The sequence below is a fragment of the Methanogenium sp. MK-MG genome, from assembly GCF_009914725.1.
GTDB lineage: Archaea > Halobacteriota > Methanomicrobia > Methanomicrobiales > Methanomicrobiaceae > Methanogenium.
In genome coordinates this window covers 1-50,528 of sequence record NZ_JAAAWJ010000008.1, presented here as the reverse complement: position 1 = coordinate 50,528, position 50,528 = coordinate 1, and the positions used below count along the sequence as shown (strand labels likewise).

Genomic DNA, 50,528 nt, shown 5'->3' with positions numbered 1-50,528 from the left:
AGAAGGAGCCATTCAAAAATACGCTCTGCAGGTCACACCCACAATTCTTGTTCTTGTTAATGGAACAGAGAAAGAACGACTGGAGGGAATTACACCAGGCCAGGTTCTTGAAGAAATACTAAAAAAATATATCTGGTTATAAGCGGGTGCCATACACCCGGCGGATTTTCCGCGCATATGCCTTCCATCCCTCTTTTCTCATCATCGATCCGTTTCGCAGTTTAATATGAGTTATGCGAGCACTCATACCATCAATATTTTCGATACTCCCAATTTCAAAATCACGTTCACCATCACAGCGAAGATAACATGGAATTGTGCGCATGCCATCATGAACAGAGATTTTTGCAACCACGGTGTCAATGACCCGTGTCCAGATAGCGGTAATATCCGGGGCCTGTGCACGGGACGGGCGACGTTGTCCCACCTCAATGCCACAGACCTCAACTGTATAGACTTCCTCTCCTACTTCAGCAACAAAAAAATCCCCAATAAAACATATATCCGATTCATTTAGTTCGATTGTCCCGACTTTTGAGCTATCTTCATCACTGATTATTGTCCGGACAACAAGTGGTTCCGGGGGAGAGGGGCGCGGCACATGATGGACATGGCTGCACACCTCACACTGAACCAGAAGGTCAGATGACTCCTTCAGGATACGGTGAGTTGTCTCTTCCCCACAGATGGGACAGAGTACTTCATACGTCATTGGCTATGTTATTGGCACTATACAGGGATTAACCTGAGCCTGAACGCAGGGAATAATTTGAATATGGCAGTCAAATAATATTCCTGTCAATGGATAAACGACAGTGTGAGAGACTGATCTGCAGTGGCCACCCGAATATCAGGGCGCTGCATCAGTCCACATTTGAAGTCACAAAAGATGAAAGCATCACACCCAGTGGAACATGCATCATTGGCGTGCATGCAAACAAAGGACTATGTGACCTGGATCCGGAATTCAGGAAATCACTCGCTTCAGATACTGCACTTCTGGTGACCACTCTCTCTGCGGGGACAGAGACATGTACAATTACTGCGCGGGGAAGCAACAGGCTGACACTCACTCATCCCACCGATCTTGTCTGGAGAAGAAGTTCATATATCGACAGCAGGACCATTGCAATTTACGCTGATTTCACAGCGAAAACACTTCCACGGGAACTTATTGCTGCAATTGCAGATGACGAAAAAATGACGGTAGATATGAAAATATTCACGATTCCTGAAGAAGAACGATCTTCAGCTCTGCAGATTCAAGCATTTTTTCACAGCTACATATAAGCTCCATCCCACGCTCATAGTGAACAAGCATCTCTTCAAGCGGGACAGCACCTGATTCAAGTGTTCGTATAAGATCTTTGAGTTCCTTCAGATTTTCTTCATATGTCCGTGTCATGCGTCACCTCATGGATACCAGCCCGTGCAAAACCGTCGCTAAAGCTGAGTGAAACCTCATCGTCAGGACACAGAGACCCTGCCGATGTGATGAGAATTCCATCTTTTTTGACAAGCACATAACCTCGCTGCACTGGGCCATACGGGTCAAGGCCTGTTAGTCGTGTTTTTTCTGCTGTAAGAATCATGCGTTTCCCCTCACATTCCCTGTTTACAAGCATTAGAATTCGCTCACTAATTTCATTAATATACTCCTGTTCACGGGAGATCTGCACCCTGAGTCTGTCAGGACGAAGCCTGAGGCGGAAATCCTCTATATCTGAGTGGAAGCGATGCAAATAACGTCCGGAACTCTCAGATGTGCGCTGTTTAAGTGTTAAGAGCTCCTGTTTCAGTTCTTTTTTGTCTGGAACAACAAGCTCCGCTGCTGCAGACGGGGTTGGTGCCCGGATGTCTGCGGCATAATCAATAAGTGTTGTATCAACTTCATGTCCAACAGCACTGACAACCGGCGTCCGGCAGGCACTAACAGCCCGGACCACCTCCGGATGATTAAATGAGAGGAGGTCCTCAAACGACCCCCCTCCCCGCCCGACAATGATAACATCGGCCTTCCCGTCAATAGCACGGATGGCGTCAGCAATTTCATGTTCGGACCCTGACCCCTGGACACTGCATGGAGACAAGAGAAGCGTCACGGGAAACCGGCGCGCGATCACCTGTTCAATATCCCGGCGTGCAGCACCATTCTCCGCCGTCACCACCCCAACAACCTGTGGATAGCAAGGCAGTGACTGTTTCTTTGACAGCGCAAAGTGCCCTTCTTCTTCCAGTACCTGTTTCCACTGGTTTACCAGCCGATAGATCTCACCGTGGCCCGTTTCCTCCATCTCTCTTGCGATAAATTTGTATTCACCGCCCGGTTCATAAAGATCCACAGACCCGTACACCCGTACACGCATTCCGTTTACCGGTGTAAATGTCAGTTCGCGCCCATAACTTTTCCACATTGCACAGCGGATCACCGAGGGGCGTGTACCCGGATCCTCAGAGAGTGAAAAATACCGGTGACCCGACCGGTGGTGAATATAGTTTGTAACCTCTCCTTCAACCCAGACATTTTTAATGCGGTTGTCATCAAGGAGTGATGCAATTACTGCTGTCAGGGAAGAAACGGAATATATACCGGAATCTCCGGGGCCCTCATCTCCCATTGGTCGCATGAACACTATTTTTATCGCATTCCCTTATGAATACCGTGTATCGGGTATACAGAGTAAAAGACTATTATGAGAGGGATGAAAGAGGAGAGTATGACAACGGTTGGCGCATCAACCATGTTTTTTCATGAATATCCAGTAGATATTATCTTTGACGCACTCACGGACGCCGGATGTGATGCCATGGAATTCTGGCTCGAAACCCCCTCTTTCTGGCTAAAAAACCTGCCCACAGATATTCTTCTGGATGCCATCCACACCCATCCTGCCATCCGTTCCGTCAGTGTTCATGCGCCGGTACTTGACCTGAATCCTTGTTCTGTGAACCCTGATGTGGCAGAGATTTCCATCCGGTGGGCCTGCCGGGCAATTAACATTGCCAAACAGATCGATGCCTGCGCGGTAACCATTCACCCGGGCAGAAGAACAGCAAAGCGCCCTGCATCCTTTGCTGACAAAGAACGTCTGGCACATTATCTTTCAGAAGTAAAAACCTGTGCGGCAGCTGCTGGTATAACTGTTGCACTTGAAAATATGGAGCAGAAGGTAAATTCCCTTCTTCCTGCACCACATGACTTCATCTCACTGTTAAAGAAAGAACGATGGCTCTCTTTTACGCTTGATACTGCACATACCTTCACCGGAGGTAACGGAGGGGCAGCGGAGTACATCGAACAGCTTTATAGCCGCATTGCAGTAGTTCATGTCAGTGCCTGTATTGATGGCAGAATGCACTGCAGGACAAAGGACAATGCTGACGTGGCACATGTACTCACTCTTCTTGCCGAATACGGATATGCAGGACCTCTCATACTTGAAATTGAGGATCTCACATTTCAGCCGGAATTGTCCCTCAGTAAAAAAATTGAGATTATGTCGGATGAAACTGCCTGGGTCAGAACATTTTTTGACTGAGCGCTGCTTTTATCTGGGAAAGAGTGCATAAATCAAAGAGTAACCCATATATGAATCAAATATTACCAGGACCGCCGGAGGCGGCATAGTGCAATGATTGAATACAATTTTGCACTGATTATTTTTGTTTTGTGTCTTATCCTCTCCGGGTTCTTCTCGGGGTCAGAAGTTGCATTGATCTCGATCAATCCTGCAAAGGTGCGAACCCTTGTTGAACAGAAAAAGATCGGATCTGAGGCACTTGAACACCTGAAAGCTGATCCTGATCGCCTGCTCATTACCATTCTCATCGGCAATAACCTGGTTAACATCGGCGCTGCTTCGATTGCGACAGCTGTTGCCATTGACATCTGGGGAGAGATTGGAATTGGTATTGCAACATTTGTAACAACCATTCTGATGCTGACCTTTGGGGAAATCATCCCCAAGACCTACGCGACCAGGTCTTCGGAAAAGGTAGCTCTCGCAGTCTCCCGTCCGATATTGTGGCTTTCATATCTCCTCCATCCGTTATTCTGGGTCATTGATATCGGAAAAAGTATCTTTTCACGTAACCGTGAAGTGAAACCAACGGTCACAGAAGACGAAATAAAACAGTGGATTGATGTTGGAGAAGAAGAAGGCACAATCGAAGAGGAAGAACATGAGATGCTCTACCGGGTATTTGCATTCTCAGATACGCGTGCCAGGGAGATCATGATGCCACGGGCAGATGTGGTGATGATAAACCGGAAAAGTTCTCTGGAAGATTCAATCAATATCTTTAATGAAACCGGATTTACCCGCATTCCTGTATATGAAGAACAGATTGACAACATCGTTGGCATATTAAACGTAAAGGACGTCTTCAGCGTCATATATTCACCCGGGCCAAATGCTGACATACCAGACCTGGTCTACGAAGCATATTTTGTTCCTGAATCCAAGGAAATTGATGATCTCCTGCGTGAAATGCAGAAGCGTAAGGTTCACCTTGCAATCGTTGTTGATGAATACGGAACATTTGCGGGCATTGTCACAGTAGAGGATATTCTTGAGGAACTTGTCGGTGAAATAATGGATGAATTTGATGAAGAAGAACCTGACATTCAGAAGATCAATGACTGGGTGTATCTCATTGATGCACGCGCATGGGTTGAACGTGTCAATGAAGACCTGAAAATTACACTCCCCACAAGTGAATCCTATGAAACAATTGGAGGTTTGATCATTGATCAGCTGGGCCAGATCCCCCATAAAGGTGAAGTTGTAACCATTTCTGAATCAGGTATTCGCCTGATGGTGATGAAGATGAATGATCGCCGTATCGAAAATATCAAACTCATATTCCCGATGGACAGAGGCACATACACGAATCGTTAATATAAAATTCTGCCAACATATGGGTATGAAACGCATTGCGGTGCTTGCATCAGGAAGAGGCTCCAATTTTCAGGCAATAATTGACAGGGTATGTGACGGGACAATCCCGGCAGAGTTTGCCTGCCTCATCACTGATAATCCATCTGCGTATGCGATAAAACGGGCGGAAAAACATGACATTTCCGTATCTGTCGTCAGTTTTTCTGATTATCCTGATCGTGAATCATATAATCAGGCACTTGAAAAAGCAATGCAGGAATCCGGGGCAGACCTCTTTGTACTTGCCGGTTACATGCGCTTGTTAAAACCTGAGACAGTACGTGGCTTTGCCGGAAAAATGATCAATATTCATCCTGCCCTTCTGCCAAGCTTTTCCGGCCTCCATGCCCAACAGCAGGCATTGGATTACGGCGTAAAAATAGCCGGATGCACCGTGCATTTTGTTGACGAAGGTATGGATACCGGACTAATTATTCTCCAGTATCCGGTGGTTGTGCTCAGTGATGATACTGAAGAATCTCTTGCAGCAAGAATTATGGAATTTGAACATCTGTCTCTTCCCCTGGCAGTGAAACTCTTCTGTGAAGACCGGCTTGAGGTATCCGGGAGAACAGTCATCATCCATGATCATCAGGATGAGTGAAATTCATCATCCCAGAAGACAAATTTAATAGAATAAATGGGTGGAAAGAAACGGCAGCAAAAATCAAGGCGACCGATTGCAAAGGAGCGTATTGAAATCCTCTTTTCAGAGGCCGAAAATGCCGCGCGCGATAATCAGGACCGGGCACGAGAATATATCATGCGGGCGCGCCGTATTGCAATGAGAGAACGGATTGCAGTTCCCCTGGTATGGAAAAGGAAATTTTGCCGAAAATGCTCATCATTTCTTATTCCCGGAATAAATGTACGAATTCGAATTCACCAGAGCAGAATCATCATAACCTGTCGGGTATGCGGCCATCAGTGGCGCTGCCCTGTTGGGAGGGGATATCATCGATAAAACAGCAGCATCGCAGTTAAAAGCGACTATATGGATTGGAAAAAGCGGAGTCACGGAACAGACATATGAAGAAATCAGGCGCCAGATCAAAGATCGTGGCATGGTAAAAATAAAGTGGCTCAGAAGTACAGAGGTGGACCCGGCAGGTATTGCAACTGCCTGTAAAGCAGAACTGGTGCAGACGCGGGGCCGCACTATGGTTCTTACCCGGCAAAGAAAAATATCCCGCTGACATACATCCTCGGAATATTTAAATCAATATCTTACCTATATGTAAAGACTGCTAATAGGCATACTAGAGAGTGGTAAACAGATGACAACCGTATATGATTTGCCTGCAGATGTTCTGATCAGTAAAACTGCTGATGAACTCAAGGCAATGGAGACAGTGGAAGCACCGGACTGGGCAGCATTTGCCAAGACAGGTGTCCACAAACAGGCAGCACCATTCGATGAAGACTGGTGGTACACCCGTGCGGCAGCAGTTCTGCGCCGTATCTACGTGGACGGACCGATTGGTGTAGAGAGACTGAGATCATTCTACGGCGGAAAGCAGAACCGTGGCTCAAACCCAGACAAGTTCAGGAAAGGATCCGGATCAGTAATCCGAAAAGTGGTCCAGCAGCTTGAGGGTGAGGGACTCATTGAGAACGCTGATAAAGGCCGCAAAATCACCGCAAAAGGGGAATCATTCCTTGACGGTGTTGCACACGGTCTCAAAGCAGATGCTGTAGAGCAGAACCCGGCACTTGCAAAATACTGATGAGGAAAAAGAGATGGGAGACGACGAGCTGAACGAACTCCGCCGGAGAAGAATGGAGGATCTCCAGCGCCAGCAGCAACAGCAGGGCGCAGTGGACGAGGAGATGGCACGCCAGCGACAACAGCAGGATGCACAGATCCACATGGTCCTCATGCAGATCCTGGAACCGGAGGCACGGGAGCGGTTGAACACCATCAAATTGACCCGTCCGGAATTTGCAAAATCTGTCGAGCAGCAACTGGTCATCCTCGCACAGAGTGGACGTCTTCGTGACAAGATCTCTGACGAGATGCTCAAAAGTCTTCTCGCACAGCTTACGCCGAAGAAGAAAGATTATAAGATTACCCGAAAATGAAGGCAGGAATTCTCTTCTCCGGAGGAAAAGACAGCTCTCTTGCGGCCCTCATGCTCTCCAGGGATTATGAGGTCGAACTGAATACTTTCGTCTTTGATGAAAGCAGGACAGTTCCGGAACTTGAGAGTGTGGCAGATGCCCTTGGATTTCCTTTTGTGAAAAGAGTATTTGAGCCGGATTTTCTGGACACGGTTGTCGAAATGATGGTATCAACGGGATATCCCAACGATGCCATCAACCTTGTGCACAGGAACGCCGTCAGGACTCTTGCAGAGTATTATGACGTTATAGGGGATGGAATACGGCTGAATGACCGTGTTCCAATGCTCAGCCTATCGGAGGTTCAGAGCCTTGAAGCGAGGCATGAGTGTTCCTATGTGCGTCCTCTGCTCGGATTCGGAAAGACTGAAGTGGACCGCCTGGCGAACAGGCATTTCACCATTTCCTATGGTGAAACAGGCTCCATCCACAACGGAGACTATGAACGCGAAATCCGGGCAGCATTCAACGCACGAGGTATCGATCCGTATACGATATTCCCAAACCGCCACCAGCAGTCCCTGGTGACCGGGTGGAAGGATAAAACGAAACTGGTGATAAACCATGAGTAAACCAACAAAAGGCCGAAAAATCCGGCTTGCAAAGGCATGTGAACAGAACCGCCGCGTTCCGGCATGGGTGATGGTAAGGACCAAGCGCAGTGTGGTCAGCCACCCCTGCCGCCGTAACTGGAGACGCAGTTCCTTGAAGGTGTAAGACAATGGCTAACATTCTCAATGAACAGATCTATATCATCCCCCTTAGGGATGTCAAGAAGGCTCCCCGATGGAGAAGGAGTCAGCGTGCAATGAAAGATATCCGTTCTTACCTCATGAAGCACATGAAGAGCGATGACGTGAAACTTGACCAGACAATCAATGAAAAAGTCTGGGAACGGGGATCAGAAAAGCCCCCTCGCAAGATTCGCATCCGTGCCATGAAATTTGAGGACGGACAGGTTCAGGCTGAACTTGCGGAAGAGTAAAACAATGACTGAAACGATCGATATCGCAGGCAACGAACATATCGGGGTATATTGCAGGGCATTTGACGATGTGGCTTTTGTTGCATCTGATGCTCCGGACCGGTTTATCCAGGTAGTTGGAGAAGAACTTTCAGTGCCGGTTGTAAAGACATATATACAGGGAAGTTCGATCATCGGGTCACTTCTTGTAGGGAACAACCACGGATTCATCGTAAGCGGCATGGCAACACCTGAAGAGATAGCAGTACTTCAGGAATACCGTGACGTTTTGAGACTTGAACGTGGCATGAACGCTGCCGGAAATATCATTCTCGCAAATGATGACCTTGCGATAGTTCACCCGGATATGCCAGAACGCTTTGCGGAGGAGATCGCAGAATTTCTTAACGTTCCGGTTCTCATGATGCCAATAGGTGGTGTACCTACAGTCGGAATGACTGCAGTTGCAACCACCCGTGGCATTCTTCTTCCTCCCAGAGCATCCCAACAGGAGATCGAGGCAATTGAAGAGTATACTGACTTACCCGTTGGTACAGGGACTATTAACATGGGAACCAATCTCATCGGAACAGGCCTGATTGCGAACAATTCCGGCTATGTGGCCGGAAGTGCAACAAGCGGCTACGAGCTTAGCAGAATTGAAGAAGTATTTGGATTTGTGGAGTGATGGTGATGACAGACAAAAATTTTGAGATCACCGGTAAATACCGGGAACGCAAAGTATGGAAACCATTTAACAAAGTAATTGTAGCACCAAACGAGAAAGTCGCTGAAGAGCGGGCATTCACAGTCATCGGCAGTAAACACCACCTGATGAGATGCTATATTAAAATTAACGCAATTACCCCGATGAATGGTGAATAATATGGAGAATGTTGACGCCCGCGAACTTCAGATGCTGGAACAGTATCTTGAACAGTTCACACAGCAGGTTGAAGCATACTCCCGGCAGCTTGAAATGCTGGAGAACCGAAGGATGGAGACTGCTACTGCAGTTGAAACCCTGAACAATCTGGCTGATCAGGAAGGACCGACAGTACTTCTCCAGATCGGTGGCGGCGCAAGCCTGAGAGTACACGTGCCTGATACGGATACTGTGCTCTTAAACATCGGTGCCGATGTGGTTGTTGAACGGACAAACACCGAAACAGTGGATTATCTTGAAGAGCGCATGACTGAAATGGAAGCGCTTGCCAAAAAAATTGCTGAGTCCATCGAGCAGGTCCAGAAGCAGGGTCGCGATGTTGCCAAAAGAATGGAATCGGCATATTCGCAGGCCCAGTCCCGGATGGATCCGGGGATTCAGGGCTGATATGGCATGTTTGATTCTCTGAAATCAAAACTGAGAGGGGTACGCAGTAGATTTTCCCGTGAATTCGAGGACTCTTTTGTTGAAGAAGTCTCAGGGGACAGAGAGATTCCATCTCCTGCCCCGGAAACCGCCTCTGAAGAGATCTCAACAGACAACCAATCATTGCGTACAGCTGAGTTTCCGGATGAAACTGAAACCGAACCCCCTTCAGAACCAAAGAAGGAAAAAATAGCCTTTTCTGCAAAAATTCGTTCTCTGGTCAAAGATCGGGAAGTCCACATATCTGAGAAAAAGATTGAAGGACCACTTCAGGAACTTGAATTAGTTCTGCTCGAAAATGATGTTGCACTTCAGACAGTGGATGCAATATCAGAACAGATGCGCAATGAACTGACCGGAAGCACAAAAAAAATAGGTTCATCCATTGACACCATGGTAATGGATGCCCTCAGAGGTGCCCTTCTGAATGTCCTTGGCGAAGGGTTCTCACTCACCACGTACATCAATACCCATGACCATCCGGTGAAAGTTCTCTTTACCGGTGTCAACGGTGCAGGAAAAACGACAACAATTGCGAAGGTGGCAGCCTATCTGAAAGCAGAGGGTTATTCAGTCGTAATTGGTTCAGGCGATACATTCAGAGCCGGTGCAAACGAACAGATGCAGACCCATGCAGACCGTGTCGGTGTCAAAGTCATCCGACACCAGGAAGGTGCAGACCCGTCTGCAGTCCTTTATGATGCTGTTGAATATGCAAAGGCACATGGCATCGATGTAGTGCTCGCAGACACTGCAGGACGATTCCATAACCGGGCAAACCTGATGAATCAGCTGGCTAAGATTCGCCGTGTCTTTAGCCCTGACATTGTGGCATATGTCGACGAAGCCGTTGCCGGTAATGACGCTGTCATCAGGGCAGAAGAGTTTAACAATGCTGTAGGAACAGATGTTGTTGTACTTACAAAAGCTGACATGGACACCAAGGGTGGTGCAGCGATCTCAATTGCGCACACCATCGGCCGACCGATCATGTTCCTTGGAACGGGGCAGGAATATACCGACATCATTCCATTCGAACCTAGAGCCGTGGTCAGCGACCTTCTCGGAGATGAATAACAATGCTGGACAGATTTGGTAGCGGTCTTAAGGATGCTGTAAAGAAACTTGCAGGGAAATCTGTCATCGACAAAGCAGCAGTCGATGAACTGGTCCGTGATCTGCAACGGGTGCTCATTCAGTCAGACATAAATGTGAAGCTCGTTATGGAGCTCACAACGACCATCAAAAAACGTTCTCTTGAAGAAGAGCCACCAAAGGGAATGGGAGCACGCGAACATGTACTGAGAATTGTATATGAAGAGCTTGTCAACCTGATGGGAGAAGAGGTTGATGTCAAACTTGAATCCCAGACCATTCTGATGGCCGGCCTTCAGGGAAGCGGAAAAACAACGACAACCGGCAAACTTGCACGTTTCTTCCAGAGAAAAGGGCTCCGTGTGGGGGTCATCTGTGCCGACGTATTCCGGCCCGGTGCATATGATCAACTCAGTACACTCTGCCAGAAGGTCAATGTGCCCTGCTATGGAGAACGTGGTGAAACGGATGCCATTGGCATCGTCACCCGCGGAATGAAAGAGCTGACCGGCACAGAAGTGCTTATCATCGATACCCAGGGCAGACATGCACTTGAGAATGAACTCATCGAGGAGATCATTGCACTTAACGAGCTGTCCCATGCCACACACCGCTGGCTTGTAATTGATGCTGCGCTCGGCCAGCAGGCACGGGAACAGGCGCGCAGGTTCCATGAAGCAATAGACATTGACGGCGTTATCATTACCAAAATGGATGGTACCGCAAAGGGAGGTGGTGCCCTTTCCGCTGTGGCAGAGACCAAATCAGGCATTGTGTTTGTCGGAAGCGGTGAGACGATAGAGGATCTTGAACGCTTTGACCCCGACGGCTTCATATCCCGCCTGCTTGGAATGGGAGATCTCAGGGCACTCATTGAGCGTGCCGAAGACGTGATATCTCCTGAAGATGTGGATGTCAATGCAATGCTCAAAGGGAAATTTACCCTTCGTGACATGTACAAGCAGCTGGAAGCCCTGAAAAAGATGGGGCCACTGAAGCAGGTAATGAATATGCTTCCACTGGGAAATGTCGACCTCCCCCAGGATGCCTTTGATGTAACGTCGGTGAAGATGGACCGCTTTAAGTATATCATGGACTCGATGACAGATGGAGAACTTGACAATCCTGGCGTGATCAGCGGTTCACGAATTCAGCGGATATCAACCGGGTCCGGCACCTCCCCTGAGGAAGTGCGCGAGTTAATCAAATATTACAAAACAATGCAGCGTACCCTGAAAACGATGCGCGGCGGGCAGGGTAAGTTCAACATGCAGCGCATGATGAAGAAATTCGGCGGGATGTAACAGTTATGAAACAGTTTATCGTCATCGGGCACCTCGCCCGGACAGACGGAGACTTTTCCCTCAACGATATGCCGGGTGGGGCAGGAAGAATCGATGTCCTGTGCAGGTGTGTAAATTCATCGTTTTTCCTCTCGCATGACCTCAGGCGCGATACGGAATGCTATCTGGTGTTATTGGGTGAACCGGATCCCCAAAAGACCATTCTATTCAGGGGAGATTCTCTCCGGTATCTCAGCCCGGACGAACGTAGTGCAGGATCACTCATCAAAAAGGCCCTTGCATTACCATGTGACGAAGAATTCCGTGAATCAACACCCGGAGTGTATGTTCGCAGGGGAGGTCTTGAAGAGCTCCTCACAGAATGCAGCCCGGTTCTTCTTGATGAAGGTGGCACAGATATCCGGGATATGCAGGAGCTTCCGTCAGCCTACCTCCTCTCAGACCATCAGAATTTCTCCGGGAGCGAGAGTGCAATTACACATCATCTGCCACGTGTCTCGGTCGGCCCGGCGGTTCTTCACGCCGACCATACCATCACTGTGGTTCTCAATGAAATGGACAGGAGGGAAAAATCATCGGAGTAATCAAAGAAACACGGGAAATACTTGCATATGGAATTATATGCAATCACTGCCTCGGAAGATTCTTTGGTAAACGTTCATTCGGACTTGCCAATGAAGAACGGGGCCGGGCATTACGTACGGCACTTGCACTTGAAGACAATCATCCCTACACAGAAGAGACAAAACCCTGCTGGATCTGCGGAAACATGTTTGATGAAACAGATGTGTGGGCAGGACGAATCGAAGAGAGTGTACGGGGCATTGAATTTTCAACACTGTTAGTCGGCTGCCGGGTACCCCCCATTATGGCAGAGAGCGAAGAGATGGTCTGGAGCGACCTCGGTCTGACATCTCCGGAAACACTGAAGGCACAGTTCAATCGTGAAGTGGGTAAGGCTTTCTCTGCCAGAAGCGGTTCAGAAGTTGATTTCAAGCGCCCGGATCTGGTTGCAGTCTGCAATCCTGCTGACAACACTGTGGAAATAGAGATCAACCCCATCTACATCTATGGAAGATACCGGAAATACGAACGGGGTATTCCACAGACCAGATGGCACTGCCGCGAATGCCACGGAGCTGGCTGTGAACGCTGCAACTTCACCGGGAAGATGTATCCGGATTCTGTTGAAGAACTCATTGGCCGGCCGGTCACTGAATGCTGCAGCGCTGAAGATGTGATTCTCCATGGTGCAGGCAGAGAGGATATTGATGCCCGTATGATCGGTACCGGAAGGCCGTTTATCATGGAAATAGTTCATCCGAATATACGCAGCATTCCCCTTTCTGTACTCGAAGAAACTATAAATTCCACTGCAGACGGCCGGGTGACTGTTGTGCTTGATCATATCAGTGACCGCCGCGAGGTGGAAAGGATTAAATCGGGAAAAGCGCATAAGAAATACAGCATTCTGGTAGAAGTAGACGGCGATTTCTCTGATGATGACGTCAGATTATCTCTGTCTGCCCTAAATGGGGCGTCAATATCGCAGCGCACTCCTCAGAGGGTAGCTCACCGAAGGGCTGACAAGGAGAGAAAGCGGGACGTCATTGATATCTGCCTGAGAGGCGTAGAGGACGGCCAATACAGAATTGAAGTTCTCGGAGACGCAGGCCTTTATATCAAAGAGCTCATCTCAGGCGATGAAGGGAGAACAATTCCGAGCCTCACTGAATGCATTGGGGCACCCGCAAAGGTAACAGCCCTCGACGTTATTATGGTCGAAGGTGTTGTTCCCGAAAAGGAAAACAAATTCAAGGAGGATTAGAGAAATGGCACATCACAACGGTCCACGAAAAAAGACTCGCGGTAAATTCAAGAAAGCGCTGAGGCGACGCGGTATGGCACCAGTAACCACCATCATCCAGTCATTTGATGAGGGAAGTAAAGTTCATATCGTAATTGATTCCAGTATTCAGAAAGGCATGCCTCACAGACGTTTCCATGGAAAGACAGGAACTGTTATCGGGAAACGTGGACGTGCATGGGTTCTTGAGATAAAAGACGGTAACAAAACAAAGACTGTCATCTCAAAACCACAACATCTAAAACCACAAAAACAATAATTTTCACAAGGACGGGATTGGCATGAATGTTAAAGGAATTGTCGATGAAGAGAGAATTACATTATCAGAAGTCAGGGAAACACTTCTCGCTGTAGAGGCATCCAGACTTGAATCCGGCAGTGAACTTCCGTACGAACTCCGCAGGAGTATCGAGCATGCCAACCAGTTAACGAAAACAAGTGCAGTAAACGCACGTTCACTTGTGGAGAAACTGTTGACACTCGAAAAGATTAAACCAGACATTGCATACCGCATTGCAAATCTTATGCCACGGACCAGAGATGAACTCCGGGCCATCTATGCAAAAGAACGGTTTACTCTTTCCGGTGAAGAACTTGATGAGATAATTGAACTGGTTATCACCCATTACTGAGGGAGACCCCATGCGTTCTGACAAGAAAGAAATCTATGCAGTTGTTATTGAGTATCTTCTCCATGGCAGGAGTGAGGCAGGTGGGAGGCAACAATATAAGCATGAACCAATTGTTCAGGCTGTTGGGAAAGACCAGTTCAAGCTTCTTGAACTTATTCCGAAAGTCGATACCATTTCAATTAATGATAAAGTCTACATCGGCGATAAGGAACGTAACAAAATCGAACGGGTGAAGCGTCGTATCGGGTATTCAGATCTTACCCAGACTGCAAAGGTTGAACTACCGTTTGCAATCGAGGGCATAGTCAAAGATGATGAGGAACGGTATGTTGCTTTCTACAATAATGCTGTCCCTATTTCAATCAAACTCCACATGCTTCACCTGCTACCTGGCATTGGAAAAAAACTGATGCAGGAGATTCTTACAGAACGACAAAAACGCCCGTTTACAAGTTTTTCTGACATCAGTGGACGTATCAAGACTATCCCCCACCCAGAACAGATGATCGTAAAGAGAGTGCTGGAAGAGATTCAGGATCCGGATATTAAATACCGGATCTTCACATCACAATGAAAGCACCTCACGATCAACATTTTTTAACTGACAAAAAGGCAATTGAGCGGATCGCCTCCGCAGCTGACGTTTCAGGGAAGCATGTGCTGGAAATTGGTCCGGGAGAAGGGCCACTTACCCGTGCACTTCTGGATCATGGTGCCATCGTTACTGCAATTGAACTTGACCCGGATTTAATTGAATACCTGAACAACCGTTTTCACCGTGAAATACGTGCTGGCGACCTTACACTTATTCACGGAAATGCAGTGAAATGTGTTTATCCGCCATTTGACATATCGGTTTCAAACCTTCCGTATTCTGCATCTTCAAAGATTACATTCAGGCTTCTTGAGGCAGGATTTGAGGAGGCCATACTGATGTATCAGAAGGAATTCGGACAGCGGATGATTGCCCCACCGGGGACTCCCGGCGTTGGCAGACTGTCTATTATGGTGCAGACCTATGCAAAGGCAAAACCAATAATGCAGCTTTCAGCACGGGCATTTTCTCCTCCGCCTGCTGTGCAGTCCTGGGTCATGCGCATCATCCCGAGAGAACCACCGCACCCAATTAATGACCATCAGTTTTACGCCCTTGTTGTACGTGAACTCTTTTCTTACCGCAGAAAGACAATACGTAAAGCCCTGCGGATATCAGCGGGCATTATCGGAAAAGAATGTGTGGCAGCAATCGAAGAGAACATTCCGGAAGAGATTCTCAAAAAAAGACCAGAAGAACTCCTGCTGAGTGACTTTGCAAAAATTGCAAATGCGGGATATTCGGGAAAACCAGAATAATCACTTTTTGGCGTGCTACAAGCACCCATTTCTACCTTGTAGAAATACTCTGAGAGAACTGAGCCCGGAACAGAGAACAATATGATCTACAACTGGCGTTACCTTCTCTACCAATAGAGATTATTTTTCGGGGTGATATGTGGGCCACCCGGACATGCCGTTTGTTCACCCCTGCAGGCCGCGGATTGCAACACTCTTCATTTGGGGCAAAAATCCCTTCATCGGGTTAAGCAACGCATAAATAACCCCCCAATGGCCCTGCGTCCGGGAAAAAAACGTCCACACAGAAGCCCGGAGCGGGCCGATCTCAACCGAAGACAACCGGTAAGATCCTCTCAAAATTTGCGCCAATAGCGACCCCTCAGTAGTCCGCAATCAACAGCCAGTTTAGCAAATAAAAGGCATTACAACCGTCATTTTCCGGCAGTAAAAATGAGCAGAAAATATGCCCATTTTACCCCCCAATTCCCCCGTACAGGATCAAAGAGGGCAACCAAAGGGTGACGACAGGGATGAGGCAGGCACTCCCGTTTCACCAGACAGGAAACTGGCACTAAAATCCTGTCCGTATGCCTACCCAATGTGTTACTCCATACAATAATGGAATGGAGCACCTCCTCATGGTTAACGGTCAACAGAACATCCGGGGAAAGAACCCTTATCGGGTAACATACAATGTATATGAAGAGAACGCAGGAATGAACTCAAAAGCACCTGAATATCACGAACAGGTATATCAGCCGGAGACTGATACCTATCTGCTCCTTTCATCGGTCAAAAATGAAATCCGAAACGGCGACACTGTTCTGGAAGTGGGAACCGGAAGCGGTGTCATCGCACAGGCATGCAGCGAGCGTGCCAGATGTGTTGCAACCGATGTAAACCCCCACGCGTGCAGGATGGCCCATGAGATGGGTGTGGAAGCCGTCCGTACTGACCTCTATGCCGGACTGAATGGACCGTTTGACCTGATAGTATTCAACCCGCCCTATCTTCCGACAGCAGAGAACGAACGGATAGACGACTGGCTGGAGTATGCACTTGACGGAGGCCCGGACGGCAGGGCAGTCATCCGTCGGTTTGCATCCGGACTGCAGCGTATCCTTCAACCATATGGACGCGTGCTTCTTTTGGTTTCATCCCTGACTGGCATTCAGGAGACACGTGAACTCTTTGCAGAGCAGGGATTTCTGTCATGTATTGTCGGTGAGGAGACAACAGAAGGGGAGCGTCTGGTGGTCTTCCGCATAACCCATGACCTCTGCAGTCTTAGAGACTGAAGCAACAAAAAAGGAGAGATGAGATACAAATTCCCTCAGGGATGGAAATGTTATCTCAGGTCCGGTGAAACATGCGGTCAAGTTCCTTGTGCGAATATGAGAGAATGACCGGACGTCCATGCGGACAGGTGTAAGGTTCACTGGTGTGGGACAACTGAAGAACCAGACGTTCCATCTGTTCCTGTGTCAGGGGACTGCCTGCCTTAATTGCTCCCCGGCATGCAATGGTCGCGGTGATGCGGTCAGATTTTTCATCAGCTGTTTTCCGGCTTTCTATTACCAGGTCAGAGACAATGTCATGGATCATCTCCGTTCCCAGACGTTTGCCGAGAACCATCGGTACTGCCCTCACTACAAACGCATCGGGCCCGAATTCATCAACAATAAAACCCAGGTCCAGCAGTATATCAACATTTGCTGAAAGTGCCAGTTTTTCTGCAGCATTCAGCTCAACAACAAGCGGCACCAACAGTTCCTGCCTCTGGATACCGCTATCCCTCCGCCTGCACAACTGGTCGTAGAGTATGCGCTCATGGGCGGCATGCTGGTCGATGATCAACAGTTCATCATTGTCACGCGATGCAGCCAGAATGTAGCCATCAGCCACCTGACCGATAATCCGCATCGATGGCAGGAGATTCACTCCGGTGTCACCGTCCATATTACTCGTGAGGCGAAGCTGTTTATCTGTCGCCGCATACCTGATGTGAAGCTTCTCCGGCTGAGTATTCCGGGAAGAGTTTCCAATGATATCGGGAATCGCCTCTGACACCACCCCCTGACGGTATTCGGGGAGATGATGATATGCAGGTGCCCGGCTGCCTGTTGAAGGGACAGGCGTATCGCCATGAGTCAGGTCGGTTGTCTGAAGCGTATCTCTGATAGCGTCGGATATATCACTGATGATCTCCTTTTTCCGGCCCAGTTGGATTTTCTGGTTGCCTGTTGAAGGGACAGGTGTGTCACCATGAGTCAGGTCAGTTGTCTGAAGCGTACCCCTGATGGCGTCTGATATATCACTGATGATCTCCTTTTTCCGGCCCGGTTGGATTTCCCGGCTGCCTGTTGAGGCTGCAGGTGTATTACCATGGATCAAATCAGTTGTCTGAAGCGTATCCCTGATGACGTCGGATATACCACTGATGATCTCTTTTTCCCGGCTCAGGTGAATTTCCCGTTTTGCAGGGTGAACATTCACATCAACGAGCGACGTGTCGATTTTGATACTCAGATACGCCACGGGAAACCTGCCTTTTGGAATGAGGGTGCCATATCCTTTACGAATGGCCCTGACAATCTGTGGTGATGTGACGGGACGTCCATTCACACAGAGATGTATCTCCCCGGCATTCGGGCGACAGGCCTCCGGGCGTACAATGGCGCCATCCACCCTCATCACCGGGGTTCCTGCACTGAGAGGTATTATATGCCGGGAGATCTCAGTTCCAAATACCTGTGCAATGGTCTGCAGCATCGTTGTCGTGCGCTGGGTTCTGAGTTTCTCTTTCCCGTTTACTCTCAGACGAAATGCAGATTCAGGATGTGCAAAGGCTTCTGCTTCAACCGCACGATAAATATGAAGCAGTTCAGTCTCCTTTGACTTTAGGAATTTCCGGCGGGCAGGAGTGTTGAAGAAAATATTGTCGACCAGTATTGTTGTGCCCTGTGGTGCGGACACCTCTGAAACAGAGAGTATCTCCCCGCCTTCAATGATAATTTCTGTGCCCGCATCATTGTCCTCTGCCCTCGTTGTCAGAGTAATCCGTGATACGGCAGCAATACTTGCAAGTGCCTCACCCCGAAAACCCATCGTATGTATTCTGGAGAGATCGTCCGGACTGTGAATCTTACTGGTCGCATGGCGGACAAAAGACATCCGTGCATCAGACGCCTGCATACCACACCCGGTATCAGACACCTGAACCGAGCTGATATGCTGCGTGCCGACGGTGATGTCCACCTTTATCATATCTGCACCGGCATCCACCGCATTCTCCACCAGTTCTTTCACCACAGATGCAGGCCGTTCAATCACTTCACCGGCAGCGATCGTGTTAACGGTCTCATCGTCTAACAGGCGGATAACTCCCGTGTCTCTCTTTTCAGGCATCAGCACAAACCCTTGTCACACCTTCTTCTGGAGTTCATAGAGCTTTACAAGCGCCTCACGCGGTGTCAGTGAATCCGGATCCAGGTTTTTCAGTTCAATGAGAGCCGGGCTTTCCGTGGCACAACCACCCCCGGGGGCATCCATCAAGAGCATCTGAGTATACCGCGGGGCACGTCTCCCTTCAGATACCGGTGTCCGCTGCCGTTCCTGTTCAAGCACTTCCCCTGCCCTCTGTATCACCTTTCCGGGAATACCCGCAAGGCGCGCCACATGAATACCATAACTTCTGTCTGTTGCTCCCGGTATCAGTTTCCTCAGAAAAACCACATCACTCCCCGTCTCTTTCACCGCAAAATGACAGTTTTTCACCCTTTTCAGGTCTGCTTCAACCTCCACGATTTCATGGAAATGGGTTGCAAACAGGGTCCGCGGCCCCCGTTTTCCGGTCCCGTGCAGGAATTCAAGAACAGCACGTGCAATCGAATACCCGTCAAGGGTTGATGTACCTCTGCCAATTTCGTCAAGAATCACGAGGCTGCGTTCGGTCACATTATTGAGAATATTGGCAAGTTCCACCATCTCAACCATAAATGTCGACTGACCGCTTGCAAGATCATCAAATGCACCGACACGGGTGAAGACACGGTCAATGATGCCGACAACGGCCCGGGCAGCAGGCACAAAACTCCCCATCTGTGCCATGATACAGATGAGGGCAACTTCCCGCATATAGGTGGATTTTCCTGCCATATTGGCACCGGTGATGATGACGATCTGATCCATTCCCGTATCGAGCTCAGCGTCATTCGGGACAAATCCGACGGATGAAAGACTCTCTTCCACCACCGGATGACGGCCATCGGTGATCAGAAGGCGTCCGGAATCTTCAATAACAGGACGTGTATATCCGTTTTCAGCGGCAGCATCCGCAAGGGCAGAGAAGAGGTCAAGACGGGCAATTGCCTGCGCGGTTGCCTGTATGGAGGGAACAGCCTTTTTCAGACGGATGATGATCTCTGCATAGAGTTCTTCTTCAAGGGCACTCTGACGCTCTTGTGCATGCGCAATCTTCTGCTCCATCTCCTGTAGTTCCGGGAGGGTAAACCGTTCGCCGTTAGTCAGGGTCTGCTTTCTGAGATACTCCGGCGGCACAAGCGAGAGATTTGCCTTTGTCACTTCGATATAATATCCAAATACTTTGTTATACCCGATCTTCAGTGATTTTATACCGCTGCGGTCCCGCTCCTGCTGCTGGAATGATGCAATCCAGTCTTTACCGCTACGGCTGATATTCTGTATTTCGTCCAGTTCACTACTGAACCCTTCCCGTATTACCCCGCCAGTCCGTGCCAGCACAGGCGGGTCATCAACAATTGCAGCACAGATCAGGGAAACCTGATCCGTGTGATCCCTGATGCCTGCCTCTATTTCAGAGAGAAGAAGAGGAGTCATGCTGTCATCTAAGGAGAGCACGTCCCGGATCCCGGGTGACCGTTCCAGCGAATCACGGAGTGTGAGAAGATCCCGGGGACCCACATTACCATATGCAATTCTGCCGGCAATGCGTTCAATATCCGCAAACCGATGCAGGTGACTTCTGATAATTTCACGCCGGAGTGGTTCATTCAGACAGTAGTCGACGGCATCCAGACGCGCCATTATCTCCTCTTTATCGGTAAGGGGACTGGTGATGAATGTGCGGAGAAGGCGACCGCCCATGGCAGTCTTTGTCCGGTCAAGGACCGAGAGAAGGGTATGTTCCGTCCCACCGTCACGAATATTGCGTATCAGTTCAAGATTGCGCATCGTGATTGCGTCAAGCAGCATACCACGCTCAGGCAGCCGTGTATACAGTGTAGTGATATGCCCCAGATCACACTTCTGTGTCTCTGTGGCATACCGCAGACAGGCACCGGCTGCAGTCACTGCTTCATCCATGTCATTACAGCCAAATCCCCCCAGAGTTGATACACCAAACTGCCGCGTTAACCGGGACAGCGCCTCTTTATAGTCAAAGTATTCTGTGCCGCAGGGTGTGATAGCTATTCCCCGGCCCTCAAAAAGAGGCTGCAGCCTCGGGGACAACGATTGAGGCAGGAGACATTCCCGCGGCCCGGTACGGTCTATTGCAGAGAGAAGACCATTACCTCCGTCATCTGCCCTGCATGTGGTGACAAAGAATTCACCCGTGGTGATGTCCAGAAATGCAAGACCAAAGCTGGTTTGTTTCAAATCAGGGACGACTGCCATAAGATATGCCTGCCCCTCAGAAGGAACCATCGAAGAGTCTATCACCGTGCCCGGGGTGATGACACGGACAACATCACGTTTCACAACACCCTTTGCTTTTTTTGGATCTTCAACCTGATCACAGACGGCCACACGGTATCCTTTCTTCACCATACGGGCAATATAGGCTTCTCCTGCATGAATCGGGACACCGGCAAGAGGCATACGCTCTCCATTTTGGTCCTTACCGCGTGAGGTAAGGGTGATGTCAAGTTCCCGTGATATCAGTTCGGCATCCTCCCCAAACGTCTCGTAGAAGTCCCCCATCTGAAAAAAGAGAACACAGCCGGGATACCGTGATTTCATCTCATAAAACTGCTTCATTGCAGGTGTTGGTCCTTTGCTCATCTCGACTCAGTATAGGAGTCTACCTTTGGCGATATGAGTCTTATTACGTGAACATATGGTAGCCAAAAAAGAAGATTATGAAAGAGAGATGGCATGACTGATCTTTGGTATCTCGATACTGTCATAGAAATATTCTGTATACCCGTCGGGGAAGATAACCGTCGTCTCTGCAGGAGATAAATCCACAGATATGAGCGGGGCAAACCAGTAATCTGAAAGGATTTCACTGGCACGGGTAAATGATAATGCCGGTGTTGTGTAGGTCATCTCACTGTCACCGGTATCGACATGTGCATATCCATTGATCAGAAATGAAGCAGAATTTGTTGTCACTTCACTTACCGAGACCTCTTTTCCGGAATTGCTCTCCAGAGCACCCTTTAATTCAGTGGCAGGATCTGCAATACGCAAGAATACCGCAATTTTTTCAGCCCAGCCAAGATTATATGAGAATGTAACCGTCGCATCCCCGTTCTCTGACACATTAATAGAAAGAGATTCAGCAGTAAATGCTGATGCCGGAGCCGCCATGACTGAGAAGAAACATAATATGGCAAGAATTGTCAGTATTTGTTTCATAATATAACACCTGACACCCAATATGTTCCCCGAGTATTTTATTCCTTTGTTGCGAATGCGTTGCGCATGCCAGAAATAGTCGATATTCTTATTAGTATCAAAGAAGAGAAATTCTAAGAAATGGGCATTACAACTCGGGGGTATTCTCTACTTGCCATCTTTCTCTGGATGCTCATCATCCTTGGGTTCATGACACTCGCCCAGGTGGTTAACCTCGAAATATTCTTTGTATTATGGTTGATTGGGGTGCTCGTAATCATTGAACTGACCGACCCACCGTTCATTGAACCAAGAATGATCAGGTATGCAAAATACCTGGCCGCCGGAGGCGTAATCATCTTCGGAATTATTGTGCTGCAGAAGATCATGGAGATTATCGGTTCATGAAGAGGTATACCGCCCCCATCATCTTCATCTGGCTGGCCATCCTCTTTGCAGTTTTGCTGATGCCATACACCGCAGAACCTGAAATATATGCGATAAGCAATGTCGAAGGGGCCGGGATTTTTAAGAACCCAATCGCCCTGAAACAGATTTCGCAGGAGAAAACCGCTGACCTTCAGCCGCTGATGCAGGACTTCCTTGGCTCCTCCGGAACCATTGTTCTGAATGTGCGCTTAAATAATTTTGAAGATGCGCAAGAGGATCTTGCCGAGTACCGCAGGGCGGCATCGCAGTTTGACCGTCTCGTTATCAACCTGGATATGAGCGAGTCTGAAATTGGTGAATTCAGGAAGAACAATGCAGAAAACATCAGAAATCTTGAAGAACTGCTCAACGATTCAATCGCATTTGATGAACTGAACCGCCTTGAAATTCAGTATCAGAACGAAGACAATCCTGAGATGATGTATTCCATCGCATATGAAGGGGAAGCACTTCGCGAAAAGATCACACAGGAATTCGGGCAATACCAAAAGAACACTGCTGCAATGGCAAAGACAGGGAGAGCGATTGAAGTGGACCCTGAAGCAATGGAATCTTCTGTTGATCACTTTGCAGACCATATCAGAGAAATTGAAGGCAGGCAGGAAGAACGGATTGTCCGGGCATCAGATACCGCCATAACATTCAATGAAGAGCTGACACTTGCCACAAATCCTTCCGGTGGTATATATGGCGATGGAATTCATGCAGCAGGAGTATATTCGCGGACAGGAGATATTCCCACAGGAGAACCTGTCACCCTCTACATCGACAGCAGAGAATTCGCCGTTTCAGCCTGTACGAATACAGGAGAGTATGGCATCCCGTTTACTATTCACCACATGTATGCAGGCACACATCTTGTTTATACACGGGCCGGCAATGTATTCTCCCCGATCATACCGGTCTCTGTTGCCGGGACAGCAGGCGTGCTGACACTCAATGTATCTGTGATGGGCAGTACTGTGCTTTCTTCAGGCAGACTGACAACTGAATGTAGGGATGTCTCCGATGCACCGGTGACCATCTACCTCAGGGGTCTGGATAACGAAACAGAGACGACAGTATATACAGACAGCTCGGGTGCATATTCATATGAAACAGAGGTCAGACCGGGAGATTACATTATCCAGTCAGTCTTCTCAGACCCGGGTTTTCCGGTGAATGAGTGCAGAAGCAGGGAATCTGTAGTCTCAGTCGGCCAAAATGACCTCCTCCTCTATCTATTACTGTTCACAATTGTTGCAGCGGGTGCCGGATACCTGATACTTCGCCGCAGATATAATAACAGAGAAAAAGAAGGGTCGCCCGAAGAGACAAGTGAACCTGATACAACAGAAGAGCATCCTTCCACGAGTCCCCTGCCTGAAAGAGCAGAAGATACGCGTGGAGACAGTCGGTCAGAAGCCACTGCAATACAGGATTTCCGCAGCAGATATATTTCGCAGAGAACTACACTCTCACCTGCTGATGCCTCCCGTATACTGGGAGAAGGACTTACTGCCGCAATTGGGTTCTATACCGGACAGAAGTGCAGACCGTCTGAGACGATGCGAGAACAGGCAGACAGACTGGAAGGCAGATGCCGGGAACAGGCATACGTGTTTGTAACCATGTATGAAGCAATGGTCTACGGAAAATACCACCAAAAAGGGGATGAACTTCTCGTGGCGTGGGACGAGGCCATCCGGTGCATGGGTGCCGCATGAAACAGACCACAGGAAACATACTGGTAGTTGCAGCGTTGATACTTGCAGGCATCGTGATACTTAGCTATCTCTCCTCAACAGATGCTGAACTATCCCGCTATAACGGCGGATGGAACGGCACCTCCGCTTTCTATGACCAGCTTGACAGAACCGGCAGCACTGCCATTACGTCCTATGCCATTCTCCGTTCAGCACCTCCTGAGACGTTAATCATGGTTGAACCACACGCTCTGCCTGAAGAGGAAACAGACAGTATCAGGCAATTTGTGAGAGACGGTGGGACGCTTATTGTAATTGCAAAAAATGAATCGGCAAACAGTATCCTGGAGGCCATGGGAAGTTCCATCAGGATTCATGAATCCATACTGTCAAGCATCGACAGGGAATATGCAGACCCGCGTATGGTAATCGCCTACCGGGCACAGGACCACAGACTTCTCAAAGGCGTGGAGAGCATTGCCCTGAACCAGCCGTCAACACTGACCGGTGGGGAGATACTGCTTCAGACCTCAGTTATCTCGTGGATTGACAGAAATAACAACGGGAGGGCAGACGGTATGGAGACGTTTGGCAAAGAAACTGTGATGGCACGCGAGTTTCTTGAATCCGGGGAAATCATTATTCTTTCAGACAGCGGAGTTCTCATCAACAGTATGGATACCACGGTATCTGAACGGGACAATACACGATTACGAAATAACCTTGCTACCGGTATGGATACAGCCTATGACACCATCGCTTCACAGCCATTTGAAACGGATGGTGCCCTGCAGGCCGTTACCGGTGCAAAAAATACAACCATCATTAAAATATTAGTATTATTACTAATTACAGGCATTATCTGCGCCGCATATGCACGGAGAATACTATAAATCAGCATATCAGGGAAAATAAATGACACGATATAAAAATACAGACTCAGTTACACAGATCTCAGATAAGTATTTCCAGATGCGGGATGAGATAAGGCAGTTGGTTGTCGGAAATGATGAACTCATTGAAATGATAGTCATTGCCGTTCTCTCAGAAGGTCATATACTGATAGAAGGGGTGCCCGGCACTGCCAAGACAACACTTGCAAAGACCTCTGCGATTCTTTTAGGCTGCGAATTCCACCGGTTTCAGTCCTCGGTTGACAGTCAGCCGGCAGATATCATCGGCATACAGTTCTGGAACGCTGACAGGAATATATTTGAACTGAAGAAAGGACCAATTTTCACGAATATCCTTCTTGTTGATGAGATTAACCGCCTCCCGCCCAAAACCCAGAGTGCATTCATCGAGGCACTCTCGGAGACACAGGCAACCATCGACGGAACCGAATATCCCCTTCCCCATCCCTTTTTTACCATTGCAACCCAGAACCCCATGGAATTTGAAGGGACATTCCCCCTCATCGAGGCACAGAAAGACCGGTTTATGTTCTCAGTCAATGCGACACAGCTCTCTGCTGAAGATGAATTTGAGATCATCCGGCGTGAACGGGACGGTATGCTCAACTGGAAAACATTTGCAAAAAACATGTCGCCGCTTTTTACCAGAGAAGGCATTCTCAATGATGTGAAATATGTTAAACAGATCCATGCAGGAGAAGAGATTCTTTCATACATACGGGATATTATCATGGCAACGCGTGAACATGCGGATATTGCACTGGGTTCAAGCAGCCGCGGGTCGATTGCTCTTATTCGGGGGAGTCGGGCAAAGGCGGCACTGGAGAACAGAGATTATGTCATTCCTGATGATGTAAAGGCAGTAACCCTGCAGGCACTTCAGCACAGGATCATTCTCAGACGTGAGGCAGAGATCAGCGGAACAAACGCTACAGCCGTCATCCGGCAAATCCTTGATTCTGTCGAGGTGCCCTGAGACGTGCAGCCAACCCGTCTCTGCAGGGCAGTAATGCTCCTTGGCGGAGCATTTTTGGTATCTGCATGGATCTTCGATGACCCGTCATTTTTCTTCGCAGGAGGTGCCGTATGGCTATTTCTCCTCCTTTCCCTGCACACGAGCATCTCTGCTGCCCGGAATGCAGCGCACCACCTGACGGGAGAGAGACAGACGAAAGAGCGTTTTTCCCGTTCAGGTACCCGGATACACATGACAACGACCCTCAGCAGCCAGGTTCTGCCCGGATATTGCCTGGAAGCAGAGGATATTCTTCCGGATTCTGCCACAGACATCATAGGGGAAACGAGGGGCATCATCTCCGATGAGGACGGAACCTGCACACTGCAGTATTCCTTCCGGCTTCTCGCCCATGGCACCATTCATCCTGGCGGGGTCATCCTCCGCTGTTCGGATGCCTTCTTTACTATCGGGGTTTCGATTCAGAATTCTCCACTGCAGGGTCCGGCCCTCTTTGCATTTCCGGAAAAAGGGCCGGGATACGAAGGTTCGGGAGGATACAGTGACAAGGAGACAATGCGCAGGACACCTATGAAAAGCAGCGGTGTCCGTTCATTCCGTGAATTTCGGCAGGGGGATAATATACGGGCCATTGACTGGAAGATGACGGCCAAATACGGAACAACATATGTGCGTGAATATGCCGGTATTGAAGGGGGGACGGCAACACTGGTTGTTGATCTCCCTGATGATACGACAGTTGTTACTGAAGAGATTTTTTCCGGTGTACGAAAGGCAGTCATCCAAAGAATTGCAGAGATACAGGACCGGCGTGAATCTTCCCTGATAGTTGTTCTGGCAGGATGCGAGATTGTAGCAATGATGGATATTGTTCCGGGTGCTGATATTCTTCATGAACTCTCCGGTATACTCACTCCAAAAAAACGCATACACTCACTCTATCGGGCGTATTCTCCGGTAATGCTTGCAATACGGATGCGGGCTGCAGGAGGACAAATGCCTCTGACCACTATGGCACAGACAGCTGTTGAGACATACAGCAGGTCAGCAGACCAGATCAGATTTGAGGAGACGATGTACCGTGTACTGGCATCATCCCACGATACAGAAATTCAATGTTATACCACCGGAACAGGGGATCTCAGCCACATCTGGGCCATGGCAACCGCCGCGTATGCATTGCACCGCCAGGTGAGGATATTTCTCCCAAAGGAATCATTCGGAGAAGATATCAGAAAAGTTGCAGAGTTCTTTAATGCAGGCTCACTTGAGGTGATACCATGACGTCCGGCCGATGGAGAACAGGATGTATCTGCATCGCAATTCTTGGTGCCATAATCTCTCTTGCCTTTGGGGGAATCATGGAAATAATCATCCCGGGGAGTGTGATCCTGGCTGCGATAACCGTTCTGGGGAAAAGAGAGAACACCGCCCTGTATATCCTGGCTGCCGGTCAACTGCTGGTTTATGGAGCTGCCTGTGGTTCATATATCGCAGCTGTCGTCTGCGAAGTCAGCCTCTTTGCTGCGGTTGCAGGGAATACACGAATGAAACTGCTTATTGCAACCACCATCTCTCTCGCCATTCTGGCTGCAGCAGCACAGCAGATGCATCATACCGGATGGTGGACTGCAGGGCTTGTAATTCTCTGCGCAATTCTTGTCATTTCAGGGTATGCCCGGGAAGAAGCGATATCACGGGCAATGAGGAGTAATTCAGATGAATAACATCATTTCCAAAGAATATCAGTCACCGATACTTCTGATCGTAATTGCACTATTTCTGATTGTTCCGGTGTTTATCTCCGGAAGAACAGATCTGCCCGCAGCAACCCTGGTTGTTGCATCATGCGCCTGCTTTTTTGGCGCAGTATTCCTGATGGTCACACGACCAGAGGAAGGTATTCCGGCAGATGTGGCATCACTCTTTTCAACAGGCCTTATGATCAGCTACGCCCAGGTTGTGGCTGAACTGGGGGCTTCAGGCCCGGCACATTTCATTCCGGATGGGGACACGGTACGCCAGTTCAATCCGGCAGACGCTACCCAAAGAATACCAAAACCGGGTCCCACAGTAATTGTGCCAGAACCGGAAACAGGAGGAATCTTTTCAGTGCCTTCCGGGATGCCGGTAATGGAGAAACTTCGCCGTTCCGGTGAACTGCAAATCCCCCACGAGATCACTGACATCTGCACGGCCATTTCAGAAACAGAACGTGATCTGGTACATGCAGCAGAAGATGTAGAGGTGACAGAAGAAGGGGAGAACATCGTTGTCAGATTCTCAGGATTCAGGTTTACCGCAGCGTGTGAACAGGTACGGTCTGAGTCTCTGAAGATCTGTGAAATTGCTCCCTGCCCTCCCTGCAGCCTTGCAGGGTGCATCCTTGCTGCGGGAACCGGGATGGTGTGGAAAATTGAGGGAATCGCTCCCTCACCTGAAAAAAATGAGATGATACTTACCTTTGGTCGTATGGAGGACGCACATCCACCCAGAGATGGAGGTCCCGGTACGACGCATTGACCCGTTTGGCGCCTGACACAGAATCGTCAGGCACCATATCCATGAAGAGCAGGAACTGAATTCTGTTTGCTCCAACATCGGTTACGGTAAAGTTGTAGGGAATCTCAGCAGTCTCATTGTGCATCACTGCTACCGGAATCCGATCCAATAGTCCCATTGAATAGATTTCTGATCGGTTTTCTTCAGCAATCCAGGTCTGGTTCATTGCCCAGGTCTCAATGACATAGTTCACCGGTGCGTATTCATGATTTCCGACTCCGATGATCGCCTGCTGCGGTGTGCCCGCGGGAAACCGATCGGGGTAATCCGCTGCCATCCCTTCTTCTCCCAGAATATAAAATTCCGTGAAGTGCTCACCCTCCTTCGGCACAACGATCACAAATACGGTGGTGATAACGGCAGCGAGGATGGCAATGATGAGGATATACGAGAGGGCACGGTCAAGTGAACTCTGGTCTTCAGAGAAAAGTTCGGTTCTTGCCTCATCATACCATTCCCGTACCGGCAGGGAAAACCGCTCTTCCCGGCCCAGCATGGCGCGGCGGTAATGGGCGACCAGCACCATCATTACCGTGAAGACGGACAGGGAGATAACAATCGGATCCAGTCGTATTCCCCACGGCGTATAATTCAGCGCAAGCCCAATCAATGGTACCACAGCTATTGAAAGTCCAAATGAGAGTGCGGTTCGTTCAAGCGTATCTATCTCTTCTTTTCCGGGGAACAATGCTGCGATGAGTGCATATCCGGGAATAAAGAGCACTACCGGAAGGGCAAATATAATCCTCAGCGGACTTTCATTCAGATACGGTACATATATTGTCAGAACCGCAATGCCCAGCCAGATCAGGATTCCTGCGAGATCGCGAAACCAGATGCCTGTTCCAAAGGCCGTATAGAGATCTTCTGTTGTCAAGGATTTTGCCATAAATATCCAAAAAAAGAGAAAATGTTCAGATACGCCGCATACAGACTGCTGCCATTCCAATACCTGCCACAAGTCCTATCATAGGCAGCGGCGTCTGTGTTGCAGCAGGTTCAGGAGTTGCAGTGGCTGACGACGCAGTGGGAACCGTTCCCTGTGTCGGGACCAGTGTCCGGGTTGAAGTACCCGCATCATCTGAAGAATAATACATCAGTGCATAGGTACCCTGTCCCGGCACAGAGGCCCGCACCTGACTGCCTCCAATGACTTCACTGGGCATGATGGTCCAGCTTCCCCCGATATACCGTGCAATGAAGAATGAATGGAGATCATCAGTCTTTTCCATTGAGGATGGAATCGTAAAAACAATCGTTCCTGAATTGCCTGCATAATCCCCGGTAAATATCAATGAGTATGCATCCCCTGCTGTTTTCCAGTCATCAGGAACATCAGCGGCCGATGCAAGCATCAGCATGGCAGTGCTCGCTTTAGCCGGAGAGAAGGTCACATCTTTACCGATGGAAGATATTGAGGACTCACCGGAAACTTCTGTCTGCGTTGGCGTTGGCGCTGTTGTCGGAATATCACTGTCGTCGTTATCAGACCCGGATGAATGCGGAATGGGAGTGGAGGTAGGAGTGGAGGTAGGAACCTCAGTCGTGGGGACAGGAGTATGTGATGAACCGGATCCCAGCGTGATATCTTTGCTCATCACGTATGCTCCGCCGTCAATACTCACAACAATAAGAAGTGTTCCCGCATCAATTCCCCTCACATTAAAAGTAATTGACGAGTCCTCGGGCCCGGTCTTGGTGCCGACAAGGTTCAGACGGCTTTTCACGGTTGCTTCATCCATCGTCATACCTTCAAGCCAGAGTTTATTGTAGACACCGGCTGAAATCGACGCACTTTCATCAATTGTACAGGAACCGCTTTCGTCGGATATGATTGAGAGCGTCTTGATAACACCACCGGATCCCTCCTGATAATTCACACGGAGAAATTCGGATTTTTCAGCATATGCAATGATTCTTCCACCGGAGAGAGAAAATGGCATATTCAGGTTGGCAACCTCAAACGAAAACGGTGATCCGGTGCCCACATCGTAGTAGCCCTCAATCAGGAGGGAGAAGGATGAAGCGTCAGGAAGATCCTGAACGGATATCGAAATTTGATCACCTTCTCCTACCTGATCAGGAGAAATCGCAACTGACACTGCCCCTGCTACAGTAATACAGGAAATGAATATCCCGAATAGGAGAGACAGAAAAATAACAGCATTTCTTGGAATCATTTAATATAATTCACAATAAAAACATAAAAATATATAGCATCACGCGCCACCATAAGAATTATTTATTTATAGAGTGTTAGGAGGACGCATATGATAGTAAAATTACAGCAAACAATTACAATGTGCCTGTTACTGGCATTGGTTGCCGGAAGTCCGGCAGCAGCAGCCTTTGTCGAGGTTGAGCTTGATACAAATTACTCGTATCTCAATACCAGTTTCCAGTATCTGAAAGTGGATGACCTGATGCAGCTGGACCAGACAGAAATGTCCATTCATCAGGCAACCTCATGCGGAAATGAAGTTAAGACCATCACATCCCCGTTTGTGAGAAATGTGGAACGGGAATTTACCGATACACAGGGAACGATTGGAGGAGCGACCATCACCATTGCTGAGGCGTCATCCACGGTGACCATCGGCAGGGCGTATTCGACAAACGTCTTCACAGACCTTTATGTCCCTGCATTTGCAGCCAAAATCCCCGGAAAGGAGGGAGTCATCGGACTGGGCAAGTATAATAACAGTGCAGCAAGTGGGGATTTCACCACCTGGGGTGACTGCTTCCGCCTGCAGGAAGCGATGTACTTCTTTGCCGGTGCAACAGACAGTGAGTATGAAGGTATCATCTACCGGATCGATCCCCCGGGAGGCCCGGTCAATGAAGGAATCGTAAAGGTGGGCGCCACCGGCCCGTACTATGACCCCGCCAATCTCGGAGATACCCTGACACATGTGAACAATGTGGTATCACACGCAGATTACACAACAGACAGGGTCGGATCACTTTCATTACCAAGACCAACAACAGACGGAAAATACGCGGTTTCAGCGCTTGCCTACTTCCCCGAAAATGAGACATTCCATGTCCATGGAGGCCTGCCGGTCATCATCATGGACGGTGACCGTAAAATCCTCTGGAACGGTTCAACCGCAGCACCAACATTCATCCAGAATGTAAGCGAGGATGTAACCGTCACATTTGACAACATAGCAGATATCTCAAACATGTCATACGCACTGGTGAATACCGACGAGCAGTATGACGCAATTGTCCACGTCGATACCACTAATCTTCTTGAGGCAGCACGGACAAGCTGGCAGAATCTGATCCCATCATCACCTGCAATGCCACAGATTCTTGAAGATGGTATCCGCAGCTTTGGTCCGGGCCCCGATGGTGCCTACACCTATGCAATAAAACTGACAAGTGAACCTGTTTATCCACCATTTGCAACTGACAAAACGCTTGCAATTACACCGGGATACGGCATATCTGATGTGGAGAGGAATGGTAACAGCATTGTCATCCCCGCAGAACAACTAGATGCCCTCGTACCTGGAAATTACCAGCTGTATGCTCTCGGTACAGATGCAGAGTATGACATGCTGGCACTCGACCAGCTCAGCGTTGTTATCACCGAAATCATGACTCAGGAGACAGATATCAAGGCAGGGTGGAATATGATATCAGTCGATGTGGTTAACGATACCCCGGTGTTCCCCCCCGGATTTTTACCGCCGCTGTTTATCTATAACATAACAGCCGGAAATTACGATACAGTTCCGGTTGATGAAATCATTCCTGGAAAGGGATACTGGGCTGCATCAAATTTACCGGGACAGATCATTGCAACCGGGGTGCCCCTGAACTCATACACCGTGCCTCTGGAGACAGGCTGGAACATGGTTGGTTCACTAAGCAGACCAGTCGCCATAGCAGATGCAACAGTCGTCCCGGAAGGTTCCCTGATACCTGATTCAGCATACTGGTATAATACGACCTCACGAAAGTATGATCTCGTTGAAACGATTAACCCCGGAGATGGCATCTGGCTGAATGCAGGCCAGGATTGCACATTCTCCCTTTCAATCTAATTTATCCCGCTTTTTTGTGTTTACTACAACTGAATAAAAATCAATATCCTTCAATATTGTTTTATCCGTACGAATGAACTCCATACGCCTGCAGAAAATTAATCTGCCAGAAAAAATGAACGATAATATTGTGGGTGGGTTAATTATCCATTCTCCACCGAATAAAAATAATTCAGCACTGATCAAAAATACTTCCATCTGAGAAGATGAAGGCACATCGTTGTTTCATATAGCAATGTCACTCCCACACTGGTTCTTAAGAAAACCCTTCTTCAGGAGGCAATGATATCCTCCGGGAAGTGAAACATCTCTCATGCCCACTGTGTGCACACCTTCTCCCTGTTTGATATGAACACCTGTAGGGGTGTCTCAATACAAGACGCACAGGATGGCATGAAATTGGTGAGCATGAAACCTGATTCACTGTACGCACATAAAATGTGAAGACCAAAATGAAAGAAGGATCATCCATTTACCCATTCATTACTTTGTAGCGTTTTTTGCTAACATCAGACCACCATTATCTCGTCTGCATTCCTTCAGATTGAAATTGGTTTTCATCTTTTTTTCTCAAACATCTGCCACACATCCCCTGGTGACTGCTCACCCAACTGAAGCCAGGGACACCTGGGGTTTTGCGGCCACACAGTATGTCTCAATCGCCACATTCTGGTCACGATCCATTACAAGCCCACAATGCGGGCAAGTATAGACACGATCGGATAATATTTCCTGACAATCATTCCACATATGAAGCACCACTGCGATGTGTCCCTGAGATACTCCATTACCAGCTGGAAGAGACAGGCTTCTTCTGCTTTGATCTGTGTGATACTGACATCCCTCCGGCCACATCATCAGCAATGCTTTTTGTCAGGTGGTGGTTCTGCTGCACATTCCTTGTTCAGATCTTCAAAGGCAATCACACATAGCATATCAGCAAATCAACCTCCGGCTGACCTGATGGATAAAGTCGAGGTGTTCTGTTTGTCCGATCAATTCATGGAATCATTGCAACGATCTTCCGGGCCTCCTCATCGGTGTGGAAGAATCTGGAATTCTCATAATCTCATGCTCACCATGTGTTCACGCCCCTCCAAATCCATTCTCTCCATATTAGTGATAAAATCAAAACAGCGAATGGTCACAGAAGAATACCAAAAATGGAAATATCTCTGCGTTTTGATGCTCGGGATATTTACTTGCCATTGGGATTGTGTATCACAGTCTCTTCGAACCTATATTCAAAAATACAATTTTATTCAGTATCCGAAAGACCAGATGATGAAATTCCGACCTCAGATAAAATTGATACGATTTCATAAACAAACTGCGCAATCATTGATAGTCAGATGGGGTTCGTCGCCCATATAGCATCATATGGTTTATTGGAGAATAAATGGGGAAAACAAAACACAATGGGATCTGAAAAAAATAGATCCTGCCGGATTCTTCAACTATTTTTTAACAAAAAATATGACTGATTGAACGACCTCCATGAAATCATGAAGATACTGTTTGATCTTGCTCCCCCTCAAATCGTATTTTGAGAAACGAGGGCGCCGTTCCAACACAAATCAGGCTAGCATACACCCCTTGCACCTATTTTCCGAAATGGAAATGCCCTTTTTCTATTGTCTACGAATATCCCGGATGACTTCCCCGGCCCGGTGATGAAATCACCGAATATCACATTAGCCACCCATAACACCCGCGTCAACCGGCCCTTCCGGAGATGTATGCCAAAGTATGTTTCAGCCCAATATCATCCCCTGTATCCGCCCCAAAGATATCCTGAAGAACGTAGAGTCGCCGACTCAGTTTTCCTGTCCGCCAAAAATAAAATCGTGATCAACATAGAAACGGGCAAAATCTGATGAAATCAATACCCATCTTCGGAAGCATATCTCCCCCGGCAATGAAACAGTTCAGAGAATTGGCCCTAGATTATCATAAAAAACGGGGAGAGATGTGCCAGCATTTGTTGAACGGTTGAGTGGCTGGAGGCCCGACACGGCGAGGACATGCCCCGCAGAGGGGGCTTCACGAAAAAAACGAATGGCCACGAGTTGGTGCCGAGCACATGCTTCCCAATAGTATTTACAGGAATAAATCGGCGAGATGCCCCCAAGCACTGGGAAAGGAGATTACTGACGAGTATCCTGCATTCCCGGTGACACATAACTATGAGGAGAAAAAAGAGCCACCATATTAGTTTGATTGCAGTTTAGTTGACATATTTTCAGCATTCTGAAAATAGACAAACTCGTTATGTGTCGTACTTGACACCTAACGAGCACAATTATTTCAATCAATGAAATTCGCCCCATTTTTAATTTTAGTCGAAATTCAGCAATTTTGGATCTGGCTCGTTATGAATTTGCGGGAATGTAGGGAGTATGGCATAGCCAATTCACTGACCCCAACAAACCCAATCCATGTGCTTGATTTTGTCAAACACAGAGAAGGGAACTGCCCCTGAGAGGAGTTTCCCTGCACATGATCAGTCATGCCGCGAAAGGGGGAAGTACTGCTGATAAACATCCCTTCTTTCATCAACATCAGTATGCAGATATATTTCAGTGGTCTGGATAGAGGAATGGCCCAGATTCTCCTGCACAACCCGGAGATTTTTAGATCTCCGGTATAATTCAGAAGCATATGAATGGCGAATTTTATGGGGAGTAATTCCTTTAGGGGCCCATTTCCTGAAGAGATGCTGAACCGTGCGGGGTGAAATTGCATGCCCCATCTGCCCCACAAACAGAGGGCCATCTATCCTCCCCTCAGTAAACTTCTGAATCTCTTCAAGAGTATCGTCATCAACAAAGACAATCCGTACTTTCCCACCTTTACCCAACACACGGATGGTATAATCATCAAAATCGATATCAGAGAGTGTCATACCACACAGTTCAGAAACACGAACTCCGGTAGCATATATCAGCCGGATAATCAGCCTGTCGCGGAAATCAGTATCAGGAATTGACCCCAGCAGTCGCATCATCTGATTATGCTTGAGATATTTGAGTTCTTTCTCTTTAATTCTGGGCCGGCCCACTGCCGGAAGTGGATTGGATTCAACAATTCCCTGGGTATACAGGTAGCGGTAGAATGATGACAGTGATGAGATAATCCGGTGCAGAGTTGTGGCTTTATAGTCACGCAATGACATCAGGAAAGCCAGGTAATCATCAATTATAATCGGAGTCGTATTCACCCCCGTATCAAGGCAACCATTGGCCGGATCATGCCAGTGTGCTTCAAGTTTTCCCACACCCTTGTTACGGCAGATCCAGAGATAGTATCCGAATTTTCGGATCACCCGCCCATAGCTCGTTATCGTACCAGGCGAATAATTCCTCATTCTGAGGTGGTGTAAGAACCGTGGAAGCCACTCTGAAAAATAATCGCCCTGCATAGATATTTCTTTAATTTAACCGTTTATATGCTTTTTGCGCAGAATCTTCATTTCACGCAAAAAGTTTCACCCACAGATACAGACACAAAAACAAGATATTCCGAATATCCTGAAGACAAAAATCAGGATATTTTGATCCAAATTTCCTGAACAATCAGCCAGAAATACCCCGGAAAATACTGAAAAATGCAGCTCCACCCCTCGTAACAAAACGTAACAACAGCCATTCTGCCGAAAATTTCATCCCATTTCAAACCATTCAGATTTATATCACATCCATTCAAAGAGCAGGGAGAACAGAACAGATACAGAAAAAGGGCAGATCTATACAAGTAACAGATTGTAACACCCACTGCTTTGCTGAAAATTAACGATTATTTTTCAGCTTCAGATTACACCCACACAGCCCACCAGAAAATCCGTATTTTCCGGGAATCACAGTGAGCAAATAATACCCCACAAAAGGAAAAATCAGAGTGAAAAAGAAACAGGCAAAACAGGGAATATTATTTTTATCCATCAGGACAAGTGCATGAAAACAGGTGCATCAAAATAACGAACTGCCTGCATTCGCGATCTGACGAGCCAGGAAACAGCCACATAATGCCCCCCTGTTGTCACTTTTTCTCGCACATGACGTATACTACCTTTTCAAAACTGCAGATTCTAAGGGCCGATTTGCCGTTTTTCAAATAATACACCCAGACCCATCAGAACCATTACAAAATGGATGATCCCCATTCACCACTACCACCACATTGACAAAAACCTGAAGACAATGGGCAGACGACGCCCGGAAAAAATAAAAATACGGCCCTGTTGAATTTCTCAAAGATGACAACGAAAACAACCGATTGACCCCCCCTTCGTAAGATTATGGAGACAAAGTCTGATCTTGATCTCTTTGATCTGATACCAATATTTTCATGCCTTCAGCACCTCTCCCAATCTTCTTTTGATTACTGAGAATGCTGTTTCGAATTTGTTTCTTTCAGGATAGCGCCCACCATCAAGGTTGGAATACATCCCCTGCCCATATTTTCCGGAGCGCATCATCCCTTCCCATTTCCTGATAGGTACAACTGAATTTACACCAATTTCCTCTCTGGTTTGGCGATGGGACCCTCTGCAGAATCACATCATCTATCCATAAAACATAGCACCCCATTCTTCCGGACCTATGAGTATGTCTGAGCAAAGTGTTTCAGAAAGATCCTGAAAGAATAAGATCACCTTGTTTGCGTTTATCTACTGCAATTGACGTTTTCAAGGACACTGTTTGAATCCCTCAACCTAACAACGAACATGACTGACAGAAACTGCCGTCATGAGGTTATGGAGGCAAAGTTTGATCATGATCTCCCCCTGACCTGACACCAATATTTTCTTGCCTCCACCTTCCCCCTAAATCTTTTTTGAGGACTGATAATGCTGTTTCGACGCCATTTCTTTCATGACAGCGATTATCATCGAAGTTGGAATACCTCCCTGCCGGTATTTTCCGGAATGAATCTTACTTTCCCATGTTCTGACGGGCATCACCGAATGAGCGCCAGTTTCTCCCCTGATCTGGCGATGAAGTATCTCGATCATATCATTTATCCAATAACACATAGCACCCGGCCCTTCTGGTCCTTTGAGTCTGCCTGAGCAGTGTTTCAGCGTCCACACTGCCCATCGCATGGGTCACCTGTTTACCATATGTCCACTGCAATCGACGTTTTTTAGAAAGTTATTTCACATCTTTACCGTCCGCCAGGAGTAAAATAATGACTAACATAAGAACGGGCGAACCCCAAGGGATCAATGGCTGTGGGCAGAACAATCCCTCCCTGAGAATAAAAAAGTTTAAGGGATTTGTTCAGGATTCTCGCGAAAAAAACAGAGAGAATGTGGGCCATAGCGTTGTGGACCGTTGAGTAATAGGGAACCCAACTCAGCTGAAGTGAGACCCACCAGATTGTAATAATCTGTAGCGAGGGTTTCACAAATTTGCAGGAATAAAGCGGCAAATGGGATGGATGTAGCACATTGGAGAGGACAGAATAGATTAGTTTGATATAGAGATCATTCCCTCCAGGTATGATCGTTCAATGACAGGGTTTCAACAAAGCCAGAAGATCACGTAGCATATCAGGCAGCAATTATTCATTAAACACTCAATCGGAGTGTTCCATCACAGAAATTGCGAATCCAGACACTATTTTGTTCGTTCCCTTCCACCCCAAGCAATTCCCAGCACAGCATGGGCCACCCAGCCGAAACGGCAGAGACATAAATCCCAATTATGGCAGAATCCAGGGTAAATTCACATAATATTGGCAAATATTCCTGAAATTTTGACTTCAGCACGATTAGACATGAACGCCAATAAACCATATGATGCTATATGTAAACGATGCCCGATTGTATTGCATTCTGCCAAAAATATCCACCAGTGCAACAATGAAGAATTTACATTGCCCCTCAAGACCTGCCCACAACTTTAGTCGTGGGAATATGTCAGCACTTGAGAGAAAAAACACGGAGAGAAGCATCCCTTCATGATTCAAAAAATTCCACAAAACCATTCTTCCATACACAAACCGGAAGAATTCCCAGGTCAGCAGTTCAGACCCAGATGATTACCAAACGCAAAGGGTGAATTACAAAAATAAACAATTCAAAAAATATTCAGAGAGACTGGCAGAACATTCAGGCCCGCCCACCTCCTGCCGGAACCCTATGTTGCTATATATCTCAGCAAAAAACCGGAACGATCCCATAAGGTTGATGAATGGGACACCCCCATATTAATTGATGGCTGCTGAAGGGAATTTCTCGAAAAAAGAAGATGGGCAGAATGAACCTTCTGAACCAAAGGAAGGAATGCTCCGGGAAGAACAGCATGAACCGGCTGTATTAACCGATAATAACAAGGCAATCATCGCAGAAAAATCAGACAATCAAAATACCGGAAACGAAATTACAAAGGGAGAACAGGAAGAAATCACTGAAATCACTGAAACCACCCCTCCTGAAGCCATAAATACTTCTTCAAAAATACTGAATAATTCCACAGCACCACCGTCAGATAAATCATATTCACAGATACAGGAGGAAGTGCAGGCCATTCTCGGCTTTAACCCTGAATTGCCTGCCCTGATGCCGGGACGAACGCCTCTTTCTCCTGAAGATGAAGAACGGATTAACAAATACCGTAAGTTTCAGAAAGTGGATGGCGCAGCCTACCGGAGAGTAAACCAGTTTCTCCGAAAACATACCTATATAACTGCACGCGAATGGGCCATTGCCCGCCTGTGTGCTGATTTTTCCACACGAGGCGGTGCAGAGATGACATTTATCGGGGAGAATCTCCCGGATCTGGTCCCCTTCATGACAGACACCTATTCGCCGCAGGCAGTCAATCAGGCACGCAGTTCATTCAAACGAAAAGTCCGTAAATCAGGGGCCACATTTTTTTATGGAGCTCTCTGTGGTTTCTTTACCGCAGATGAACTCGATGACATCCTCTTTGAATCCTCAGAAGTGGCCCGCTTTCTTCTGGAAGTCGAAGGTACGTCCATTGACTTAGATGATGAAATCGATATTGAGGACCGCATCACCGAGGTCATGCGTGAGGTTGCAGAAGCGGCATCCATGATCAGAAATCGTGAAACGGCAGCGACTGACAAAGAGACAGAGAAAAAAGAAGACACACAAACAGACGGAGAACACATATGAGAATTATACATGTAGTCGGCAGGTCAAACAGCGGGAAGACCACCTTTATTCATTCCCTCATCCCCCTGCTCAGGGAACAGGGGAAGACAGCAGTGATAAAACACCTTCATTCACACCATTTTGAACAGACTCCCGGCAAAGACACCACAACCCACTATGAACACGGGGCAGACATTGTCATCGGCACAGATCCGGAAAAAGCAATGGCTGCTATACGTAACGGGTCACTGCATGATATGCTGAACCTCCTCTCGGATCAGGGAGTGGAATTCACCGTCATTGAAGGCCATAAAGCAGAATCATTTCAAAAGGTGGTTATCGGTGACCTGGAAATTGAGAATTGCGTTCTCAGAAATCCAAAGCCCGAAGATGTCCTCACTCATATCAGCGAATTTTCCGAAGTATGCACCCTTCAGGGTCTGGTGCAGGAACTGAAACGTGACTGCATGTCAGATGACACCGGATGTGTTGCCGCATTTAACGGAATTGTCCGGAAGGTTACCGGCACTGAGATAACAGAAACAATGGACTTTACAGACACTGCGACCATCCATACACTCTCTGAAGATATACGCAAGGGTATGGAACAAATTCCCGGCGTCCTGGGTGTGCGCTTTCACCACCGGACAGGTGTCATTCCCGCAGGTGATGACCTCACGTATATTGCCGTTATCGCCCGTCACCGCCAGGAAGCCTTTGCAGCACTGATGCAGGGAATCGACAGAATGAAACATGAATTACATGATGCAGGAAAAACACTGGAGGGAGAATATCATGGAAACGCCTGAAAAGCAACTGTTCGGTACAAACGGAGTCCGGGGTATCATCGGTGAAGAGATGAACCCTGAACTGGTGATGAAGATAGGAATGGCACTTGGGACCATGAGAAAAGGGCGTATCGGAGTGGGACGCGATACCCGCACATCCGGCCCGGCACTGTCCCGTGCAGTAATAGCAGGGCTGCTTGCAACCGGGTGCGATGTCGTTGACCTCGGTGTGCTCCCCACCCCCGCTGTCCAGTATCTGGTGCGCGAACACTTTGATGCCGGCGCTGTCATCACTGCATCCCATAACCCACCGGAATATAACGGTGTGAAAATAATCGAAGGCGACGGTACTGAGATGGACGATACCCAGACCATCCGCCTTGAAGAACATCTCTTTGCAGAAGAGTTCACCCTCGCAGGATGGGAAGCGATGGGCACCCTCTCTGCTGCTCCGGAAATGATATATGAGTATATCAATGCGGTCGCAGGATACTGGAAAGATATCAATGCTGACGGGATGACCATTGTCGCCGACCCGGGCTCGGGCCCGGCCTGTGAGAGCACCCCACAGGTGCTCACAAAGATGGGATGCCATGTGGTCACCATCAACGGCATGATGGACGGGACATTTCCGGGCAGAATGCCGGAACCGTCACCGGAAGGCCTGCAGCCCCTGGCAGAACTTGTACGCCAGACAGGTGCAGCCTTCGGTGTCGCCCATGACGGTGATGCAGACCGTGCGGTCTTTGTCGATGAAACCGGACAATACCTGGAGGAGAATGAAGAGTTTGCACTTATTGAACGGTTCATCTGTTCAGACACACCCGGCATTGTCGTAACACCGGTCAGTACATCATTCCTTGCAGAACGTATTGCAGAAGAGACCGGTTCCCTTGTTGACTACACGCGGGTCGGAAGCATCTATGTCGCACGGCGGATGCTTGCCCTGGCAGAAGAAGGAAAGACCGTTGTCTTTGGCGGGGAAGGAAACGGCGGCCTCATTCTTCCGGGTCACCAGCACTGCCGTGACGGCGCGATGACTGCCGCAACGATGGTGGCACTCCTGAAATCGAGTGGAAAAAAGCTCAGTGAACTCAGAGAGACGCTTCCGCCCCATGCAATGCTGAAAGATAAAATTCACACAGAGTCACCACAGACACTCCTGATAAAAGCAGAAAAAGCCTTTTCTGGCGATGCCCTCGATCTGACGGATGGTGTCAGAATTAACCGGCAGGGGATGTGGGCACTTCTCCGGCCTTCAGGCACAGAACCCTTTATGCGCCTCTATGTTGAGGCAGAGACAGAAAAGGAAGCTGAAGCGTTCAGGGATGAAATTACCACCATCATCTCACCCTAAATTCTGCCCTCACTGTTCATTTACGATTTTTGAGTGATCCTTCAGCTTCCCTCACCGCCCGGATAAATGCACGGATTTTGGTATGATCTTTAATGCCGGGTGACACTTCAACGCCGGTTGCCACATCCACACCATCCGGACGGACGGTTTTCACTGCCTCACCAACATTTTCCGGTGTCAGACCTCCCGCGAGATAGACCGGAACCTTCGCCACTTTTCTCACTGAAACCGAATATGCAGGATTGTAATGTTTTCCCTTCCCCATACTCGCATCGACTATCACCCCGTCACAATCATCCGCTACAGGCATACCGGGTGATATGACCCGGACAACACGAATCGAATGGGGCACCATCGAGCGGGGAAACGGACAACTCATCTGTATTTCATCAGGGCAGAGTGCACAGACGGCCTGAAGTTCATCCGGGTCAGTCGTATGGGTGACACAGGCACATACCGTGTCGGAACCCACTGCTGAAAATATTTCCCGTACTCTGGTATCCGGCAGGTTGCGCCGCGATTCGGGTGAACAGGAGATCACACCAATCGCATCTGCACCAGCCGCAACTGCAGCTACCGCATCCTCTTTTGTGGTGATACCACAGATCTTTATTCTCATATTTATTTTTCGACAATTGCCTTTGCAATCCCAAGAGTTCTCTCCGCTGTTTCGACAACATCCACTGCCGCATCCTCTTTGTATGTTGAATTATAATCTGCGGCCTCCCTGACTCTCATTGCATATGAAAACCCGTCTGTCACTTCAGTGTCTATTAAACCCTTATCAAGAAGAAGGGCTTCTGCCGCAGAACGAAGGCAGGAATGAGTTTTTTCCCGGTATCCTTCTTTAAACACAAGAGCTCGTAACGAGTGAAACTGTGAATAATACCCCTGTACAATCGCCCACTTGAAATTCTCTCTCTCAAGAGAATCCCTTGCAGATTCAAGATCGTTTTCTGCTTCTGAAATCTCCTTTGATACAAGAGCCGGATCTTTTCTGATCTGTGCAATCTTTCCATTTTCAATGCATCTTTCAAACCGCGATCTCATCTTCATCCCTCCTGAAAAGAGTCTTCCCCTGCATCACTCTCTCATAAAATGGTTTATCACTTCCCCTCAGCTCCCTGAATTCATCCGGAGACATGATAATTGCAGAGAGTTTTCTGCCCCCTATGAATTCAGAAGAGTTGACAGCCAGAGATGCCACGTCCTTCTCATCCGTCTCTATTAACAGATCAATATCACTTTTGGCGGTATCATCCCCCCTTGCACAGCTGCCAAAGAGAATCACCCTTCCAGCCGATTTTTCAAGCTCCTTTAACAGTTCCCGGCACTCAAGAAGGGTGATAACAATCTTCATCTCACGCAGAACAGGACTCTCCATATTTGCCCTGTAGGTAACAATTCTGCCCCTGACCCTTCTGATTAACATACCTGACTGTTCGAGTTTCTTTAAGGTCTCGCTGACCGGGCCGAGAGAAAGACCCAGCTCCTTTGCAATCTCTCTGACATAGAAGGACTCGTTGTATCTTCTTCCAAGATGCCGGATGATTATGAATGATTTTTCCGAACATATGTTCGCAATAGAGAACATTTGTTCGTATATACGAACAGTAAATATAAGAAATTATGGCTCTGTGTCTTCCGTTTCTCAACCATTGAATTCAGATTATTCTTCTGGGTGACGAGCACATTGGATCTGCTGTTTGCTCTTTCTCCTGCAGCTGCGGTGTACGACACTCTTCATTTGGGACAAAATCCCGGCATCTGGTTAAGGAACACTTAAATAACCCCAAAAAGGGCCTGCACCCCGGAAAAACGCGTCCACACAGAAGCCCGGAGCGGGCCGATCACAACCGGAGACAACCTGTAGACCCTCCCAAAATATCTACCAATAGCGACCGCTTAATAGTCTGCAACCAACCGTCATTTTAGCAAATAAAAGGCATTACAGCCGTATTTCCCCGCCATCAAAAAAGAGCAGAAAAAACGTCCATTCTGCCCATATTTTCCCAAAAACAGGTGGTCAAAGGGGTAGACAAAGGGTGACAAAAAACAGGGTGGAGGCAGTAGCCCCCGTTTCCGATATTCATCCGACCGGTTTGCACACTTACACACGTGTTCTTCCATTTATTTCCGTGCGTATATTGGGAATAATCCCCAGGACGGGCTGAACCTGACAATTGCAGCGCAGACATTCTCCAGAGTATGATTGTACACCACAGTTAATCAAATCGATATCCAAAACCGGATCAATAACCTATGAATCGGCCGTTTCGCTGATCTGAATTCTGATTATTTCCGCCATCTTTAGTTAAAACATATTCAAGGTTTATCTGTTCAACTTTTGAAATTTCCTTCTCCAGACGGTCCATTTCATACATCTTCTTCTGATGATAGATGACCACTTCGTCAACATCACGTCTGTTTACCCATATATTGTCCTCCAGATTCCTTTTATAGTGGTTAAAATAATTTGCATCATATCGTTTCAGATCAAGAAACTCATCCCGGATTTCCTCAACCTGATATCTATAGTCAATAAATGAGTCATGAATTTGTGATTCTAGACTAATGCCATATTCATTAAGAAGTGCTTCCATTAATCCTTCATAAGTATAATCCCCATAATTCATGGTGAAATTACATACAGAATCGTTGCAATACCTCGATTTACCAGCGACTATAACGTCAGCCAGTGTCAAGAGCAGTTTCACATTCCCGGATGAAGCAGATCCAATGCCAGAATGACCATTATTTTTTCTGAATATGACCGTCTGTGGAAGTTTTATCGTTTTCTTGGAGAATGAATATTTTTCCGGATCAAGCCTCTTTATTCTATCCTCAATGTCATCGAAACTTTTCCCGCCAGATATTGTCAATTCGATGATGATGCGCCGGACTGCAGTTTTCTGTTCAGGATGATCCCACAACAGATGCTCCAGTATGAGAAGCATAGAGCGGTTCACTTTGTCATAACCCTGGGTTGCCGCAGCCACTTTTAACACATTCACGATCTTTTTCCAGCGGCGGTCTGAAATATAGATCTGCGTCCCATCACCCCCGACCTTTGTCCTCAACTCACGTCGAATTGCCATGAGTATATCCATGACATCGTCATAAAAACCGACATTCTTTGCTTTTTCCCTGATTTCAAGAATTTCATTGACCGATAAATTCACGGGCGGCAGAAAGACTTCAGAGTTTTCAAAGATCAGCTTCCAGAGGTTTTCCTCAAAGGTAATGGGTTTTACCTCATATCTGAAGAGAAATCGGTCATAGAGAGTCTCAATATTTTCATCTTTCTCAGGAAGCTCGTTTGAGGCACCGAAAATTGATAAAAGGGGTGTATCAACAACTTCAGGGCCATCGTGGAACTTTCGATCGTTGAGTATGGTTAAAAGACCATTCAGTATCGAACTGTTCGCCTTGAAAATTTCATCAAGATATCCGATATGGGACGTTGGCAGGCATCCTTCCATCTTTCTTCTGAATTCATCCCCCTCAAGCGCTTTCAGCGACAACGGCCCAAAGAGTTCTTCAGATGTTGTAAAGTGCGTCAGAAAGTAATAAAAAAATTCGGCATCACCGATGCTGCTGCATATGTTTTGTGCCAGGTATGTCTTTGCCGTCCCCGGCGGACCGAGAAAGAGCAGGTTTTCATTGGCAAGAATCGCCAGAAATGCACCCTTAATTTCATCTTCACGCTCAACAAAATGCCCCTGATATGCTTCGATTAATGATTCTAACTTTTTCTTCATTAAATCACCTCTTTCTGACCTGACACATTCGACCTTTTATCCCGTACACAGACAACGTTCTGACGGGAAACCGGACCCGGCAACTTCCCCAAAAAGGCATTCAGGCATCCCTGGTCTGGCATTGTTTGCGGAAATCATAAAAGCAAAACTTTTTGTTTGATAAAATGATCCAGTAATAAATACCACGGCATGTAATGGCCGACATTAAAGATAAGTTTATCCAACAAAAGGAGATCCATTGATTCAAAAAATACCATGTTTAAACACTGATTGTGAACTACACCCGAGCTAAAGATTCAGGTGCTTCCCGCTTCATTCTCCGAACGAATGTGTTCACGATCAAAGCAGGCAGGAAGCCCACGACTTCAGTCGTGGGTAGTTGACTCCCCCCGCCTCATCTCATTATAGATAGACACCACCGAGAGGCTGATCAGGTTCAGGGTGGTGGCGGCATACCAGAGGTAGCCTTCAACGGTGGAAAGCTCCGTTATCCATCCGGACCAGAGCATGAAGCAGATGATTACAAATGAGAGGAAGGTGTCAAACGCAAGAAAGACAAGCGGTCGTCCTGTGATACTGCCTGCCTGTGCAATCGTGCAGTAGTCAAAGGGTGCGGGCCGCCCGATGAGGTCGAGAACGCTCCTCCCGACGTTCATCACAAGGTCGGCGGCCGCCCACCCAATAACGAGCCAGCCGAACCAGACGAGGGCAGGCAGTATACCCGTCCCGATGCGCACAGCAGTGATGCCGAAGAGGAGTTTAAAGATGCAGAACGGGATGCCGATGGTGAAACTCAAAAAGACGGGCCGGATAAAGAACCGCTGGATGCGGTCGGCCTCCTCACTACAGCGATCTATCTTTGGGGCGTCGGCGGGTCTCTTCATTCCTACAGCACTTTTTGACGCGATAGCACATAACATGGCATTCCCTGCCGTGATGCGGATTCATGCCATGCTTACCTGATTTCTGGTGCTTATTCCATTCTCAGGCTTTGTTCTTTTCCGCAACAATCACGCAGAAGTCATTCTCAGTCTCTGCCGAGCGGATATCAAATCCGACGTCCCGGAGGAGCATCCTGACCTCTCCTGAAGAGTGGAATTTGCCCTGCGAGAGAAAACGGTGCTCCACGTCACCGTGCAGGTACGCCTGTATAACCGTCCCTCCGCGTTCGAGAAAACCGGCGACGAGGACACCGCCGGGAACGAGCACCCGGTATGCCTCCGCAAAGGCCCGGGCCATGTCGTCAAAGAAGCAGATGACGGTCACCATCAGGACTGACGAACACGACCCGTCTTTTAAAGGAAGCCACTCCCCCACACCACGGATTACCTCAACCCCCCGCTGGCGGGCCATCCGACCGAGGGAAACGGACGGTTCAATCCCAAGAGGGATCCCCAGCGGTACGGCAAACCGCCCGGACCCAACTCCAACCTCGACCGTCCGGGCGTCCGGGGCGGGAAGGCCCTGCCTGATACGCTCACATTCGGCACGGTACACCTTTCGGTGCTCCACATACCAGTTATCATACGCAGCGGCATGGCGTTCAAAGACTTCCTGCGGCACCATGAATCCCCCAAAATTTACCCAGAAAATGATTACTTGGTTCTCGTAATCAGGTAATCTCATATTACTGTTACAATTATTTAATTTATGCCTATGAAAACAAACGCTTACATCCCCCTGGCTAAAGACCAGATGGTTTTACGCCCTATAAACAGACCAGTTTTTTGTCGGTAACGTCTGTTTGATGCCAAAAGAGATGCAATATCCCGGTAAGGAAGAATTTTCATGAAAACATTCAGCGCAACACTCACCGGATTTATTGAAGTGGACACCGACCAGCAGTGTGATGCAGAAATTCTGATGGAAGCCATCCTCAGGGATGTCAGGTCAGCACTTGCAGAACGCGGCAGCATTAAAGACTCCTCGATTTCTGTTTTGTCAATTGAGGAAGTGCCGGATAAACAACTCTGATTCTGACATTCAACTTTTTGTCCCCGGAGAAGGGATAAGACAGACACTGGAGAACAGGTTTCCGGGAGACTCACACCGTAGTGCGGAATATCTCCCATCACATAAGCCATGAATTGAGAGTTTTGGCAGAACAGCCTGGTTACTTCACACCAATAACATCCCTGATCTTCTGCTGCGTTTCAGAACCCCTCGTGCAGTAAAAGGAATACGCAAGCCCCATCTCTCGCGACAGGGGACAGGTGGAACAGAGACATTCAACCTCTTCTTCGATACAGGCACTCGCCCCCAGTGTGCAGAAGGCGAATGCTTCGTTTTCTTCCGTCTTACCCCCACACGCCTCAAACGTCGGGCAGAGATCACAGATACACTGCTCCTTTCGCTTCTCCACCACCATCTCCCGTTCTTCAGGCGTCAGGTTCAGTGAACGCAGCATCATTTCAAAATAATCGCTCGGCATACCAACATCAACAGGAAACACAATGGCATTTGTTGTATAAAAATGTAGCCGTCCCGCGCCACTCCCACAGGGACGTTGGGCGATCTTAAAACGGATCGGAAAAAGGAATTGAGAACCGGAAAAAAACAGGAAATTGAAGATCAGTTGAAACTTATTACTTTAAAGAGAGCAAATGCTTTGAAAAAATCTTCAACAACAATTTCCAGACGTATCCTCAAATTCAAATACAATACTCATCCATTCCTCACCGGCAATCTGTAGTGCAAGCATGGACCCGGCAAAAAGAACCAGAACCGCAAACGCAATTCCAATCCTTTTTGTATATCTGCCTGAACCGGTCATCCTCTTTTTACAGCATGATACCGGCCGTCAATACTCTCGACAAACAGAATTTTTTTGCCGTCAACCGGGCATGGCTTCGCTGATTTTCCTTCAGCAATAATGATTCTGCCGTCTTTGACCATATGTCCGTCAATAGTGTAGACAGCATCAATGCCTGCCTCAAGCAGGGTCTCGACATCAGCAGGGCCCGACATGTCCCTGACTGTGCCGCAAAGCAGGTATCTGCCGTCGTTACCTCCTTTTTGCAAGACCAAGGCCGGCCATGGTACCAATCACACCATCTTTGGTACCGCCAAGACCTTCAAGCCGGATTCCAAGAGTTGCTGCAAGCGTTCGTGCCTTTTCCTGATTCAGAACGATTCTCTGTGCATCCCTGCCATACGCAATAAGGGGAGGCAGAATCTCATCCGCACAGGCAACAGCAATTCCGGGATCACTCCCTTCTACAAAATCGCTAAGCATGCACTCCTTTGCAGTTTCAAAGATCCACTCCTTGTCAGCCCTCTCTTGTGCCTCAATATGAATCACCGCACAGCTGTTGTGCGAGGTAAATGGGATATCCTCATGCACAAAGAGCTGATGACGTGAGATGCCGTCAACAGGAAATTCCTTTGAAATCTCTGCTCCTGTAGCCCTCGCAAGTTTCCCTGTGCCGCGTGAATCCAGACTATCCGTGTCGTCCATTGCAAGATATATTTTCATTTATTTGTCTCCTGTTTCTATTTATCATCAGAGCGCGGGTTGCCAGCAGTCAATATTTAAATGGCATCACCGGTCAGCGTTGCACCGGCTAAAAACACACGCATAATTTGCACCTGAATGTTAAATCCGGGATAACAGGCTGGGACAGAACTAAATCTGTCTCGCCAGAACGACAATTTATTGACCAAAATAGACTTGATTAGTGCCATTTAGTTAATCAAAGGGATAAAAATTGGCTTATTGTCGACATCAAATAGGGTTGTGTCCCAACCTGATAAATCAAATGTGTTTTTTTCGTAGAATCCAGCCAGAGTTAATTAAAAATGATGTACCATCATTTTTTCAGATTATTTTGAATCAGTAATTTTACGTTTCTCGGGCAACACATAAATCCATTCACTTTTCGATTTAAGATCAGCATAGCAGGTTAAATGTACCCAATTGACACAAGGAAATATCACGGACCGCCACGCATAATAATTTCATAAGGATTTAACATCATATGCTATCCCTGAGTATAATGTCTGATAAATACGAAAGAGATGTTCGTGCAGAAGAATTCAACAATACGATACATCCCGCCAATAATTTTGATATCAGCAGAAATGCGGATGTATCCATATATTCAGATAAACCTGCCCTTCTTGAATCAGAGATTAAAAAAGTAATTGTCGGACAGGAGAATGTAATAAGACAGTTATTTATTGCCTTTGCAGCAGGGGAGTATGTGCTGTTGGAGGGACACCGAGACCTGTGGTGACATTCAAACGTATGACGCCATGGACATACTGCATGCCGCCGAATCGCTCTTTTTTCAGGGGCTACAAAAAGGAAGCCGTCAGTATGGCAGTACGGGCCCTCAGAATGAATATTTCTTCAGAACACTTCTCCGAAAAGGAGATCTCAGACAGGGAATGCAGAGAGTACCTTCTCGATAATGCAGATCAAAAGAACACAGAGCAGACCATCAGAATACTGACATCAACAGAACAGCAGCGTTTTTCAGAGGAAAATATCACCGAAGAACAATTCAAAAAACTGATTGGAGAGATTATAGTTAAGAACCATACTTTTGTTAATTGATTTCCCCATTAACAAACTTCATTATCCATCGGTTTGCATAGCCCAAACTTGATGCAAACACTAAGA

The 50,528-nt window shown here is 47.8% G+C and carries 55 protein-coding genes and 2 pseudogenes; 37 read left to right on the top strand and 20 right to left on the bottom strand.

The features are described from left to right. Positions 1 to 136: 136 nt before the first annotated feature. Positions 137 to 712 carry an HVO_0476 family zinc finger protein gene (locus MKMG_RS02445; protein WP_165075117.1) on the bottom strand — a complete coding sequence of 192 codons (576 nt, stop codon included), beginning with the start codon at positions 710 to 712 and terminating at the stop codon, positions 137 to 139. A gap of 89 nt (positions 713 to 801) precedes the next feature. Here MKMG_RS02445 and MKMG_RS02440 point away from each other — a divergent pair, with 89 nt between their 5' ends. Then, on the top strand, positions 802 to 1,290 hold the full coding sequence (locus tag MKMG_RS02440) for a DUF371 domain-containing protein (RefSeq protein WP_165075114.1): 489 nt from the start codon (positions 802 to 804) through the stop codon (positions 1,288 to 1,290). On the opposite strand, the gene xseB is transcribed toward MKMG_RS02440, so the two are convergent. Beyond that, positions 1,223 to 1,405 (bottom strand): exodeoxyribonuclease VII small subunit, encoded by a 183-nt coding sequence (gene xseB / locus MKMG_RS02435; protein ID WP_165075111.1) that lies wholly within the window; start codon positions 1,403 to 1,405, stop codon positions 1,223 to 1,225. The genes MKMG_RS02440 and xseB overlap by 68 nt on opposite strands. Continuing rightward, the gene (gene xseA, locus MKMG_RS02430) at positions 1,389 to 2,627 is read right to left on the bottom strand and encodes an exodeoxyribonuclease VII large subunit (protein WP_165075108.1); all 1,239 of its coding nucleotides are present in this window, start codon (positions 2,625 to 2,627) and stop codon (positions 1,389 to 1,391) included. Before xseA ends, xseB begins: the two co-directional genes overlap by 17 nt. A gap of 90 nt (positions 2,628 to 2,717) precedes the next feature. Between xseA and MKMG_RS02425 the strand changes: the two genes are divergently transcribed. From MKMG_RS02425 to MKMG_RS02320, 22 genes are all read left to right on the top strand, one after another. Next, a complete protein-coding gene (locus tag MKMG_RS02425; protein WP_165075105.1) occupies positions 2,718 to 3,539 on the top strand; it encodes a sugar phosphate isomerase/epimerase in 822 nt (273 codons plus the stop codon). 93 nt (positions 3,540 to 3,632) lie between these two features. Beyond that, positions 3,633 to 4,901 carry a hemolysin family protein gene (locus MKMG_RS02420; RefSeq protein ID WP_165075102.1) on the top strand — a complete coding sequence of 423 codons (1,269 nt, stop codon included), beginning with the start codon at positions 3,633 to 3,635 and terminating at the stop codon, positions 4,899 to 4,901. A gap of 25 nt (positions 4,902 to 4,926) precedes the next feature. Then, on the top strand, positions 4,927 to 5,544 hold the full coding sequence (gene purN / locus MKMG_RS02415; RefSeq protein ID WP_165075136.1) for a phosphoribosylglycinamide formyltransferase: 618 nt from the start codon (positions 4,927 to 4,929) through the stop codon (positions 5,542 to 5,544). 36 nt (positions 5,545 to 5,580) lie between these two features. Next, the gene (locus MKMG_RS11740) at positions 5,581 to 5,904 is read left to right on the top strand and encodes a ribonuclease P protein component 4 (protein ID WP_165075099.1); all 324 of its coding nucleotides are present in this window, start codon (positions 5,581 to 5,583) and stop codon (positions 5,902 to 5,904) included. Further along, positions 5,882 to 6,136 carry a YhbY family RNA-binding protein gene (locus MKMG_RS02405; protein WP_254059057.1) on the top strand — a complete coding sequence of 85 codons (255 nt, stop codon included), beginning with the start codon at positions 5,882 to 5,884 and terminating at the stop codon, positions 6,134 to 6,136. The genes MKMG_RS11740 and MKMG_RS02405 overlap by 23 nt, the downstream gene beginning before the upstream one ends. An 81-nt stretch (positions 6,137 to 6,217) precedes the next feature. Further along, positions 6,218 to 6,667, top strand: a complete 450-nt coding sequence (locus tag MKMG_RS02400) for a 30S ribosomal protein S19e (RefSeq protein WP_165075096.1) — start codon at positions 6,218 to 6,220, stop codon at positions 6,665 to 6,667. Positions 6,668 to 6,680: 13 nt separating this feature from the next. Continuing rightward, positions 6,681 to 7,022 carry a DNA-binding protein gene (locus tag MKMG_RS02395; protein ID WP_165075093.1) on the top strand — a complete coding sequence of 114 codons (342 nt, stop codon included), beginning with the start codon at positions 6,681 to 6,683 and terminating at the stop codon, positions 7,020 to 7,022. Then, entirely contained in the window at positions 7,019 to 7,633 is a 615-nt protein-coding gene (locus tag MKMG_RS02390) for an alpha hydrolase (RefSeq protein WP_165075090.1), read from the top strand. The genes MKMG_RS02395 and MKMG_RS02390 overlap by 4 nt, the downstream gene beginning before the upstream one ends. Beyond that, entirely contained in the window at positions 7,626 to 7,778 is a 153-nt protein-coding gene (locus MKMG_RS02385; RefSeq protein WP_165075087.1) for a 50S ribosomal protein L39e, read from the top strand. Before MKMG_RS02390 ends, MKMG_RS02385 begins: the two co-directional genes overlap by 8 nt. 4 nt (positions 7,779 to 7,782) lie before the next feature. Beyond that, on the top strand, positions 7,783 to 8,046 hold the full coding sequence (locus tag MKMG_RS02380) for a 50S ribosomal protein L31e (RefSeq protein ID WP_165075085.1): 264 nt from the start codon (positions 7,783 to 7,785) through the stop codon (positions 8,044 to 8,046). Between the two features lie 4 nt (positions 8,047 to 8,050). Continuing rightward, on the top strand, positions 8,051 to 8,713 hold the full coding sequence (locus tag MKMG_RS02375; protein ID WP_165075082.1) for a translation initiation factor IF-6: 663 nt from the start codon (positions 8,051 to 8,053) through the stop codon (positions 8,711 to 8,713). A 5-nt stretch (positions 8,714 to 8,718) separates the two neighbouring features. Then, entirely contained in the window at positions 8,719 to 8,910 is a 192-nt protein-coding gene (rpl18a, locus tag MKMG_RS02370; protein ID WP_165075079.1) for a 50S ribosomal protein L18Ae, read from the top strand. Position 8,911: 1 nt separating this feature from the next. Next, positions 8,912 to 9,358 carry a prefoldin subunit alpha gene (gene pfdA / locus MKMG_RS02365; protein WP_165075077.1) on the top strand — a complete coding sequence of 149 codons (447 nt, stop codon included), beginning with the start codon at positions 8,912 to 8,914 and terminating at the stop codon, positions 9,356 to 9,358. 6 nt (positions 9,359 to 9,364) lie between these two features. Further along, positions 9,365 to 10,474, top strand: coding sequence for a signal recognition particle-docking protein FtsY (ftsY, locus tag MKMG_RS02360; RefSeq protein WP_165075074.1), 1,110 nt, complete (start codon positions 9,365 to 9,367; stop codon positions 10,472 to 10,474). A 2-nt stretch (positions 10,475 to 10,476) separates the two neighbouring features. Further along, positions 10,477 to 11,796, top strand: a complete 1,320-nt coding sequence (locus MKMG_RS02355; protein WP_165075070.1) for a signal recognition particle protein Srp54 — start codon at positions 10,477 to 10,479, stop codon at positions 11,794 to 11,796. A 5-nt stretch (positions 11,797 to 11,801) separates the two neighbouring features. After that, positions 11,802 to 12,380, top strand: a complete 579-nt coding sequence (gene trmY, locus MKMG_RS02350; protein ID WP_165075067.1) for a tRNA (pseudouridine(54)-N(1))-methyltransferase TrmY — start codon at positions 11,802 to 11,804, stop codon at positions 12,378 to 12,380. Further along, a complete protein-coding gene (locus MKMG_RS02345; RefSeq protein WP_165075130.1) occupies positions 12,371 to 13,624 on the top strand; it encodes a tRNA pseudouridine(54/55) synthase Pus10 in 1,254 nt (417 codons plus the stop codon). The genes trmY and MKMG_RS02345 overlap by 10 nt, the downstream gene beginning before the upstream one ends. 4 nt (positions 13,625 to 13,628) lie before the next feature. Beyond that, entirely contained in the window at positions 13,629 to 13,922 is a 294-nt protein-coding gene (locus MKMG_RS02340) for a 50S ribosomal protein L21e (RefSeq protein ID WP_165075064.1), read from the top strand. Between the two features lie 22 nt (positions 13,923 to 13,944). Then, positions 13,945 to 14,295 carry an RNA polymerase Rpb4 family protein gene (locus MKMG_RS02335; RefSeq protein WP_165075061.1) on the top strand — a complete coding sequence of 117 codons (351 nt, stop codon included), beginning with the start codon at positions 13,945 to 13,947 and terminating at the stop codon, positions 14,293 to 14,295. Positions 14,296 to 14,305: 10 nt separating this feature from the next. After that, positions 14,306 to 14,869, top strand: coding sequence for a DUF655 domain-containing protein (locus MKMG_RS02330; protein WP_165075058.1), 564 nt, complete (start codon positions 14,306 to 14,308; stop codon positions 14,867 to 14,869). Then, positions 14,866 to 15,648 carry a 16S rRNA (adenine(1518)-N(6)/adenine(1519)-N(6))-dimethyltransferase RsmA gene (rsmA, locus tag MKMG_RS02325; RefSeq protein ID WP_165075055.1) on the top strand — a complete coding sequence of 261 codons (783 nt, stop codon included), beginning with the start codon at positions 14,866 to 14,868 and terminating at the stop codon, positions 15,646 to 15,648. Before MKMG_RS02330 ends, rsmA begins: the two co-directional genes overlap by 4 nt. Before the next feature lie 620 nt (positions 15,649 to 16,268). Further along, positions 16,269 to 16,928: a HemK2/MTQ2 family protein methyltransferase gene (locus MKMG_RS02320; protein ID WP_371415192.1), complete on the top strand. Its 660-nt coding sequence runs from the start codon at positions 16,269 to 16,271 to the stop codon at positions 16,926 to 16,928. 55 nt (positions 16,929 to 16,983) lie between these two features. Here MKMG_RS02320 and mutL read toward each other — a convergent pair whose 3' ends face one another. From mutL to MKMG_RS02305, 3 genes are all read right to left on the bottom strand, one after another. Continuing rightward, complete coding sequence (gene mutL, locus MKMG_RS02315) at positions 16,984 to 19,038, bottom strand: DNA mismatch repair endonuclease MutL (RefSeq protein WP_165075052.1); 2,055 nt, start codon at positions 19,036 to 19,038, stop codon at positions 16,984 to 16,986. 15 nt (positions 19,039 to 19,053) lie between these two features. Further along, the gene (mutS, locus tag MKMG_RS02310) at positions 19,054 to 21,675 is read right to left on the bottom strand and encodes a DNA mismatch repair protein MutS (RefSeq protein WP_165075049.1); all 2,622 of its coding nucleotides are present in this window, start codon (positions 21,673 to 21,675) and stop codon (positions 19,054 to 19,056) included. Positions 21,676 to 21,750: 75 nt separating this feature from the next. Then, positions 21,751 to 22,254 (bottom strand): hypothetical protein, encoded by a 504-nt coding sequence (locus MKMG_RS02305; protein WP_165075046.1) that lies wholly within the window; start codon positions 22,252 to 22,254, stop codon positions 21,751 to 21,753. Positions 22,255 to 22,374: 120 nt separating this feature from the next. On the opposite strand from MKMG_RS02305, the gene MKMG_RS02300 reads away from it, so the two are divergent. The 7 genes from MKMG_RS02300 to MKMG_RS02270 are packed head-to-tail and all read left to right on the top strand — an operon-like array spanning position 22,375 to position 28,781. Beyond that, positions 22,375 to 22,641: a hypothetical protein gene (locus tag MKMG_RS02300; protein WP_216842862.1), complete on the top strand. Its 267-nt coding sequence runs from the start codon at positions 22,375 to 22,377 to the stop codon at positions 22,639 to 22,641. Then, the gene (locus tag MKMG_RS02295; RefSeq protein WP_165075043.1) at positions 22,638 to 24,389 is read left to right on the top strand and encodes a carboxypeptidase-like regulatory domain-containing protein; all 1,752 of its coding nucleotides are present in this window, start codon (positions 22,638 to 22,640) and stop codon (positions 24,387 to 24,389) included. Before MKMG_RS02300 ends, MKMG_RS02295 begins: the two co-directional genes overlap by 4 nt. Continuing rightward, a complete protein-coding gene (locus MKMG_RS02290; protein WP_165075040.1) occupies positions 24,386 to 25,261 on the top strand; it encodes a DUF4350 domain-containing protein in 876 nt (291 codons plus the stop codon). The genes MKMG_RS02295 and MKMG_RS02290 overlap by 4 nt, the downstream gene beginning before the upstream one ends. Positions 25,262 to 25,283: 22 nt before the next feature. Further along, the gene (locus MKMG_RS02285; RefSeq protein WP_165075039.1) at positions 25,284 to 26,258 is read left to right on the top strand and encodes a MoxR family ATPase; all 975 of its coding nucleotides are present in this window, start codon (positions 25,284 to 25,286) and stop codon (positions 26,256 to 26,258) included. A gap of 3 nt (positions 26,259 to 26,261) precedes the next feature. Then, positions 26,262 to 27,542 carry a DUF58 domain-containing protein gene (locus MKMG_RS02280; protein ID WP_165075037.1) on the top strand — a complete coding sequence of 427 codons (1,281 nt, stop codon included), beginning with the start codon at positions 26,262 to 26,264 and terminating at the stop codon, positions 27,540 to 27,542. Further along, entirely contained in the window at positions 27,539 to 27,985 is a 447-nt protein-coding gene (locus tag MKMG_RS02275) for a hypothetical protein (RefSeq protein WP_165075035.1), read from the top strand. Before MKMG_RS02280 ends, MKMG_RS02275 begins: the two co-directional genes overlap by 4 nt. After that, the gene (locus tag MKMG_RS02270; RefSeq protein WP_165075033.1) at positions 27,978 to 28,781 is read left to right on the top strand and encodes a hypothetical protein; all 804 of its coding nucleotides are present in this window, start codon (positions 27,978 to 27,980) and stop codon (positions 28,779 to 28,781) included. Before MKMG_RS02275 ends, MKMG_RS02270 begins: the two co-directional genes overlap by 8 nt. On the opposite strand, the gene MKMG_RS02265 is transcribed toward MKMG_RS02270, so the two are convergent. Further along, the gene (locus MKMG_RS02265) at positions 28,717 to 29,709 is read right to left on the bottom strand and encodes a DUF1616 domain-containing protein (RefSeq protein ID WP_165075032.1); all 993 of its coding nucleotides are present in this window, start codon (positions 29,707 to 29,709) and stop codon (positions 28,717 to 28,719) included. The two genes, MKMG_RS02270 and MKMG_RS02265, sit on opposite strands and share 65 nt — an antisense overlap. A 25-nt stretch (positions 29,710 to 29,734) precedes the next feature. Beyond that, complete coding sequence (locus MKMG_RS02260) at positions 29,735 to 31,000, bottom strand: hypothetical protein (RefSeq protein WP_165075030.1); 1,266 nt, start codon at positions 30,998 to 31,000, stop codon at positions 29,735 to 29,737. 90 nt (positions 31,001 to 31,090) lie between these two features. On the opposite strand from MKMG_RS02260, the gene MKMG_RS02255 reads away from it, so the two are divergent. Next, positions 31,091 to 32,875, top strand: coding sequence for a hypothetical protein (locus tag MKMG_RS02255; RefSeq protein WP_165075028.1), 1,785 nt, complete (start codon positions 31,091 to 31,093; stop codon positions 32,873 to 32,875). Positions 32,876 to 35,378: 2,503 nt separating this feature from the next. Here the strand turns inward: MKMG_RS02255 and xerA are convergent. Beyond that, the gene (xerA, locus tag MKMG_RS02250; RefSeq protein WP_165075026.1) at positions 35,379 to 36,296 is read right to left on the bottom strand and encodes a site-specific tyrosine recombinase/integron integrase; all 918 of its coding nucleotides are present in this window, start codon (positions 36,294 to 36,296) and stop codon (positions 35,379 to 35,381) included. Positions 36,297 to 37,589: 1,293 nt separating this feature from the next. Next, a pseudogene (locus tag MKMG_RS02245) lies at positions 37,590 to 38,380 on the bottom strand (IS5/IS1182 family transposase). Between the two features lie 715 nt (positions 38,381 to 39,095). Here MKMG_RS02245 and MKMG_RS11500 point away from each other — a divergent pair. From MKMG_RS11500 to glmM, 3 genes are read left to right on the top strand one after another with little or no spacing between them, the layout of a single operon-like run. Next, positions 39,096 to 40,019 (top strand): DUF5806 family protein, encoded by a 924-nt coding sequence (locus MKMG_RS11500; RefSeq protein WP_254059056.1) that lies wholly within the window; start codon positions 39,096 to 39,098, stop codon positions 40,017 to 40,019. Next, positions 40,016 to 40,807, top strand: coding sequence for a molybdopterin-guanine dinucleotide biosynthesis protein B (gene mobB, locus MKMG_RS02235; RefSeq protein WP_165075024.1), 792 nt, complete (start codon positions 40,016 to 40,018; stop codon positions 40,805 to 40,807). The genes MKMG_RS11500 and mobB overlap by 4 nt, the downstream gene beginning before the upstream one ends. Continuing rightward, a complete protein-coding gene (gene glmM, locus MKMG_RS02230) occupies positions 40,794 to 42,143 on the top strand; it encodes a phosphoglucosamine mutase (RefSeq protein ID WP_165075022.1) in 1,350 nt (449 codons plus the stop codon). Before mobB ends, glmM begins: the two co-directional genes overlap by 14 nt. Before the next feature lie 16 nt (positions 42,144 to 42,159). On the opposite strand, the gene MKMG_RS02225 is transcribed toward glmM, so the two are convergent. From MKMG_RS02225 to MKMG_RS02200, 7 genes and pseudogenes are all read right to left on the bottom strand, one after another. Next, positions 42,160 to 42,762: a phosphoribosylanthranilate isomerase gene (locus MKMG_RS02225; protein ID WP_165075020.1), complete on the bottom strand. Its 603-nt coding sequence runs from the start codon at positions 42,760 to 42,762 to the stop codon at positions 42,160 to 42,162. A 2-nt stretch (positions 42,763 to 42,764) separates the two neighbouring features. Beyond that, a complete protein-coding gene (locus MKMG_RS02220; protein ID WP_165075018.1) occupies positions 42,765 to 43,193 on the bottom strand; it encodes a HEPN domain-containing protein in 429 nt (142 codons plus the stop codon). After that, positions 43,177 to 43,503, bottom strand: coding sequence for a nucleotidyltransferase domain-containing protein (locus tag MKMG_RS11495; RefSeq protein ID WP_254059055.1), 327 nt, complete (start codon positions 43,501 to 43,503; stop codon positions 43,177 to 43,179). Before MKMG_RS11495 ends, MKMG_RS02220 begins: the two co-directional genes overlap by 17 nt. A 51-nt stretch (positions 43,504 to 43,554) precedes the next feature. Beyond that, positions 43,555 to 43,737 (bottom strand): annotated as a pseudogene (locus tag MKMG_RS11735) (winged helix-turn-helix transcriptional regulator); the annotation flags it as partial. A gap of 658 nt (positions 43,738 to 44,395) precedes the next feature. Then, positions 44,396 to 45,904 carry an AAA family ATPase gene (locus tag MKMG_RS02210; RefSeq protein WP_165075014.1) on the bottom strand — a complete coding sequence of 503 codons (1,509 nt, stop codon included), beginning with the start codon at positions 45,902 to 45,904 and terminating at the stop codon, positions 44,396 to 44,398. Between the two features lie 365 nt (positions 45,905 to 46,269). Further along, positions 46,270 to 46,788 carry a hypothetical protein gene (locus tag MKMG_RS02205; protein WP_165075012.1) on the bottom strand — a complete coding sequence of 173 codons (519 nt, stop codon included), beginning with the start codon at positions 46,786 to 46,788 and terminating at the stop codon, positions 46,270 to 46,272. Between the two features lie 100 nt (positions 46,789 to 46,888). Further along, positions 46,889 to 47,470: a class I SAM-dependent methyltransferase gene (locus tag MKMG_RS02200; protein WP_254059054.1), complete on the bottom strand. Its 582-nt coding sequence runs from the start codon at positions 47,468 to 47,470 to the stop codon at positions 46,889 to 46,891. Positions 47,471 to 47,692: 222 nt separating this feature from the next. On the opposite strand from MKMG_RS02200, the gene MKMG_RS02195 reads away from it, so the two are divergent. Further along, on the top strand, positions 47,693 to 47,878 hold the full coding sequence (locus tag MKMG_RS02195) for a hypothetical protein (protein ID WP_165075010.1): 186 nt from the start codon (positions 47,693 to 47,695) through the stop codon (positions 47,876 to 47,878). A 139-nt stretch (positions 47,879 to 48,017) separates the two neighbouring features. Here the strand turns inward: MKMG_RS02195 and MKMG_RS02190 are convergent, their stop codons facing one another. From MKMG_RS02190 to MKMG_RS02185, 3 genes are all read right to left on the bottom strand, one after another. Next, a complete protein-coding gene (locus MKMG_RS02190; RefSeq protein WP_165075008.1) occupies positions 48,018 to 48,335 on the bottom strand; it encodes a DUF2769 domain-containing protein in 318 nt (105 codons plus the stop codon). A 338-nt stretch (positions 48,336 to 48,673) separates the two neighbouring features. Next, positions 48,674 to 48,871 carry a hypothetical protein gene (locus MKMG_RS11730; RefSeq protein WP_371415191.1) on the bottom strand — a complete coding sequence of 66 codons (198 nt, stop codon included), beginning with the start codon at positions 48,869 to 48,871 and terminating at the stop codon, positions 48,674 to 48,676. 37 nt (positions 48,872 to 48,908) lie between these two features. After that, on the bottom strand, positions 48,909 to 49,379 hold the full coding sequence (locus tag MKMG_RS02185) for a hypothetical protein (protein ID WP_371415190.1): 471 nt from the start codon (positions 49,377 to 49,379) through the stop codon (positions 48,909 to 48,911). Positions 49,380 to 49,899: 520 nt separating this feature from the next. Here MKMG_RS02185 and MKMG_RS11410 point away from each other — a divergent pair. Together MKMG_RS11410 and MKMG_RS02175 are read left to right on the top strand one after the other, a co-directional pair. Then, positions 49,900 to 50,139 (top strand): hypothetical protein, encoded by a 240-nt coding sequence (locus tag MKMG_RS11410; protein ID WP_216842861.1) that lies wholly within the window; start codon positions 49,900 to 49,902, stop codon positions 50,137 to 50,139. A gap of 11 nt (positions 50,140 to 50,150) precedes the next feature. Next, positions 50,151 to 50,462: a hypothetical protein gene (locus MKMG_RS02175; RefSeq protein WP_165075006.1), complete on the top strand. Its 312-nt coding sequence runs from the start codon at positions 50,151 to 50,153 to the stop codon at positions 50,460 to 50,462. Positions 50,463 to 50,528 lie beyond the last annotated feature (66 nt).

Excerpts from the sequence above, each read along its gene's own strand:
- purN (WP_165075136.1), top strand. The coding sequence starts at position 4,927 with ATGAAACGCATTGCGGTGCTTGCATCAGGAAGAGGCTCCAATTTTCAG.
- MKMG_RS02295 (WP_165075043.1), top strand. The coding sequence starts at position 22,638 with ATGAAGAGGTATACCGCCCCCATCATCTTCATCTGGCTGGCCATCCTC.
- MKMG_RS02285 (WP_165075039.1), top strand. The coding sequence starts at position 25,284 with ATGACACGATATAAAAATACAGACTCAGTTACACAGATCTCAGATAAG.
- MKMG_RS11740 (WP_165075099.1), top strand. The coding sequence starts at position 5,581 with ATGGGTGGAAAGAAACGGCAGCAAAAATCAAGGCGACCGATTGCAAAG.
- MKMG_RS11730 (WP_371415191.1), bottom strand. The coding sequence starts at position 48,871 with ATGTCGGGCCCTGCTGATGTCGAGACCCTGCTTGAGGCAGGCATTGAT.
- MKMG_RS02420 (WP_165075102.1), top strand. The coding sequence starts at position 3,633 with ATGATTGAATACAATTTTGCACTGATTATTTTTGTTTTGTGTCTTATC.
- MKMG_RS02395 (WP_165075093.1), top strand. The coding sequence starts at position 6,681 with ATGGGAGACGACGAGCTGAACGAACTCCGCCGGAGAAGAATGGAGGAT.
- rsmA (WP_165075055.1), top strand. The coding sequence starts at position 14,866 with ATGAAAGCACCTCACGATCAACATTTTTTAACTGACAAAAAGGCAATT.
- MKMG_RS02210 (WP_165075014.1), bottom strand. The coding sequence starts at position 45,904 with ATGAAGAAAAAGTTAGAATCATTAATCGAAGCATATCAGGGGCATTTT.
- MKMG_RS02260 (WP_165075030.1), bottom strand. The coding sequence starts at position 31,000 with ATGATTCCAAGAAATGCTGTTATTTTTCTGTCTCTCCTATTCGGGATA.
- MKMG_RS02355 (WP_165075070.1), top strand. The coding sequence starts at position 10,477 with ATGCTGGACAGATTTGGTAGCGGTCTTAAGGATGCTGTAAAGAAACTT.
- MKMG_RS02330 (WP_165075058.1), top strand. The coding sequence starts at position 14,306 with ATGCGTTCTGACAAGAAAGAAATCTATGCAGTTGTTATTGAGTATCTT.
- MKMG_RS02290 (WP_165075040.1), top strand. The coding sequence starts at position 24,386 with ATGAAACAGACCACAGGAAACATACTGGTAGTTGCAGCGTTGATACTT.
- MKMG_RS02425 (WP_165075105.1), top strand. The coding sequence starts at position 2,718 with ATGACAACGGTTGGCGCATCAACCATGTTTTTTCATGAATATCCAGTA.
- mutS (WP_165075049.1), bottom strand. The coding sequence starts at position 21,675 with ATGAGCAAAGGACCAACACCTGCAATGAAGCAGTTTTATGAGATGAAA.
- MKMG_RS02305 (WP_165075046.1), bottom strand. The coding sequence starts at position 22,254 with ATGAAACAAATACTGACAATTCTTGCCATATTATGTTTCTTCTCAGTC.
- xseA (WP_165075108.1), bottom strand. The coding sequence starts at position 2,627 with ATGCGACCAATGGGAGATGAGGGCCCCGGAGATTCCGGTATATATTCC.
- xseB (WP_165075111.1), bottom strand. The coding sequence starts at position 1,405 with ATGACACGGACATATGAAGAAAATCTGAAGGAACTCAAAGATCTTATA.
- MKMG_RS02205 (WP_165075012.1), bottom strand. The coding sequence starts at position 46,788 with ATGAAGAGACCCGCCGACGCCCCAAAGATAGATCGCTGTAGTGAGGAG.
- MKMG_RS02340 (WP_165075064.1), top strand. The coding sequence starts at position 13,629 with ATGGCACATCACAACGGTCCACGAAAAAAGACTCGCGGTAAATTCAAG.
- MKMG_RS02320 (WP_371415192.1), top strand. The coding sequence starts at position 16,269 with ATGGTTAACGGTCAACAGAACATCCGGGGAAAGAACCCTTATCGGGTA.
- MKMG_RS02380 (WP_165075085.1), top strand. The coding sequence starts at position 7,783 with ATGGCTAACATTCTCAATGAACAGATCTATATCATCCCCCTTAGGGAT.
- MKMG_RS02270 (WP_165075033.1), top strand. The coding sequence starts at position 27,978 with ATGAATAACATCATTTCCAAAGAATATCAGTCACCGATACTTCTGATC.
- pfdA (WP_165075077.1), top strand. The coding sequence starts at position 8,912 with ATGGAGAATGTTGACGCCCGCGAACTTCAGATGCTGGAACAGTATCTT.
- MKMG_RS02190 (WP_165075008.1), bottom strand. The coding sequence starts at position 48,335 with ATGCCGAGCGATTATTTTGAAATGATGCTGCGTTCACTGAACCTGACG.
- MKMG_RS02385 (WP_165075087.1), top strand. The coding sequence starts at position 7,626 with ATGAGTAAACCAACAAAAGGCCGAAAAATCCGGCTTGCAAAGGCATGT.
- MKMG_RS02265 (WP_165075032.1), bottom strand. The coding sequence starts at position 29,709 with ATGGCAAAATCCTTGACAACAGAAGATCTCTATACGGCCTTTGGAACA.
- trmY (WP_165075067.1), top strand. The coding sequence starts at position 11,802 with ATGAAACAGTTTATCGTCATCGGGCACCTCGCCCGGACAGACGGAGAC.
- xerA (WP_165075026.1), bottom strand. The coding sequence starts at position 36,296 with ATGCAGGGCGATTATTTTTCAGAGTGGCTTCCACGGTTCTTACACCAC.
- MKMG_RS02255 (WP_165075028.1), top strand. The coding sequence starts at position 31,091 with ATGATAGTAAAATTACAGCAAACAATTACAATGTGCCTGTTACTGGCA.
- mutL (WP_165075052.1), bottom strand. The coding sequence starts at position 19,038 with ATGCCTGAAAAGAGAGACACGGGAGTTATCCGCCTGTTAGACGATGAG.
- MKMG_RS02225 (WP_165075020.1), bottom strand. The coding sequence starts at position 42,762 with ATGAGAATAAAGATCTGTGGTATCACCACAAAAGAGGATGCGGTAGCT.
- MKMG_RS11495 (WP_254059055.1), bottom strand. The coding sequence starts at position 43,503 with ATGAAGATTGTTATCACCCTTCTTGAGTGCCGGGAACTGTTAAAGGAG.
- rpl18a (WP_165075079.1), top strand. The coding sequence starts at position 8,719 with ATGACAGACAAAAATTTTGAGATCACCGGTAAATACCGGGAACGCAAA.
- MKMG_RS02185 (WP_371415190.1), bottom strand. The coding sequence starts at position 49,379 with ATGAAAATATATCTTGCAATGGACGACACGGATAGTCTGGATTCACGC.
- MKMG_RS02200 (WP_254059054.1), bottom strand. The coding sequence starts at position 47,470 with ATGGTGCCGCAGGAAGTCTTTGAACGCCATGCCGCTGCGTATGATAAC.
- MKMG_RS02390 (WP_165075090.1), top strand. The coding sequence starts at position 7,019 with ATGAAGGCAGGAATTCTCTTCTCCGGAGGAAAAGACAGCTCTCTTGCG.
- ftsY (WP_165075074.1), top strand. The coding sequence starts at position 9,365 with ATGTTTGATTCTCTGAAATCAAAACTGAGAGGGGTACGCAGTAGATTT.
- MKMG_RS02440 (WP_165075114.1), top strand. The coding sequence starts at position 802 with ATGGATAAACGACAGTGTGAGAGACTGATCTGCAGTGGCCACCCGAAT.
- MKMG_RS02220 (WP_165075018.1), bottom strand. The coding sequence starts at position 43,193 with ATGAGATCGCGGTTTGAAAGATGCATTGAAAATGGAAAGATTGCACAG.
- MKMG_RS02275 (WP_165075035.1), top strand. The coding sequence starts at position 27,539 with ATGACGTCCGGCCGATGGAGAACAGGATGTATCTGCATCGCAATTCTT.
- MKMG_RS11500 (WP_254059056.1), top strand. The coding sequence starts at position 39,096 with ATGGCTGCTGAAGGGAATTTCTCGAAAAAAGAAGATGGGCAGAATGAA.
- MKMG_RS11410 (WP_216842861.1), top strand. The coding sequence starts at position 49,900 with ATGTCTGATAAATACGAAAGAGATGTTCGTGCAGAAGAATTCAACAAT.
- MKMG_RS02445 (WP_165075117.1), bottom strand. The coding sequence starts at position 712 with ATGACGTATGAAGTACTCTGTCCCATCTGTGGGGAAGAGACAACTCAC.
- MKMG_RS02195 (WP_165075010.1), top strand. The coding sequence starts at position 47,693 with ATGAAAACATTCAGCGCAACACTCACCGGATTTATTGAAGTGGACACC.
- MKMG_RS02375 (WP_165075082.1), top strand. The coding sequence starts at position 8,051 with ATGACTGAAACGATCGATATCGCAGGCAACGAACATATCGGGGTATAT.
- glmM (WP_165075022.1), top strand. The coding sequence starts at position 40,794 with ATGGAAACGCCTGAAAAGCAACTGTTCGGTACAAACGGAGTCCGGGGT.
- mobB (WP_165075024.1), top strand. The coding sequence starts at position 40,016 with ATGAGAATTATACATGTAGTCGGCAGGTCAAACAGCGGGAAGACCACC.
- MKMG_RS02400 (WP_165075096.1), top strand. The coding sequence starts at position 6,218 with ATGACAACCGTATATGATTTGCCTGCAGATGTTCTGATCAGTAAAACT.
- MKMG_RS02300 (WP_216842862.1), top strand. The coding sequence starts at position 22,375 with ATGGGCATTACAACTCGGGGGTATTCTCTACTTGCCATCTTTCTCTGG.
- MKMG_RS02335 (WP_165075061.1), top strand. The coding sequence starts at position 13,945 with ATGAATGTTAAAGGAATTGTCGATGAAGAGAGAATTACATTATCAGAA.
- MKMG_RS02175 (WP_165075006.1), top strand. The coding sequence starts at position 50,151 with ATGACGCCATGGACATACTGCATGCCGCCGAATCGCTCTTTTTTCAGG.